Source organism: Micromonospora sp. NPDC047740, from assembly GCF_043204735.1.
Classification (GTDB): domain Bacteria; phylum Actinomycetota; class Actinomycetes; order Mycobacteriales; family Micromonosporaceae; genus Micromonospora.
On the sequence record NZ_JBIDCT010000001.1, the window covers coordinates 1,032,400 to 1,087,606 of the forward strand.

Annotated in this window: 57 protein-coding genes and 2 pseudogenes (2 of these 59 running past the window's edge); 21 read left to right on the forward strand and 38 right to left on the reverse strand. The window is 70.5% G+C overall.

All coding sequences use genetic code 11. The features are described from left to right. Nucleotides 1-781: the 3' portion of a lactate utilization protein B gene (locus tag ACGF4F_RS04255; RefSeq protein WP_357436498.1), read on the forward strand. Its footprint begins 620 nt before the window's first position; only the last 781 of its 1,401 coding nucleotides appear in the window; its start codon lies off the left edge, out of view; it ends in the stop codon at nt 779-781. Beyond that, on the forward strand, nt 778-1,401 hold the full coding sequence (locus tag ACGF4F_RS04260) for an LUD domain-containing protein (protein ID WP_357436354.1): 624 nt from the start codon (nt 778-780) through the stop codon (nt 1,399-1,401). The genes ACGF4F_RS04255 and ACGF4F_RS04260 overlap by 4 nt, the downstream gene beginning before the upstream one ends. Before the next feature lie 12 nt (nt 1,402-1,413). Here ACGF4F_RS04260 and ACGF4F_RS04265 read toward each other — a convergent pair whose 3' ends face one another. The 9 genes and pseudogenes from ACGF4F_RS04265 to ACGF4F_RS04305 all read right to left on the reverse strand — a co-directional run bounded on the left by ACGF4F_RS04265 (nt 1,414) and on the right by ACGF4F_RS04305 (nt 7,735). Next, a complete protein-coding gene (locus tag ACGF4F_RS04265; protein ID WP_357436356.1) occupies nt 1,414-2,346 on the reverse strand; it encodes an ion transporter in 933 nt (310 codons plus the stop codon). A 217-nt stretch (nt 2,347-2,563) separates the two neighbouring features. Continuing rightward, nucleotides 2,564-3,538: an ABC transporter permease gene (locus tag ACGF4F_RS04270; protein ID WP_393074677.1), complete on the reverse strand. Its 975-nt coding sequence runs from the start codon at nt 3,536-3,538 to the stop codon at nt 2,564-2,566. A gap of 67 nt (nt 3,539-3,605) precedes the next feature. Then, nucleotides 3,606-5,258 carry an RNA-guided endonuclease TnpB family protein gene (locus ACGF4F_RS04275; protein WP_393074680.1) on the reverse strand — a complete coding sequence of 551 codons (1,653 nt, stop codon included), beginning with the start codon at nt 5,256-5,258 and terminating at the stop codon, nt 3,606-3,608. 29 nt (nt 5,259-5,287) lie between these two features. After that, nucleotides 5,288-5,817, reverse strand: a pseudogene (locus tag ACGF4F_RS04280) (IS607 family transposase). Then, complete coding sequence (locus ACGF4F_RS04285) at nt 5,818-5,967, reverse strand: hypothetical protein (RefSeq protein ID WP_357436362.1); 150 nt, start codon at nt 5,965-5,967, stop codon at nt 5,818-5,820. An 84-nt stretch (nt 5,968-6,051) separates the two neighbouring features. Then, nucleotides 6,052-6,360, reverse strand: a complete 309-nt coding sequence (locus ACGF4F_RS04290) for a BON domain-containing protein (protein ID WP_357436364.1) — start codon at nt 6,358-6,360, stop codon at nt 6,052-6,054. Continuing rightward, nucleotides 6,354-6,977: an STAS domain-containing protein gene (locus ACGF4F_RS04295; RefSeq protein WP_357436365.1), complete on the reverse strand. Its 624-nt coding sequence runs from the start codon at nt 6,975-6,977 to the stop codon at nt 6,354-6,356. Before ACGF4F_RS04295 ends, ACGF4F_RS04290 begins: the two co-directional genes overlap by 7 nt. Beyond that, nucleotides 6,974-7,333 (reverse strand): hypothetical protein, encoded by a 360-nt coding sequence (locus ACGF4F_RS04300; RefSeq protein ID WP_357436367.1) that lies wholly within the window; start codon nt 7,331-7,333, stop codon nt 6,974-6,976. Before ACGF4F_RS04300 ends, ACGF4F_RS04295 begins: the two co-directional genes overlap by 4 nt. A 30-nt stretch (nt 7,334-7,363) precedes the next feature. Then, nucleotides 7,364-7,735 carry an STAS domain-containing protein gene (locus ACGF4F_RS04305; protein ID WP_393074684.1) on the reverse strand — a complete coding sequence of 124 codons (372 nt, stop codon included), beginning with the start codon at nt 7,733-7,735 and terminating at the stop codon, nt 7,364-7,366. A gap of 203 nt (nt 7,736-7,938) precedes the next feature. On the opposite strand from ACGF4F_RS04305, the gene ACGF4F_RS04310 reads away from it, so the two are divergent. The 4 genes from ACGF4F_RS04310 to ACGF4F_RS04325 all read left to right on the forward strand — a co-directional run bounded on the left by ACGF4F_RS04310 (nt 7,939) and on the right by ACGF4F_RS04325 (nt 12,800). Next, on the forward strand, nt 7,939-8,613 hold the full coding sequence (locus ACGF4F_RS04310; protein ID WP_357436371.1) for a response regulator transcription factor: 675 nt from the start codon (nt 7,939-7,941) through the stop codon (nt 8,611-8,613). Then, nucleotides 8,610-9,962 (forward strand): HAMP domain-containing sensor histidine kinase, encoded by a 1,353-nt coding sequence (locus ACGF4F_RS04315; protein WP_357436372.1) that lies wholly within the window; start codon nt 8,610-8,612, stop codon nt 9,960-9,962. Before ACGF4F_RS04310 ends, ACGF4F_RS04315 begins: the two co-directional genes overlap by 4 nt. After that, nucleotides 9,959-10,522, forward strand: coding sequence for a GerMN domain-containing protein (locus ACGF4F_RS04320; RefSeq protein WP_357436373.1), 564 nt, complete (start codon nt 9,959-9,961; stop codon nt 10,520-10,522). The genes ACGF4F_RS04315 and ACGF4F_RS04320 overlap by 4 nt, the downstream gene beginning before the upstream one ends. Nucleotides 10,523-11,213: 691 nt before the next feature. Then, entirely contained in the window at nt 11,214-12,800 is a 1,587-nt protein-coding gene (locus ACGF4F_RS04325) for a DHA2 family efflux MFS transporter permease subunit (RefSeq protein ID WP_357436374.1), read from the forward strand. A 261-nt stretch (nt 12,801-13,061) separates the two neighbouring features. Here ACGF4F_RS04325 and ACGF4F_RS04330 read toward each other — a convergent pair whose 3' ends face one another. Together ACGF4F_RS04330 and ACGF4F_RS04335 are read right to left on the reverse strand one after the other, a co-directional pair. Then, entirely contained in the window at nt 13,062-13,718 is a 657-nt protein-coding gene (locus ACGF4F_RS04330; protein WP_357436375.1) for a TMEM175 family protein, read from the reverse strand. A 163-nt stretch (nt 13,719-13,881) separates the two neighbouring features. Further along, nucleotides 13,882-14,397, reverse strand: a complete 516-nt coding sequence (locus tag ACGF4F_RS04335; protein WP_357436377.1) for a DinB family protein — start codon at nt 14,395-14,397, stop codon at nt 13,882-13,884. A gap of 235 nt (nt 14,398-14,632) precedes the next feature. Between ACGF4F_RS04335 and ACGF4F_RS04340 the strand changes: the two genes are divergently transcribed. Beyond that, entirely contained in the window at nt 14,633-15,466 is an 834-nt protein-coding gene (locus ACGF4F_RS04340) for an alpha/beta fold hydrolase (RefSeq protein ID WP_393074689.1), read from the forward strand. Between the two features lie 171 nt (nt 15,467-15,637). Here ACGF4F_RS04340 and ACGF4F_RS04345 read toward each other — a convergent pair whose 3' ends face one another. From ACGF4F_RS04345 to ACGF4F_RS04410, 14 genes are all read right to left on the reverse strand, one after another. Continuing rightward, the gene (locus tag ACGF4F_RS04345) at nt 15,638-16,414 is read right to left on the reverse strand and encodes a Stf0 family sulfotransferase (RefSeq protein WP_393074692.1); all 777 of its coding nucleotides are present in this window, start codon (nt 16,412-16,414) and stop codon (nt 15,638-15,640) included. 56 nt (nt 16,415-16,470) lie between these two features. Continuing rightward, nucleotides 16,471-17,376 carry a helix-turn-helix domain-containing GNAT family N-acetyltransferase gene (locus tag ACGF4F_RS04350; protein ID WP_357436381.1) on the reverse strand — a complete coding sequence of 302 codons (906 nt, stop codon included), beginning with the start codon at nt 17,374-17,376 and terminating at the stop codon, nt 16,471-16,473. Between the two features lie 299 nt (nt 17,377-17,675). After that, a complete protein-coding gene (locus tag ACGF4F_RS04355) occupies nt 17,676-18,335 on the reverse strand; it encodes a DNA alkylation repair protein (RefSeq protein ID WP_393074796.1) in 660 nt (219 codons plus the stop codon). 118 nt (nt 18,336-18,453) lie between these two features. Further along, nucleotides 18,454-19,482 carry an alcohol dehydrogenase catalytic domain-containing protein gene (locus tag ACGF4F_RS04360; protein ID WP_393074695.1) on the reverse strand — a complete coding sequence of 343 codons (1,029 nt, stop codon included), beginning with the start codon at nt 19,480-19,482 and terminating at the stop codon, nt 18,454-18,456. Beyond that, nucleotides 19,469-20,119 carry a GntR family transcriptional regulator gene (locus ACGF4F_RS04365; RefSeq protein ID WP_357436386.1) on the reverse strand — a complete coding sequence of 217 codons (651 nt, stop codon included), beginning with the start codon at nt 20,117-20,119 and terminating at the stop codon, nt 19,469-19,471. The genes ACGF4F_RS04360 and ACGF4F_RS04365 overlap by 14 nt, the downstream gene beginning before the upstream one ends. Further along, on the reverse strand, nt 20,116-20,976 hold the full coding sequence (locus ACGF4F_RS04370) for a 2-deoxy-5-keto-D-gluconate 6-phosphate aldolase domain-containing protein (protein ID WP_357436388.1): 861 nt from the start codon (nt 20,974-20,976) through the stop codon (nt 20,116-20,118). Before ACGF4F_RS04370 ends, ACGF4F_RS04365 begins: the two co-directional genes overlap by 4 nt. Next, a complete protein-coding gene (locus ACGF4F_RS04375) occupies nt 20,973-21,962 on the reverse strand; it encodes an alcohol dehydrogenase catalytic domain-containing protein (RefSeq protein WP_393074799.1) in 990 nt (329 codons plus the stop codon). The genes ACGF4F_RS04370 and ACGF4F_RS04375 overlap by 4 nt, the downstream gene beginning before the upstream one ends. A gap of 5 nt (nt 21,963-21,967) precedes the next feature. After that, nucleotides 21,968-22,783, reverse strand: a complete 816-nt coding sequence (locus ACGF4F_RS04380) for a carbohydrate ABC transporter permease (RefSeq protein WP_357436390.1) — start codon at nt 22,781-22,783, stop codon at nt 21,968-21,970. After that, the gene (locus ACGF4F_RS04385) at nt 22,780-23,733 is read right to left on the reverse strand and encodes a sugar ABC transporter permease (protein ID WP_357436391.1); all 954 of its coding nucleotides are present in this window, start codon (nt 23,731-23,733) and stop codon (nt 22,780-22,782) included. Before ACGF4F_RS04385 ends, ACGF4F_RS04380 begins: the two co-directional genes overlap by 4 nt. Before the next feature lie 5 nt (nt 23,734-23,738). After that, the gene (locus tag ACGF4F_RS04390; RefSeq protein ID WP_393074700.1) at nt 23,739-25,034 is read right to left on the reverse strand and encodes an ABC transporter substrate-binding protein; all 1,296 of its coding nucleotides are present in this window, start codon (nt 25,032-25,034) and stop codon (nt 23,739-23,741) included. Nucleotides 25,035-25,045: 11 nt separating this feature from the next. Continuing rightward, the gene (locus ACGF4F_RS04395) at nt 25,046-26,149 is read right to left on the reverse strand and encodes a 6-phosphofructokinase (protein ID WP_357436394.1); all 1,104 of its coding nucleotides are present in this window, start codon (nt 26,147-26,149) and stop codon (nt 25,046-25,048) included. A gap of 2 nt (nt 26,150-26,151) precedes the next feature. Then, a complete protein-coding gene (locus ACGF4F_RS04400) occupies nt 26,152-27,603 on the reverse strand; it encodes an aldehyde dehydrogenase family protein (protein ID WP_357436395.1) in 1,452 nt (483 codons plus the stop codon). Beyond that, nucleotides 27,600-28,727 (reverse strand): mandelate racemase/muconate lactonizing enzyme family protein, encoded by a 1,128-nt coding sequence (locus ACGF4F_RS04405; RefSeq protein ID WP_357436397.1) that lies wholly within the window; start codon nt 28,725-28,727, stop codon nt 27,600-27,602. Before ACGF4F_RS04405 ends, ACGF4F_RS04400 begins: the two co-directional genes overlap by 4 nt. Before the next feature lie 259 nt (nt 28,728-28,986). Then, the gene (locus ACGF4F_RS04410) at nt 28,987-29,769 is read right to left on the reverse strand and encodes a DeoR/GlpR family DNA-binding transcription regulator (protein ID WP_357436399.1); all 783 of its coding nucleotides are present in this window, start codon (nt 29,767-29,769) and stop codon (nt 28,987-28,989) included. Nucleotides 29,770-29,893: 124 nt separating this feature from the next. On the opposite strand from ACGF4F_RS04410, the gene ACGF4F_RS04415 reads away from it, so the two are divergent. From ACGF4F_RS04415 to ACGF4F_RS04430, 4 genes are all read left to right on the forward strand, one after another. Beyond that, complete coding sequence (locus tag ACGF4F_RS04415) at nt 29,894-30,760, forward strand: hypothetical protein (RefSeq protein WP_393074705.1); 867 nt, start codon at nt 29,894-29,896, stop codon at nt 30,758-30,760. 1 nt (nt 30,761) lies between these two features. Further along, the gene (locus ACGF4F_RS04420) at nt 30,762-31,487 is read left to right on the forward strand and encodes a TSUP family transporter (RefSeq protein WP_393074708.1); all 726 of its coding nucleotides are present in this window, start codon (nt 30,762-30,764) and stop codon (nt 31,485-31,487) included. Further along, a complete protein-coding gene (locus ACGF4F_RS04425) occupies nt 31,481-31,891 on the forward strand; it encodes a DUF202 domain-containing protein (protein WP_357436402.1) in 411 nt (136 codons plus the stop codon). Before ACGF4F_RS04420 ends, ACGF4F_RS04425 begins: the two co-directional genes overlap by 7 nt. 65 nt (nt 31,892-31,956) lie before the next feature. Continuing rightward, a complete protein-coding gene (locus tag ACGF4F_RS04430) occupies nt 31,957-32,262 on the forward strand; it encodes a DUF202 domain-containing protein (RefSeq protein ID WP_357436404.1) in 306 nt (101 codons plus the stop codon). Nucleotides 32,263-32,393: 131 nt separating this feature from the next. On the opposite strand, the pseudogene ACGF4F_RS04435 reads toward ACGF4F_RS04430, so the two are convergent. Then, nucleotides 32,394-32,531: pseudogene (locus tag ACGF4F_RS04435) on the reverse strand (cytochrome P450); the annotation flags it as partial. A 284-nt stretch (nt 32,532-32,815) separates the two neighbouring features. Between ACGF4F_RS04435 and ACGF4F_RS04440 the strand changes: the two are divergent. Genes ACGF4F_RS04440 through ACGF4F_RS04450 form a run of 3 tightly spaced genes read left to right on the forward strand, consistent with a single transcriptional unit; the run spans nt 32,816 to nt 35,120 of the window. Continuing rightward, nucleotides 32,816-33,232: a GntR family transcriptional regulator gene (locus tag ACGF4F_RS04440; RefSeq protein WP_357436406.1), complete on the forward strand. Its 417-nt coding sequence runs from the start codon at nt 32,816-32,818 to the stop codon at nt 33,230-33,232. 11 nt (nt 33,233-33,243) lie between these two features. Beyond that, on the forward strand, nt 33,244-34,134 hold the full coding sequence (locus tag ACGF4F_RS04445; protein WP_357436407.1) for an ABC transporter ATP-binding protein: 891 nt from the start codon (nt 33,244-33,246) through the stop codon (nt 34,132-34,134). Beyond that, on the forward strand, nt 34,131-35,120 hold the full coding sequence (locus ACGF4F_RS04450) for a transporter (protein ID WP_393074713.1): 990 nt from the start codon (nt 34,131-34,133) through the stop codon (nt 35,118-35,120). The genes ACGF4F_RS04445 and ACGF4F_RS04450 overlap by 4 nt, the downstream gene beginning before the upstream one ends. Before the next feature lie 86 nt (nt 35,121-35,206). Here the strand turns inward: ACGF4F_RS04450 and ACGF4F_RS04455 are convergent, their stop codons facing one another. Continuing rightward, nucleotides 35,207-36,457 carry a YncE family protein gene (locus tag ACGF4F_RS04455; RefSeq protein ID WP_393074716.1) on the reverse strand — a complete coding sequence of 417 codons (1,251 nt, stop codon included), beginning with the start codon at nt 36,455-36,457 and terminating at the stop codon, nt 35,207-35,209. A gap of 95 nt (nt 36,458-36,552) precedes the next feature. Between ACGF4F_RS04455 and ACGF4F_RS04460 the strand changes: the two genes are divergently transcribed. Beyond that, entirely contained in the window at nt 36,553-37,113 is a 561-nt protein-coding gene (locus ACGF4F_RS04460) for a sigma-70 family RNA polymerase sigma factor (RefSeq protein ID WP_357436412.1), read from the forward strand. Next, nucleotides 37,106-37,825 (forward strand): hypothetical protein, encoded by a 720-nt coding sequence (locus tag ACGF4F_RS04465; RefSeq protein WP_393074719.1) that lies wholly within the window; start codon nt 37,106-37,108, stop codon nt 37,823-37,825. Before ACGF4F_RS04460 ends, ACGF4F_RS04465 begins: the two co-directional genes overlap by 8 nt. A 357-nt stretch (nt 37,826-38,182) precedes the next feature. Here the strand turns inward: ACGF4F_RS04465 and ACGF4F_RS04470 are convergent, their stop codons facing one another. Together ACGF4F_RS04470 and ACGF4F_RS04475 are read right to left on the reverse strand one after the other, a co-directional pair. After that, nucleotides 38,183-38,428, reverse strand: coding sequence for a hypothetical protein (locus ACGF4F_RS04470; RefSeq protein ID WP_357436416.1), 246 nt, complete (start codon nt 38,426-38,428; stop codon nt 38,183-38,185). Between the two features lie 642 nt (nt 38,429-39,070). After that, nucleotides 39,071-39,514, reverse strand: coding sequence for a hypothetical protein (locus tag ACGF4F_RS04475; protein WP_393074722.1), 444 nt, complete (start codon nt 39,512-39,514; stop codon nt 39,071-39,073). Nucleotides 39,515-39,803: 289 nt separating this feature from the next. Here ACGF4F_RS04475 and ACGF4F_RS04480 point away from each other — a divergent pair, with 289 nt between their 5' ends. Beyond that, nucleotides 39,804-42,185, forward strand: coding sequence for a PA domain-containing protein (locus ACGF4F_RS04480; RefSeq protein WP_357436418.1), 2,382 nt, complete (start codon nt 39,804-39,806; stop codon nt 42,183-42,185). Here the strand turns inward: ACGF4F_RS04480 and ACGF4F_RS04485 are convergent. Both ACGF4F_RS04485 and ACGF4F_RS04490 read right to left on the reverse strand, forming a co-directional pair. Further along, nucleotides 42,138-43,130 carry a helix-turn-helix domain-containing protein gene (locus ACGF4F_RS04485; RefSeq protein ID WP_357436419.1) on the reverse strand — a complete coding sequence of 331 codons (993 nt, stop codon included), beginning with the start codon at nt 43,128-43,130 and terminating at the stop codon, nt 42,138-42,140. The two genes, ACGF4F_RS04480 and ACGF4F_RS04485, sit on opposite strands and share 48 nt — an antisense overlap. Before the next feature lie 62 nt (nt 43,131-43,192). Further along, a complete protein-coding gene (locus tag ACGF4F_RS04490; RefSeq protein ID WP_357436421.1) occupies nt 43,193-44,149 on the reverse strand; it encodes a LysR family transcriptional regulator in 957 nt (318 codons plus the stop codon). A 122-nt stretch (nt 44,150-44,271) separates the two neighbouring features. Here ACGF4F_RS04490 and ACGF4F_RS04495 point away from each other — a divergent pair, with 122 nt between their 5' ends. Further along, the gene (locus ACGF4F_RS04495; protein ID WP_357436422.1) at nt 44,272-45,519 is read left to right on the forward strand and encodes an MFS transporter; all 1,248 of its coding nucleotides are present in this window, start codon (nt 44,272-44,274) and stop codon (nt 45,517-45,519) included. Nucleotides 45,520-46,117: 598 nt separating this feature from the next. Here ACGF4F_RS04495 and ACGF4F_RS04500 read toward each other — a convergent pair. Next, nucleotides 46,118-46,423, reverse strand: a complete 306-nt coding sequence (locus ACGF4F_RS04500) for a hypothetical protein (protein WP_357436423.1) — start codon at nt 46,421-46,423, stop codon at nt 46,118-46,120. 150 nt (nt 46,424-46,573) lie between these two features. Here ACGF4F_RS04500 and ACGF4F_RS04505 point away from each other — a divergent pair, with 150 nt between their 5' ends. From ACGF4F_RS04505 to ACGF4F_RS04515, 3 genes are read left to right on the forward strand one after another with little or no spacing between them, the layout of a single operon-like run. Continuing rightward, nucleotides 46,574-47,518, forward strand: a complete 945-nt coding sequence (locus tag ACGF4F_RS04505; protein ID WP_393074727.1) for an ATP-binding cassette domain-containing protein — start codon at nt 46,574-46,576, stop codon at nt 47,516-47,518. Continuing rightward, nucleotides 47,518-48,258 carry an ABC transporter permease gene (locus tag ACGF4F_RS04510; protein WP_357436425.1) on the forward strand — a complete coding sequence of 247 codons (741 nt, stop codon included), beginning with the start codon at nt 47,518-47,520 and terminating at the stop codon, nt 48,256-48,258. Before ACGF4F_RS04505 ends, ACGF4F_RS04510 begins: the two co-directional genes overlap by 1 nt. A gap of 56 nt (nt 48,259-48,314) precedes the next feature. Further along, a complete protein-coding gene (locus tag ACGF4F_RS04515) occupies nt 48,315-49,175 on the forward strand; it encodes a DUF4097 family beta strand repeat-containing protein (RefSeq protein ID WP_393074730.1) in 861 nt (286 codons plus the stop codon). Here ACGF4F_RS04515 and ACGF4F_RS04520 read toward each other — a convergent pair. The 6 genes from ACGF4F_RS04520 to ACGF4F_RS04545 all read right to left on the reverse strand — a co-directional run. Then, nucleotides 49,145-52,279 carry a BTAD domain-containing putative transcriptional regulator gene (locus ACGF4F_RS04520; RefSeq protein WP_357436502.1) on the reverse strand — a complete coding sequence of 1,045 codons (3,135 nt, stop codon included), beginning with the start codon at nt 52,277-52,279 and terminating at the stop codon, nt 49,145-49,147. The genes ACGF4F_RS04515 and ACGF4F_RS04520 overlap by 31 nt on opposite strands. A gap of 171 nt (nt 52,280-52,450) precedes the next feature. Next, nucleotides 52,451-53,218 (reverse strand): hypothetical protein, encoded by a 768-nt coding sequence (locus ACGF4F_RS04525; RefSeq protein WP_357436427.1) that lies wholly within the window; start codon nt 53,216-53,218, stop codon nt 52,451-52,453. Nucleotides 53,219-53,533: 315 nt separating this feature from the next. Further along, nucleotides 53,534-53,842, reverse strand: coding sequence for a hypothetical protein (locus ACGF4F_RS04530; protein WP_357436428.1), 309 nt, complete (start codon nt 53,840-53,842; stop codon nt 53,534-53,536). Beyond that, nucleotides 53,826-54,275 (reverse strand): MerR family transcriptional regulator, encoded by a 450-nt coding sequence (locus ACGF4F_RS04535; RefSeq protein ID WP_357436429.1) that lies wholly within the window; start codon nt 54,273-54,275, stop codon nt 53,826-53,828. The genes ACGF4F_RS04530 and ACGF4F_RS04535 overlap by 17 nt, the downstream gene beginning before the upstream one ends. Continuing rightward, on the reverse strand, nt 54,272-54,628 hold the full coding sequence (locus ACGF4F_RS04540; protein WP_357436430.1) for a hypothetical protein: 357 nt from the start codon (nt 54,626-54,628) through the stop codon (nt 54,272-54,274). Before ACGF4F_RS04540 ends, ACGF4F_RS04535 begins: the two co-directional genes overlap by 4 nt. Before the next feature lie 322 nt (nt 54,629-54,950). After that, nucleotides 54,951-55,207: the 3' portion of a hypothetical protein gene (locus ACGF4F_RS04545; RefSeq protein ID WP_357436431.1), read on the reverse strand. 115 nt of this gene lie beyond the right edge of the window; only the last 257 of its 372 coding nucleotides appear in the window; its start codon lies off the right edge, out of view — the gene reads right to left on this strand; the stop codon is at nt 54,951-54,953.

Genomic DNA, 55,207 nt, shown 5'->3' on the forward strand with positions numbered 1-55,207 from the left:
CCTCAGCACCCGAGTGGCCGTCTCCGGGGCGAACTTCGCCGTCGCGGAGACCGGCACCCTGGCCGTGGTCGAGTCGGAGGGCAACGGCCGGATGTGCCTCACCCTGCCGGAGACCCTGATCACCGTGATGGGCGTCGAGAAGGTCATCCCCACCTGGGCGGACCTCGAGGTGTTCCTGCAGTTGCTGCCCCGCGCGTCGACCGGGGAGCGGATGAACCCGTACACGTCGATGTGGACCGGGGTCACCCCCGGCGACGGGCCGCAGCAGGTGCACCTGGTGCTGCTGGACAACGGCCGCAGCGCGGTGCTCGCCGACGCCGTCGGCCGGCAGGCGCTGCACTGTATCCGCTGCTCCGCCTGCCTCAATGTGTGCCCCGTGTACGAGCGCACCGGCGGGCACGCGTACGGCTCGGTCTATCCGGGGCCGATCGGGGCGGTGCTGTCCCCGCAGCTCACCGGGGTGCCGGACAACGCCTCCCTGCCGTACGCGTCGTCGCTCTGCGGCGCCTGCTACGACGCCTGCCCCGTGATGATCAACATTCCGGAGCTGCTGGTGCACCTGCGCGGCCAAGCCCCCCACCCGGCCGGCGAGAAGGCCGCGATGGGCGCCGCCGCGTACACCATGGACCATCCCCGGCTGTACGCGGCCGCGCAGCGCGCCGCGGGCCTGGCCCGGCTCGCCGGCCCTGCCCTGCCCCCGCCGCTGAACGGCTGGACCGCCAGCCGTGACCTGCCGGCCGCGCCACCCCAGACCTTCCGCCAGTGGTGGGCCGAGCGGTGACCGCACGTGACCTCATCCTGGGCCGGCTCCGGGGCGCCCTCGGTGAGCCGCCGGCGGACCCGGCCGCGGTGCCCCGGGACTACCGGCCGGCCGGTGCCGTCGCCGTCGACCTCGACCTGCTGGTGCACCGGCTCACCGACTACCGGGCCACCGTGCACCGGTGCGCGGACGCCGACGTCGCGCAGGTCGTCGACGAGGTGCTCGGCGGCCGGCGCGTCGTGGTCCCGCCCGGGCTGCCCCGGCACTGGCTGCCCGCCACCGTCGCCGCGGTGACCGACGAGAACCTCACCGCGGCGCAGATCGCCGCCGTGGACGGGGTGGTCACCGCCGCGGCCGTGGCCGTCGCCGAAACCGGCACCATCGTGCTCGACGCCGCCCCGGACCAGGGCCGGCGGGTCATCAGCCTGCTGCCCGACGTGCACGTGTGTGTGCTGCGGGCCGACCAGGTCGTCGCCACGGTGCCGGACGCCGTCGCCCGGGTCGACCCGCGTCGCCCGCTGACCTGGATCAGCGGACCCTCGGCCACCAGCGACATCGAACTCAACCGGGTGGAGGGCGTCCACGGCCCTCGACATCTGCACGTGGTCGTCGTCTCGGCGGATGCGGCGCCTAACGGGTGACGGGCCGCCGCGTCACCGGTCCCGGGTACCCGCTCTGGACTGCCCGGCGTCGCGGTCGATCCGCAGCTCCCGCTCCAGGTCGGTCACCAGCGCCCGCAGGTCGTCGAGCCGCTGGCTGATCATGATCCGGTCGATCTCGTCCGGTACGCCGTCGCGGTCCTCGTCCACCGCCATCCGTTCGGTCATCTCCAGCCGGCGAGCCTCCTCCATCGAGTTGACGATCACCGCGATGAGGATGTTCACCAGCAGGTTGACGGTGATGAGCACGAAGCTGACGTAGTAGACGAGGGTCCACGGCGACAGTGCCATGCCCTGCTCGATCAGGTCGGGCAGCGTCTCCAGGGACAGCAGCACGAACAGGGTCAGCGCGGCCCGCCCGATCGTGCCGTAGTCGTCGGGATACGCCTCTTTGAAGATGAGCCACCCGGCCATGCCGTACACGTACAGGGTCACCAGGGCGAGGGCGAGGAACCCACCGACCCCGGGAAGGCTGCGCAGCAGCGCCGTCACGATGGTGCGCAGCCCGGGCGAGAAGCGCACCAGCCGCACCACCCGGGCGATTCGGATCACCCGCAGCCCAGCCGACTCGCCGTGCAGGCCGGGGATGAACGCCGCCGCGGTCACCACGAAGTCGAAGACGTTCCACCCGCGCCGGAAGAAGTCCTGGGGCCGCCGACCGTGCGCCAGCAGCCGGATGGCGATCTCGACGATGAACACCGTGCGGAAGAACCACTCCAATGCCCGCAGCAGTGTCCCGAGCGACCCCGGGTGCGGGTAGGTCTCGACGCCGAGCACCACCGCGTTCGCCCCGATGACGACGACGATCGCCACCTCGAACCAGCGTGAACCCTCGACGCGGGCACACCACAGCGCTACCCGCGACCGGCGCGACGCGGACGGCGGCGGGACAGCCCGCTGCCCGGGTACGGGCAGCCCGCTCACCACAGCGCCCTCGCCGCGCCCGCTCCGGCCGCTGCCACGACGGACCGCCAGGCGGCCGCACCGCCCTTCCTTTCGAACGGCACGTCGGGCGACCGGCGACGTGCCGCGGTGTCGACGAGGCGCGGCGTAAAGATCACCGGCACAGCCTACGAGGACCGACGCCGCGCCTCGACCCGGCTACGGGTCCGCCCAGGCCGACGCCGACGCCGATCGCCCGCGGTCACCGCAGTTTCGGGTCGAGGGCTTCGCGGACCGTCTCGCCGAGCATCACGAAGCTGAGCACGGCGGTGACGAGGAACGCGGCGGGGAAGAGGAGCAGGTACGGCGAGACCCGGATGTAGTTCTGCGCCTCACTGATCATGATGCCCCAGGACACGACCGGGGTCTTCAGGCCGATGCCCAGGAAGGACAGGGTGGCCTCGGCGCCGATGAAGGAGCCGATCATGATCGTCCCGTACACCAGCAGCGGTGCGACGCAGTTCGGCAGCAGGTGCTTGAGGACGATTCGGCCGGTGCCGGCACCCAGGGCCCGGGCGGCCAGGATGTAGTCGGCCTCCTTGGTGGCCAGCACGGAGGAGCGCATCAACCGCATCACCACCGGCCACAACAGGACCACGAGCGAGACGATTACCAGGCCCATGATCTGCGACTCGCTGTTGTCCGTGCCCGAGCCGTTGAACGTGGTCAGGATGACGATGGCGCCGAGCATGAACGGCAGGCCGAAGAAGACGTCCGCGATCCGGGAGAGCAGACTGTCGACCCAGCCGCCGCGGTAACCGGCGACCGTGCCCATCGCGCCGCCGATGAGCAGCGTGCCGATGGTGGAGAGCAGTGCCACCAGGATGGAGGCCCGGGCACCGTAGATGGTGCGGGCGTAGACGTCGCGCCCCTGTACGTCGTAGCCGAACCAGGCGGACGCCGAGGGTTCGGCGCGGCTGTGTGCCAGGTCGCCGTTGATCGGGTCGCCGGAGGTGAACAGCCAGGGGAAGGCCGCCATCAGCACGAAGACCAGGATCAACGTGGCGGAGATCCAGAACAGCGGCTTGCGGCGCAGATCCCGCCACGCGTCACCCAGCAGGCCACGCGGCTGCTGCTGTCGCGCGGACTCCGGCGGGCCGGCGGCGGCCGGTGCCCCGGTCTCGCCCGGCTGCTCGGGACGCGGGGTGCTGACCAGCGAGGCACTCGGATCACTCATCGCGAATCCTCCGGTCCAGGCCGGTGGCGTGCCGCTACACCAGCAGGTCGTCGAGAACAGCCGAGCGTCAGGAATCGACCACGATGACCACACGGTAACGGCGTAGGGCACGCTGCGCATCGGACAAACGTTTGACAACCATCACTGGGCGTCCTGTCAACTGCGAATGCGTATCGAATTGCCGGGTGGACTGTGCCTCGCCGCGCGACCTGTGCGGTCCGCCAGTCCCTGTATCGCCAACCTGTGCGTCCTCGGCTCGTCCGCAAAGGACGCCCCGCGTGCCCAATCCGTCGCCATCAACGTCACCGGAGCGATCCTGGTCAACTGCTTCCTCCTTGTTGCTCATAACTGAGCGGTTCGGATGTTTCGCTCTCCGCTCGGCCGTGGTGGTCGGGCTGGAGTCCTGGACCGGCAGTCTGGTCCGGTGGCGATCGGTCCGGTCCTGCAGGATCTGCTTCACCCGCTGGTGTGGGGTGTGCAGGGCGATGTCGGGGTCGCCGGCTCTTTGCAGGATGTTGATCGCGGCGTTCACGTCGGCTTGCCACACCACCCCGCAGCGGGTGCAGTGAAACCTGTTCCCGTCGCGGCGGCCGAAGTCGCCGCAGCGGTGGCAGGTTTGTGAGGTGTAGGCGGCGTTGACGGGAACGTGCGCAGAACCTCTGCGCTCCGACACGCTTTTCAGGGCCTCAGCGGTGACTCCTTTGGTCCATGCCGCGAGACGCCGGTTGATGTTCTTGGGAAGCTTCTTTCGCTCGGCGAAGCGTTTGGTGAGGTCCTCGGCGACCACGGTGGCGGCCTTGTCGACGACCTCGTGCACGGCGGTGAAGATCTCCGTACGCACCCGGGCGCGGTGGCGGGCGGCCTGCCGGTCCCGCTTGATGGTGCCGAGGTTGTTCGCCTTGATCCGCTGCGCCTTGGCGTGGTCACCGCGCAGGGCGGCGGTGTTGGCGATCGAGCGCAGCTTCGCCCGGCGCCGGTTGCGTTCCTTCGACCGATCCGACTCACGGGCTAGCAGTTCGCCGAGCTGTTCACCGTGGGGCTGGCCGTCGGAGTCGGTCAGCGCTTCGGTGTAGCCCTTGTCCACACCCAACGTCTGGTCACCGCAGGGCCGCTGCGACGACCGCATTCCCGCCGCGTCGATCTGGTAATGCACCTCGACCCGGCCGCCGCGCAGAATCAGCCGTAGCGTGCCCGTCGGGGCGACAGTGGTCGACAGTGGGATTCGGACCATCCGCCGAGGTTCGAGGCCGGGAACGGCCAACCATAACCGGCCACGCCCATCGGTGAGGGTGTTGTAGTTGTCGGCGCGCACGACGATCTGATCGTGGGCGCGGTTGTGGCCACGCTTCCAGTGCTGGCGCATCTGCCGCGCCAGGAAAGGATCACTGGCCCACCGGCCGGCCTTCAGCGCGGTGAACATGCGCTTGCGCTCGGCCGGGTCTTTGGTGCGCCGACCGATGGCCCGCCGGACCTCGACCTTGGCCGCCTCGAGGTTCGCGGCGATGTCGGCCATCGTGTCGCGGACGGTTTCCTTCCACGCATTCGCCAACACAGCAAACGATGCGTGGGTGCCGTCGGCCAGCCACCGGTCGCGCACCTGCCGGTCCCGCAGCCCGGATCCGACACCGTTGATTGACCCGTATCGCTGCCACACCTCACTACGAACCCGACCCAACCGACGGGCCTGCTCCACCAGGGCGGCGTACTTGCCCGGGTTCATCCGGGCCGACTAGGCAATGCGAGTGACCTTCACTGATCATCCCCCACGGTCCCGTCCGCCCCTTCGAGTTCCTTCTCATAGCGGCGCAGCCTGTCCAGCCGCCAGGAGAAGGAGTGCACGATTGCAAGCAGGTCCTCCACTACTTCCTGCTGTGCGGATAGTGATTCCTGGTTGGCGACGATTTCGCAGCCGCCACGTGCCCCAGAAGTCGAAACCGAACCGGACCAGCCTGCCCTGGTGCGGACCACCAGCCTGCCAACCTCCCCCCGTCCACGCCCCAGCCCACGGGCTAAACAGAACTGCTGCATCACCCTCACTTGCGAGGCCAAGTCAGGCTTCTGAACCGGCGACGAGACACGGTAATACACCACGACTTTCCGTCGGCCGCCGTCGAAACCCGGCTGCAGCACCTCACGCATATCGGATCCATCTAGGTACCGCTGACCCGCTGGCTAGCGGCGGGCCACACTCGACCCTCTGCCTCCCACCGACGCACCATGCTCACCGAGCTGCCCACCGCTCGGCCACACACCGATCCGATACACGCTACCCACGACAATCAATTGTCGATAGCTCTACAGGGGAAAGCAACCACCAGTCGCTGCTCCACCAGCAGCGAGGCGGCACTGGCCGGCGGCGAGTCGGGCACCGCATTCATCACCGCCACCACCATCGGTGGGCCGGCCCGCCCGCCGGCTTCGCCGTCCACAACACAAGCGCGTTCAGCCCGGCACCGGCCAACCAGTCCGCCGGGACCGTCCCTACACGCAGCGCGATGGCTGAGCGGCCTCGCTCAGCGGCGGCTCCGCCGCTGACCGTACAGCTGCAGCGCGTTGCAGACGTCGACGACGCCGGGAACCTCCCACGCCAGCTCGCCCGCCGCCCGGCGGGTCTCCACGTTGGCCACCATCCCGGCGAGGATCACCACCCGGTTCTGCACCGTGATGGTGATCTGCTGGCGCCGGGTGATCCAGTCGATGCTCAGCCGCTGCGCCACCAGAGCCGCGAGGCGGAGATCCTCGCTCTCCGGCGCCGACTCCTCGTTCGTCGGCTGGGACGGGTTGTCGTCGGGGAACGGCGGAAATGCCCAGGGCATCACCATGGCGACTCCTTGACTGTCGAGGGTGCAACTGCCTCGCGGCCCACCGGTGCCGTGCCGGCCGACGCGGGGTCGGCCAGGTCGCGCAGGGCGGCCGCCCGGCTCTCGTAGAGCGGAAAGACGTCGTCCAGCCGCATGGTGTGCAGCACCGTGAGGACGAACCGGGTGGGCGCCACCAGACACAGCACCGCGGCCCGCTGCCTGGCCTCCTGGTGCGCCCGGACCAGCAGACCGAGCCCGGCCGGGTCGACCACCTCCACCTCGCTGAGGTCCACGAGGACGTGGTCACCGAGGTGGATCGCCTCCGCCAGCGCTCGGCGCACCGCCTCGGCCGGATCGGCGGCCCGCGCGGCGGGTGCGGCAGCGACCTCGTCGAGGTAGTCGATGCCCAGGCCGGCCGTCGACCTGCCGGCACCGTTCGCGCCGCCCAGCTCGGCAGCGAGAGCGCAGCGGGGGCAGTGGTGCGGGCCGGAGGCGAAGGGCGAGCCGACCCAGCCGTTGTCGAACACCAGCGTCCAGACGACCTCCGCGTCGGGCAGGACACTCGCCGCCGCGGTGACGGTGTCACCGCAGCCGTCGCAGATCAGAGTCATCAGGTGATCGGCCGGTACGACCGTCATAACCCATCCTCTCGTTCTCTCCGCTCGCCGGCGGCGCTGGAGGGCGGCGGCGCCGGGGCGGACGTGCGGAACAGCGGTGCGTATCCGTCACGCCGCGACTGCCGCTCGGCGGCGACCACGGCGAGGACCACCGCGACACCTGCGAAGCCCGACTGCGCGACCAGCCGCAGGACCGTGAGTTCGGCCAGGTCGGCGCCGAGGAGGCGGATGACGACCGAGCCGAGCAGCGCTGCGGCCACGCCGAGCGCGACCGTCAGCCAGACCGGCGCCACTCTGCGCCCCGGCACGAGCAGCCGACCGGCCAGGCCGACGGCGAGCCCGATGGTGAGTGCGCTGATGAGCGCGCTGCCACTCACTGCTGCCTCCTCGCCGGGCGCACGCCGGCCTCAGGAACGTACGGTGACCGTCGCTCGTCCTTGAGCGACCGGAACCCCCGCCGGGCGCTGCGTGGTCGGGTCCTGGTCGACCACATCCGAGCGGGACCGCCCGGGCGGATCCAGGATCGGCAGGACTTGGTCCAGCCGGGTCGTTTCCAGGATTCGACGGATGCGCGGGTTGGGGCTGCGCAGTTTGACCGCGCCCTGTCGACGGAGCATGCGCCGGTGCACGTCGAGCAACAGTCCGATGCCCGCGGCGTCGATGTGCCGGCACCCCGACAGGTCGATCACCACCGCGGCGGGTCGCAGAGACAGGATTCGATCGAGGACGTGACTGACCTCGGAGAGGCGCGCCAGGTCCAGTTCCTCGGTGATCTCCACCTCGACCAGCGGCACGGCGCATTCCGGTGGAGGCGGTTGCGGCCCGGTCATGTCTCCTGCTTTCGTGCGCGTTGTCCGGCTGGTTCACCAGCCTGTGCGGCGACCTTGGAGGGGAGCCCGCAATTTCATGACAGTTGTGTGACAAAACCCGGGAACGGCTGACACGGTTGGGCCACGGCCACCGGTCCGTGGATGATGCCCGTATGACGGCCGTACTGGTGATCGAGGACGACGACCGGATCCGGCTCGCGCTGCTGCTCGCCCTGGAGGAGGAGGGTTACACCGCGCACGGCGCGGCGACCGCGGAGGAGGGACTGCGGCGGCAGCGGGAGAACCCGGCCGACAACGTGCTCGTGGACCTGATGCTGCCGGGGCTCGACGGCTTCGAGTGCATCCGGCAGATGCGCCGCGACGACGACGTGCCCATCGTGGTCGTGAGCGCCCGGGACGACACCCACGACATCGTCGCCGCGCTGGAGGCGGGCGCCGACGACTACCTGGTGAAGCCGGTGGCGATCAAGGAACTGTCGGCCCGGCTGCGGGCTTTGCGGCGGCGGGGACGGGCGCTCGTGGCGCCGGTCCCCGCGCAGGTCTTCGGTGACCTGGAGATCAGCCCGGACGCCGGCGAGGTACGCCGGTCAGGCCAGCGGGTGGCGGTGACCCGCACCGAGTTCCGGTTGCTCTGCGAACTGGCCGAGCACGCCGGTCGGGTGTTGTCCCGGCAGCAGTTGCTGCAGCGGGTCTGGGGATACGACACGGGCGACGAGCGGCTGGTCGACGTGCACGTGGGTCGGCTGCGGCAGAAGATCGAGGCCGACCCGGCGAACCCGCGGCACCTGGTCACGCTGCGTGGCCTTGGCTACAAACTTCAGCGATGACCCGGCTCGGACTCCGCGCCCGGGTCACCGCCGCCTTTGCGGTCGGCGCGTCGCTGCTCGCGGCGTCGATGGCGTTGTTCTCCTACGACCTGACCCGCCGGTCGCTGCTGGACGAGCGGGAACGGGCGGCGGTGCGGGCGGCCTACTTCGACGCGGCCGTGGTGCGGACCGGGCTGGACACCGACGCCCCCGACGTGGTGGAGGTGCTGCGCTCCCTGGACACCGGCAGCATCCGCCGCCCGCTGCTGCACTTCAACGGTCGCTGGTACGGCCGCTCGGCGGACATCGGCGCGAGTTCGGTCCCCGGCGAGTTGCAGCAGCTGGTCCGCTCCGGGGAGGCGGGCGTGCAGCGGGTACGCCTCGACGGCCAGCCCACCCTGCTCGTCGGAGTTCCCTTGTCGGCGTCCACCGGCTATTACGAGCTCACGTCGCTGCGCGAGGTGGAGCAGACCTTCCAGGTGATGGCGCTGACCCTCACCGCGGTCGGCATCATGGTCGCCGGCGCCGGCGCTGCCCTCGGCTGGTACGCCACCCGCCACAGCGTGCGCCCGTTGACCGCCGTCGCGGACGTCGCCGAGCGGATCGCCGCCGGTGACTTCACGACCCGCCTCGACCCCACCACCGACCCGGACCTGACCCGGCTCTCCACCTCGTTCAACGACATGGTCGACCAGCTGGTCCGGCGGATCGAGCGGGACCGCCGGTTCGCCGCCGACGTCAGCCACGAACTGCGGTCGCCGCTGCAGACCCTGGCCGCCGCCGCGGACGTGCTCACCCGCCGCCGCGACCACCACGACGAGCGCACCGCCACCGCGGCCGGCCTGGTCGCCGACGAGGTCGCGCGCTTCCAGCGTCTGGTCGACGACCTGATGCAGCTGGCCCGCACCGAACGGCCCGCGCAGCGCGAGACCGTCGACCTGGCGGCCCTGGCCGGGGAGGCGTGCCGCAGCCGCTCCCTGCCCGGCGACCTGGTCCGCATCCCGCCCGGCACACCGAGCCGCTGGCTGGTCGATCGGCGCCGGGTTGAGCAGATCCTGCTGAACCTGCTGGACAACGCCGTCCGCTACGGGGGCGGCCCGGTCGCCGTGCACCTGCGGGTGCAGGACGGCACCGGGGTCATCGAGGTCGACGACGAAGGCCCCGGCGTGCCGGTGCAGGATCGCGAGATCATCTTCGACCGCTTCGTCCGCGGCCGCGCGGCCCACGCCCGGGCGGACACCAACGGCACGGGTCTCGGCCTGGCACTTGTCGCCCAGCACACCGCCGCGCACGGCGGCCGGGCGAGCGTGACGGACCGGCCGGGCGGCGGCGCCCGGTTCCGGGTGGAGCTGCCCGGGAGCCTGCCGTGAGCCGGGCGTCGCGAGCCCTGCTGCTCGTCGTGGTCCTGCTCGCCGGGTGCGGGGTGCCCATCGACGAGTCCCCCCGCCCGGTGCAGGCGCCGCGCGGACGGCTGCCGGCACCGGTGACCGGCACCCCGACCGGATCGGTGGGCCGGGTGGACGAGACGCTCTGCTTCGTCCGCGACGACCGGCTGTACCCGATGGTGCGCCGGATCGACGCGCTTCCCCCGGTCGACGTCCACCTGCAGCACCTGCTCGCCGGGCCGTCGAGCACGGAACGGGACAGCGGAGTGACCAGCGCGCTGCCAGGCACGGTCGTGGTGGCCGGGGCCCGGGTGAACGGCCGACTCGTCGAGGTCGACATCCAGGAGGCCGTCGACGAGACGGGTCGGAGCGACGAGATCCTCGCCTTCGGTCAGATCGTCTGCACGCTCACCAGGCGGCAGGACGTGGACGGGGTGTCCTTCCAGCGGGCCGGGCGGCCGTTGGACGTGCCCCGCGCGGACGGTTCCCTGTCCCGACAGCCGCTCACCGCCGCCGACTACCTGCCGCTCACCCGGCAGCGGTGACCCGCGCCGGGACGACCTGACCGGCGGAGCTGGCGGCCGGTCGGCCGACCCCCTGCCGGGCGGACGGTGGCGGCGGACCGGCGGCACGGGGACGGCGCTGGTATCCGACGAACCGCCGCTGTGCTGAGGATCACGGTGCCGGTGTCGCCCCGGTATCCGGCGGGACAGGGGCGCGCGCTCGGTCGCCCCGCCCGCCTTCCGCCCCGCGCCGTCGGCCGCGAACGGAGACCTGAGGCGCCGCGCCGGCCGTGGCCCGCGACCGCGCGCACCCCGGCCGGGCCTGCCTCCGGCGCCGGGCCGAGGCTGCCGGGGGCGGTGCAAACAGCGCTCTGACCAGCGCGGTTTGCCACCGATGCGCGGCGGGCCCGGACGACACGGCAAGGCCCGGCGTCGATGTCTCACAGCCAGCGCGGAGCACGATACGGCGGACGGCTGCGGGTCCGCCGCGGTACGGCGCCGGCCCGCGGTGGGGCGTCCAGACCCGCGGGCGCGGCGACGCGCAGGGCGTGGGCTCGCCGGTGGCCGGCGCTGACGGGGCCAACCAGTGTGGGTGGTCACGGAGAATCCGAGCGCGAATTGTCGCCCGCAGTCGCTACTGTGCCAGCGGACGTCGCCCCTCCTCGTGACTTCCCGTGCTCGCCAGCGCGGTGCCGCCACCGCCCCCGATCAACACGAACCCAGGAGACTGTTAGTGACCCAGCAACCCGCCGCGACATCGGACAAGCTCGACGCCGCGGTTCTCACGGTGGCGGGAGTCGTCGTTCTCGGTGCGATCATGTCGATCCTCGACGTCACCGTCGTCAGCGTCGCGATTCCGACGTTCCAGAGCGAGTTCGACGCCACCTACGCCCGAGTCGCGTGGACCATGACCGCCTACACGCTCGCGCTGGCCACGGTGATCCCGCTCAGCGGCTGGGCCGCCGACCGGTTCGGCACCAAGCGCCTCTACATGATCGCGCTGGCGCTGTTCACGATCGGGTCCGGGCTGTGCGCCACCGCCGACTCGATCAACCAGCTGATCGCCTACCGCGTCCTTCAGGGGCTCGGCGGCGGCATGCTCATGCCGCTGGGCATGACGATCATGACGAAGGCCGCCGGTCCGCACCGGATCGGCCGGCTGATGGCCGTCCTCGGCATCCCGATGCTGCTCGGCCCGATCGGCGGTCCGATCCTCGGCGGCTGGCTGATCGACACCGCGAGCTGGCACTGGATCTTCCTGATCAACCTGCCGATCGGCGTCATCGCGCTGATCTACGCGCAGCTGGCCCTGCCGAAGGACAACCCCGAGCCGTCCGAGTCGTTCGACTTCATCGGCATGCTGATGCTCTCCCCGGGCCTCGCCCTGTTCCTCTACGGCATCTCCTCGCTGCCCGAGGCCGGCACGATCGCCGAGACCAAGGTGTGGGCGCCGATGCTCGTCGGCGCCGCGCTCGTGGTGGGCTTCATCGTCTACTCGTTCAAGCCCCGGCACCCGCTGGTCGACCTGCGGTTGTTCGCCAACCGCAACCTGACCATCGCGTCGGTGACCCTGTTCGTGTTCATCATCGCGTTCATGGGTGCCGGCCTCCTGTTCCCGAGCTACTTCCTGCAGATCCGCGGCGAATCGACGCTGACCGCCGGGCTGCTGATGGCGCCGCAGGGCATCGGCGCGATGCTCACCATGCCGATCGCCGGGATGCTGGCCGACCGGGTGCCCGTCGGCCGCACCGTGCCGTTCGCGCTGGTGCTCATCGCCGCCGGGTTCTTCACCTTCACCCAGATCGACCCGCACACCTCATACTGGCTGCTCTGCGGTTCGCTGTTCGTGATGGGTCTGGGCATGGGCGGCACGATGATGCCGATCATGACCTCGGCGTTGAAGACCCTGCACGCGCAGGAGGTGGCCCGCGGCTCCACGCTGGTCAACATCCTCCAGCAGATCGGCGGGTCCGTGGGCGCCGCGGTGATGTCGGTGATCCTCACCAGCGAGCTGAACGGCTCCCAGCCGATCCCCGGTGCGGTGGACCCCACCAGCGGCAAGCCGGTCACCGAGTCCGGGCTGGCCATCGCGGCGCAGCTGCAGCCGGAGCTCCTCCGGCAGTTCCCGGTGCCCGCGCAGCTCATCGAGCGCGGGCTGGACTTCGCCGCCAGTTCCTTCGCCACCACGTTCTGGGTCGGGTTCGCGCTGGTGCTGACCACGTTCATCCCGGCCGCGTTCCTGCCCCGCCGGCGCAAGCCGGCGCAGCCGCTCGACGGGCAGCAGACGGAGCAGACGCCGGCGCCGGTCGTCATCCACTGATCCGCCGTCGGGCCGCCCGGCACTCCGGGTGGCCCGACGGCTGGGCATGAGCCACGCTGCGGCCGGGGCTGCCAGGGATTCCTGGCAGCCCCGGCCGTCTTCACTGTGCGGCTGCCGGCGAGCACGGCTTGGCCCCGGTGGCTCGACGCGATGGCGGCGTGCCCGGTGGCGTGGGGCCCAGCACGGACCGGCGGCGCATGGTCGCATCGGCCCGCTGATCGTGGCCGGGACGGATTCGCCCGCCCGATCCCGCCGTCGCGCTCAGCCGCCCACCGACCTGCCGAGCCGGGCGGCCGCGAACTGCACCACCGGCACGAGGAAGATCAGGAGCAACCCGGCGATCGGCGAGACGACCGCGGCCAACGTCGCCACCGCGAAGACCACGGACAGCGCCACGGGCGGTAGCAGTGCCGGAGCCGTCTCCGGCCCCGGGGACGTACGCAGCTGGGGGCGGCGACCGATCCACCAGGTCTGCGCGAGCGCGAGGAGGCTGATGGCCAACATGTTGGCGACATAGAAGGCCGCGGAGTCGGCGCGCAGGCGGGTCTCCACGAACAGCCGCGCGGTGGGAAACGGCAGGAAGACCACCAGCATGATCCAGATCGTGTTCAACACAACGAGGACCTCGTCGTAGTCGACGAGCCGTTCGTACAGTTGCCGGTGCGTTCGCCAGAACAACGCGATGACCAGGAACGACACGGCGAAGGAGAGAACGTCGCCGAGATGTTGGTGGACCAGGTCGGCCACCGACTGCCGGGCGCTGCTCTGGTCGGCGAAGTCGACGAGGGGGAGCGCCAGCAGGGTCAGGGCGATCGCCACGGCCGCGTCGGTGAACGCGATGACCCGTTGCAGCGTACTCCGGCGTTGATCGCCGTCCACGGACTGCCGTCGACCGGCTTCGGCTGGCTCCTGGTGCATGCCCTGATTCTGGCGAATCCGACCGATTCCTCGGGCCGGCCTCGGCGAACCCGGCGACGTGCTCCGGGCCCGCGTCGGCAGCCGTGGTCGACGACCACCGTCGCGACTCGGGAAACGGGCCCGCCGATTTCCGGTCCGGCCGGGCGGTGGACGGGGGAGCGGCTCAGACCTGGCCGGCGGCCTGGGCCCGGGCGGCCCGGCGGATGTCGAGCAGGTGGTGTTCGCCCTCGTGGATCGTGTGCTGGCCGAGCCAGAGCAGCGTCCGGGCCTGCGGCTGCGGCCAGGGGTAGCCGCCCGTGCGGGCCAGCTCCGACGGACCGAGCACGCCGAACCGGGCGGCCAGGTCGTCGGCCGCCGCGGCCAACTCGTCGAGCACCACCGCCGGGTCCTGCTCGTTGTACGCGTCGGCGACGGCGCGCTCGTCCCGCCCCATCGGCGTGAACTCCGGCGCCTCGACGGTGAGGGCCAGCGCCAGTCGCTCACCCTGGATGCGGAGCACGTCCCGCACGTGGCAGGTGTACTCCAGCGGCGACCACACCCCCGGGGCGGGTCGCCGGCGCAGGTCCGGCACCTCGCTCAGCGCGGCCGCGTACCGCGCTCGCAACTCGCGCAGCAGTCCCGGCAGCTCCTGGGCGGACACGCTCGCGTAGACGAATGTGCACTCGTCGCACCGATCCACCGGCCCAGCGTACCGGCGTCTCCCGCCACGCCGCGGGGCGCGAGCGGTGCGGGAACGGCCGGCCAGCGCGCGCCATCGGCAAACGGCGGACGGCGCCGCCTCCCCCCATGCGCGGCGGCGCGTGCGTAAGGTGAGGTGACCGCCTGCGCCGGAAGCCTGTCGATCGGCCCTTTCCGAGCCTGCCGGGCGGACGGACATCCGCACCGCACCCAGTAGCCAGGACGGAAGGATCACCGTGACCGCCACCGAATGGACCACCGAGGCCAAGGGCGCTGGCCAGTACGCGGAAGTGAACGGCATCAACCTCTACTACGAGACGCACGGGTCCGGGCGACCGCTGATCCTGCTGCACGGCGGCCTGGGGTCGGGCGAGATGTTCGGAGCGGCCCTACCCGTGCTGGCCGCGCGCCATCAGGTCATCACCGTCGACCTGCAGGGGCACGGCCGGACCGCCGACATCGACCGACCCCTCGACATCTGGTTCATGGCCGACGACATCGCGGCGCTCATCGACCACCTCGGGCTGGAGAAGCCGGACCTGGTCGGCTACTCGCTCGGCGGTGGGGTGGCGCTGCGCGCCGGAGCCCGATACCCGGGCAAGGTGGGCCGGCTCGTCGCCGCCTCGGCGCACATCCGGTCCGACGCGATCTACCCCGAGATGCGGGCACAGCAGGGACAGGTGAGCGCCGCCGCCGCCGAGTTCATGAAGGACACGCCGATGTACCAGCTCTACCAGCGGGTGGCGCCGCGCCCCGAGGACTTCCCCCGGCTGCTGGACAAGATCGGCGAGGCCATGGCGCAGGATTTCGACCTCACCGAGGACATCCGCGGCCTCCAGGTGCCGACGATGATCGTCGCCGCCGATGCCGATATGGCGCCGCCGAGCCACTACGTCGAGGTCTTCAAGCTGCTCGACGGCGGTCTGCGCGACGGCGGGTGGATGGGGGAGGGCCGGCCGAAGGGCGGGCACGCCCTCGCGATCCTGCCCGGCCTGACCCACTACAACATCTTCAGCTCGCCGCTGTTCGCCGAGGTCGCCCTCGCCTTCCTCGACGATCAGCGAGGCTGACGGAGGAGAGGCACGACCGCACGGCCGCGAGGTCGGGGCGCTACCGCGTTGTCGAGGTGAGCGACCGCCCTCACGACCGGGTGGTGTTGGCCCGCTCGCCCGCCGGGGGCGCGGCGGTGGGCGGGCCAACAGCATGGGGCGCCGTCCGGCCGCACGTCGCGGACCAGCAGGTCAGCGTTCTGCCACCGCCGCGCGGTACCGCTTGATCCACTGTCGGTTCAGGTCGTCGGCCTGCCGGTGATGCTGGGCAGTGATGGGGCGTCCGGCCTCAGGACGGTCGAGGCCGAGAAAGCCGAGGATGCCGCGTGTGGTGGCGACCATGTCCCGGTCCAGGTCCTCGTAGCGCACGACGTGCGGTCGGATTCCCCACGAGGCGAACCACGCTTCCCAGGCCGCGTTGTGCTGCCGGATCACGGTGAGGTAGTGCGTGATCCCGTCCGCGTCGAAGTGGGGTGGGGCGCCGGTGCCGGTGTTGCCGCTGATCTCTCCGTTCCCGCCCTTGAACCAGGTGCCGGTCTGTTCGGCGCGTAGCCAGGACACCGCCTGTGCCAGGACGTCCTCCCGTCGTAGGAAGACGAAACGGGTGCGGCCGAATGCCCGGCCGAGCAGCGTGACCGGGCTGCCGTGAAGGCCGGGATACGTCGCCGCAAGCTTGTCGACCAGTTCGTCCAGCGTCCCCCACATGAGTTTCGCGCCGAACACGCCGTTGTCCGTCCGGCCCGCGGCGAGCGCGGCCTGCACGTAGGCCACGTAGTCGAAGCGGCCCTCCGCGGTGCGGGGAATCCCCCACCGGTCGGCCCACAGCGGCTCGTCGGGCGAGCGGAAGTAGGCCTGAGGGTTACCGGCGAGGCCCGTGGACGCGAGCAACCCCAGCAGAAGAGAGCTGCCGGTGCGAGGGGTCGCGCAGACGAAGTACGAGTCGACCCCGTCGGCGCGGCCCGTGAGCATGACCGTAGGCAACCGCACTGCCCGCCAACCGGCAACTGAATTGCGTACCAGCGGCGTCAGGTGCGGTCAGGTGCGAGTTTCTTCTCGAACCAGTGGTGGGCGTAGTGCTCCGTGTTGTAGGGCTCGATCTCGTGGTAGCCGGCGGCGCGGTAGAGCGCGATCGCCTCGGTGAGGTTGCGATTGGTGTCCAGCCGGACGGCGCTCCAGCCGCGGTCGGCGGCATAGCGTTCCAGTTCGCCCAGTATCCGGCGGCCGAGCCCGAGCCCACGCACCGCGTCGGACACCCAGACGCGCTTGATCTCGGCGGGTGCGCCGCGGTGGAGTTTCACCGCGCCGCAGCCGACGGGCTCGTCGTTGAGCGTGGCGAGCAGGAACACGCCGGCGGGTGGGACGAGCGCGTCGTCGTGGACGGGATTGCTCCGGGCCGGGTCGAAGCCGTCGTCGAACCGTCGCGCGACTTCCCGGGCATAGGCCCGCACGCACGCCCTGGCTCGCGGGTCGCTCGGCGGGCACGGTGCGATCACCACCATCGACGCGACGAGCAGCCGCTCGACCTCGGCCATCGCTGCGACGAGTCGCTGGCGGCGGTGCGGGGTGAGCGGCTCGAGGATGGTCCAGGCGAACTCGTCGGAGCGTTTGTCGAGCTCCGTCCACTCGGCCCGGCCGGTCTCGGTGAGCGCGGCGACCCGTACCCTCCCGTCGCCGCCGATCTGGTCGGCCGGCCCCACGGTGACGAGCCCGTCGCCCTCGAGGGTGCGCAGGAGTCGGCTCAGGTGACCCGAGTCCAGGCCGAGCCGCGCGCGCAGCGCGGCGACCTCGGCGCCGCCGGGGCCGATCTCCCACAGCAGGCGCGCCTGCGCTAGGGGACGTCCGCGGGCCATGTACCCGTCGTCGAGCGCCCCCACCCGCTGGGTCACCGTCCGGTTGAACCGCCGTACGGCGGCGATGAGCTCGGCATCCATATACCTGACCTTAGTCAGGTATCTCCGGCGTCGCCAGCGTGGACCATCAGACCTCGGGGAACTCATCGACCATCGGGACCAGCGACTCCGCCCGCTGGGGACGGTCGTATGCGTCATGCCGGGCAGGATCGCCAGCCGGCACGCCGGCAACTCACCGAGGCCAGCACCAGCCGGCCGACCCACGACGCGTAGTCGGCGCCGAGCCGCGACGCCACCATTGCGCCCATGCGCCAGCGGCCGGTTCGTATCGGGTGCCGCGTTCTGACGGAGGAGCGGCCCGAGCGCGAGCGCGAACCTTCCTACTTGTCGTGCGCTCGGCGCACCATCTCGTTGATCCAGATGGGCGCGAACGGGGACGTGCAGCCCGGGGACGTCGGATAGTCCTTGAGCACCTCCAGACGCTCACCGATGTCGACTGCACGGGCGCGGTACTCGGCATGCTCGATCCCGATATGACCCAGGCACTCGTTCATGGCCCACTGCAGGCGATCCGGGGCGTCTTTCATCTCCGCCTCGATGACGTCGAGCAGTCCTGCGAGGTCGAGGCCCTCGGGCGTCTTCGTCACGCGTTCGGTGGTCAGCGCCCAGCCGGCACTCGCGATTACGGGATCCGGATCGGCGGACCAGGCCAGGCGCAGCTCTTCGGAGTGCGGGTTCTTCTTCACCACGTAGTTCACGAGCCAGTCGTGCACCTTGGGGGTGCGCGCCTCGCGCAACATGACGTCCAACTCGTCACGCCCGAACGCCTTCGGGCGGCAGATCAGGACCGCCAGCAGTCTCGCCGCGGTGTCATCCGTCTCCCAGAGCCGGCACGCGAGTTCCTGCTGCGTCTTCAGCCGCTTCGCGAGCGCGCGCAGCTTGCTGAGGTTCACACCGTGATCGTCACCGTGCTTCTCGTTCACCTCGCGTGTCTTCGGGTCCTCGAGCTCGACCAACTCGGCCATCACCTTGGCCACCATCGTCTCGGTCAGCGTCGTCTCGGCCACCTCAGCCTCCCGTCCATCACGTGGCGAGCCTACGACGGGCTCAGCCCCTGCGAGACGGGTGGCGCCGCCAACATGTTCGACCGCTTCCTCGTCAGCCCTTGGCTGCCGCGATTCCGTGCGGGGCGATGAACACCTTGTCAGCCGTGCCGTTCCGCTGCGCTTCGAGGGCCTCCGGTAGCTGGTCCAGGCCGTAGAAGGCCGGACGCAGCCGGTCCAGGCCCAGGGTTGGCAGCATCTGCACCGCGCGGTGGTGCGTGTACGGGTTGATCACCGCACCGACGAGCGTCAGCTCCCGCGCGAAAATCTCGTTGGGGCGTACCCGGGCCTCGTCGTCGGGCCGGGCAACCCCGAAGACGAGAATCCGACCACCGCGCGACGACGCGGTGATCGCCGATTCCAGGATCCGGCCCGAGCCGACCGCGTCGATCACGTGCGGAAAGCCGAGCCCGTCGGTCAGCGCGATGGCCTCGTCCAGCGACGCCGGGTCGAGGGCGACGTCCGCGCCCATCCGCAGGGCGGCCTCCCGCCGGTCGGCGCGCGGGTCCAGCACCACGACCGGTGCGAGCCCGCGCGCCTTGGCGAGGGCGACCATCATCGCCCCGGCCGGTCCGGCGCCGAAGATGAGGATCGGCAGCCCGGAGCGCGGGTTCAGCTGATCCATGCCGTGCAGGCAACAGGCGAGCGGCTCGGTCAGCGCCCCGATCCACGGCGGCGTCGCGTCCGGCAGCCGGTAAGCGATCCGCGCCGGCACCGTCATCCGCTCGGTCATGCCGCCGTCAAGCTTCACGCCATACCCCCGCTTGCTGTCGCAGAGGTGTTCCTGGCCGAGGCGGCAGTAGGTACACCGGGTGCAGTAGTCGTGCGGTTCGACGGTGACCAGGTCGCCGACGGTGAGCCCGTCGACCGCGGCACCCACCTCGGTGATCCGGCCGCACACCTCGTGGCCGAGCACGACCTGGGGCGCGGCGGCGAAGCTGCCGGCGACGATGTGGCTGTCGGTGCCGCAGACGCCGACCGCGAGGGGCGCGATCGCCACCTCCGTCGGGCCGAGCGGCGCCGGCTCGGACTTGAGCAGCCGTACGTCGCCGGTGCCGAAGAAACGGGCCTCAGTCAGCAGCACTGAGTAACTCCTTCAGTCGGTGGATGTGTGCGCGGGCGGCTTCCTCGGCGGCTTCCGGGTCGCCGGAGCCGATGGCCTCGAAGATGGCCTGGTGGTCGTGAACGGCCTGGACCATGCCGCCGGTCAGGCTGGTGGAGCGCATCGCCACCAGGACCCGGCTCTGGACGCCGTCGAGCATCCGGGCCAGCACCGGGCTCTTCGCCGCCTGCCGGATCTCCCGGTGGAAGGCCGCGTCCAGTTCGAGGTGGCGGGCGAAGTCGCCCTGCTCCGCGACCGTGCGGTGCTCGGTGAGCAGCGCGAGCAGGCTACGCCGCAGCGCGGCGTCGTACTTCTCCGTCGCCAGCCTGGCCACCGCTCCTTCCAGGACCTCGCGGGCCTCGTAGAGGCTGACCAGTTCGGCGCGGGAGATGCGTGCGACCTCCGCGCCGCGGTTCATCGTCTCGGCGGCCAGGTTCTCCTGGACGAGGCGGATCACCGCGTCCCGGACCGGGCTGCGGCTGACCCGGAACTCCTCGGCGAGGGCCGGGACGCTCAGCCGTGTGCCCGGCCGCAGTTCACCGGAGATGATCCGGTCGCGAAGGGTCTTGTAGAGCACTTCACCGACGCGCTGCGGGTCGGCCTGGAGAGAGCTGGTCACTGAAGGAACGTCCCTGCGAAGTGGCGGTAGTTGGCAGCGACCGCCGCGATCGCCTCGGGCCGCGTCAAGTCGCCGGCCAGAAGTCCGCGCAGCGAGTCCCACCAGATGCTACGGCCGATCGCGAAGCCGGTGAACCCGTTGGCGGCGGCGTCGCTGAGCCAACCATCGACTGTGGCCCTCGGCGCGTTCGCGCCCAGCAGGATGCATTCGCCGCCGGTCTGCGCGGCGAGGTCGGCGGCGGTCCGGTAGTGCTCCGGCGCGCCCAGGTGCTCCAGCTTCCAGACGTCGACGGGTACCTCCTCGACGATCTCCGCCATCGCCCGGTGGATGAGCCCAGGCCGCACCTCGGTGTCGAACACCTCGCTCGGGATGTTCCGCTGCTCGGGTGTCGGCGGCACGAGCAGCTCGAAGAGGAACCGGCCCCCGGAGTCCCGGACCGCCTGCGACACCTTGGCCAGCCGGGACCGCTGTTCGCGGTTGTCCGACGCCGACCCCTCGACGTTGTAGCGGACCAGCACCTTGGGGAACTCGGGTCGGAAGTGGGCGAGGAACGCCGGCAGATCGGCTGGTTCGGTCTCGTACACGTCGCAGCCACCGCGCTCGACCGGCATGCTCAGCGTGACCTGATGGGCCCGGGCCCGCTCGGGTACACCCGCTCCGAGCTGCTCGTCGACCAGGATGCCGGCGTGCGCGGCCAGGCGGGGCTCGGCTTCGAGAGCGGCGAGCAGTCCTTCGAGAACCATGTGCTTGCCGTCGGTGATCGCCGCGCGCTCCGCGGGCAGCGCGGTCGCGGTGTGGCCGTACAGGGCCTGGGTGAGCCAGGGACGCTGGTCGACGGCGAGGATCAACAGGCTCATCGGGCTACCTCCGACACGAGATGGGCATCCGCCGACACGATGCAAGGCTTGACGTAGTCGCCGGCCACGAAGCGGGCGAACGCCTCGGGCAGCTCGGGCAGGGTGAGGGGCTTGACGATGAGGTCACGCAGCGACGCGCCCATGACGCGCAGCAGGTCCCAGTTCGCCTCGACCTCGTTGACAGGGAAGTAGAACGACCGGACGGTGTAGCAGTCGGTCCGCCGCCAGCGCGGCGTAGCGGGCATCGTGTACGGCTGGTTCGACTCGCCGAGCGCGACGACCGTGCCGCCGGGCCGAACCACCCGTTGTGCCGTCTCCCGGGCCGCGTTCGCGCCGCTGACCTCGACGACCATGTCGTACTGGTTCTCGGCGGTCAGGTCATCGGCGGGCGTCGCGCCGAGTGCCGCCGCGGTCTCGAGGCGAGTGGGATTGGGGTCGAAGGCGTCCACGGCGATCCCCATGGCCTGGGCGACCGCGACGACACCGAGGCCGAGCGGCCCGGCGCCGACGACCAGCGCCCGGTCCACCGTGTCCTGCGTCCGCAGCGCCAGGCGCAGGGCGTGTGCGGCAGTGCCGACCGTGTCCAGCCCGAGGACCGCGACCGACAGCGGGATGTCGTCCGGCACCGGCAGGAGGCACCGCGCCGGGACGTCCACGTGTTCGGCGAATCCGCCGTCACGCTGCCAGCCGATCAGCTGCGACAGGTTCAGGCACTGGTTCGTACGGCCGGCGGCGCAGCGTGCACACGTCCCGCAGAAGACCGGAATGTAGACGATGCCGCGCGTACCCTCGGGCAGCGCTCCGCCGACGACGGTGCCCCCGATCTCGTGGCCCGGAACGACGGTCGAGCCGCTGTGCAGCAGCCGCTTGTCCGACCCGCAGAGCGCGCAGACGTCGACCCGCAGGCGCACGTCGCCCTCGGCGACGTCGCCGAGGGCGACCTTCTCGAAAGTGATCTCGCCGTTGCCCTGGAAGCGGGCTTGCATGGACGTCACTTGACGGCTCCTCCGGTGATGCCGCGGACCAGCCAGCGCTGTGCGAAGACCGTCAGCAGCAGGGCGGGTGCGGAGATGAGCGTGCTCGCGGCCATCAGGCCGCCGAAGTCGTTGGATCCCTGGCCGATGAAGTTGAACGCGATGACGGTCAGCGGCAGCGTCCGCTCGTTGGCCAGGGCCAGTGCGAAGAGGAAGTAGTTCCAGCTGAAGATGAAGCTCAGCGTCAGCGCGACCGACAGCCCGGGCAGGGCCAGCGGCAGCGCGATCCGAAGGAACCGCTGCCAGGCGTTCGCGCCGTCGATCAGCGTCGACTCCTCGATGCTGATCGGGATCTCCTCGAAGAACGGCACCAGCAGCCAGATGCACAGCGGCAGCGTGATGATCAGGTGCGCGACGATCAGCAGCGCGTAGTTGAGTGCCACGCTGTCCGGGCCACCGATGCGGATCGAGAGCACGAACAGCGGCAGCACGAACAGCACGCCGGGCGCCATGCGGGCCAGCAGGGTGACGAAGCCCAGCGCGGCCAACTTGCGGCGCACGATCACGTACGCGGCCGGCGCACCGAGGACGAGCCCGAGGATCGTCGACCCGCCGGCCACGATGAAGCTGTTGGCGATGTAGCGGCCGAACGCGAAGCGTTCGAAGAGGTTGGTGAAGTTCTCCAACGTCAGCGGTGAGCCGATGTTGAACAGCGAGCCGGTGATGTCGACGTTGTTGCGCAGTGACGACCAGAGCATGAAGAGCACCGGGCCGAAGAAGACGATCGCGAAGACGAGGTATGCGGCGTACACGCCGCTGAGCCGCTTGGTCATCGCGAGGCCCGCTGCCGGAACCAGGTGAACCCGCCCGCGATCATGATCACCAGGACGAGCAAGGCGACCTGCAGGGCCGCCGCGTAGCTCGGCTCGTGGTCGACGAAGCCGGCGTTGTAGCCGTACACGTTGAGGGTGTTCGTGGAGTTCACCGGGCCCCCCTGGGTCATGATGTAGATCGTGTCGAAGAAGCGCACGAGGTCCACCGTGCGCAGCAGCATCGCCACCGTGAGGACCGGGCGCAGGAGCGGGAGGCCGATGTTCCAGGCCGTCCGCCAGCCGCTCGCCCCGTCCAGCGCGGCGGCCTCGAACGGCTCCTCGGGCAGCGACCGGATCCCGGCCGAGATGATCAGCGCCATGAACGGCGTCCACTGCCAGATGTCGACCAGGGCGATGGACCAGGGCGCGATGTCCGGGTCGCCGAGCCACACCACCGGGTCGATACCCACCTTGGCGAGGATCTGGTTGGCCGCGCCGAGCGACGGGTCCATGATCAGCAGCCAGACCAGGCCGACCGCGACCGACGCCGTGATCGCCGGGACCAGCATCATGCCCTGGAAGATCCGCCGACCCGGCACGTCCAGGCTCATCACGTAGCCCAGGGCCAGCCCGAGGAGGGTTTCCACCAGCAGGCAGACCACGAAGAGGAACAGCGTGATCTTCAGCGAGTTCCAGAACTGCGGGTTGTCGAACATCTCGGCGTAGTTGGCGAACCCGAGGAACCCCGAGTTCGTCCCGTCGGACTGCCGGTCACTGACGGAGAGCCAGATCGTGTACGCGATCGGCACCAGCACGAGCACGGCCGTGACCAGCACGGCCGGCAGCGCGAACGGCCACACGCCCCGGGCCGTCGGGTCGACCCGGCGGCGACGCGGGGGCGGCGCCCCCGCCCCCGGCCCCGCGTTGGCGGAGCCGGAGGCGGTGGGCGACTTCGTCATCAGGTCGCTCATGAGACTTATCCGGCGTTCTTCGCCAGCAGCGGAGTGAGGCCGTCCTGGATCTCCTTGGCTGCGGCGTTGGCGTCCGCCTGGCCGAGGATCACCTTGCCGACGGCGTCGCCGACGACCTTGCGCATCTCAGGGGCGGCGACACCGACCGGGCCGACCTCCGTGGAGCCGTTCGCCTGCACGTTGGCGAGCGCCCTGCTCCACTCCTTCAGCGTCTCGGTGTTCAGCGTGTCGGTGTACGCCTTGTCCTGCGCGACCGAGGTCCGCGGCGGAGCGATACCGTCCGTGGTCAGCTTGAGCTGGGTGGCCTTGCCGGTCGCCCACTCGATGAACTTCCAGGCCGCGTCCTTGTGCTTCGAGTACGAGGACATGGCGATGCCCCAGTTCAGGACGGTCGACTTCGAGCCCGCCGAGCCGGCCGGGAAGTCCAGCACGCCGATCTTGCCGACCACCTTCGAGGTCTTCGGGTCGTTGATGCTGCTGATCTCGTTGCTGGACTCCAGCTCCATCGCCGCGTTGCCGGCCGCGAAGAGCGCCGAGGACTGGGTGAAGGTGTTGTTGACGACGCCGGGCGGGCCGTAGTCCTTGGCGAGGGTCGCGTACCGGTTGATCGCGTCCGCGGCGCCGGGGTTGTCGAAGTTCGGGGTACCGTCCGGCTTGGTCCACTCCAGGCCCTGGGAGTGCAGGAACGGGCCGAAGGTGAACGGCAGGGCGGCGGACTGGCCGCGCAGCGCGATCGGGGTGACCTTGCCCCCGGACTTCTGCTTGATCGCGGCGGCGACGGTGGGCAACTCGTCGAGGGTCTTCGGCGGCGTGATGCCGTACTGCTTGAACAGGTCCGTCCGGTAGTAGAGGACAACGCCCTCGACGTTCACCGGCGCGGCGATCATCTTGTCCTGGATCGTCATGCCGGTCTTGACCGCGGCCGGGAAGTCGGCGACGTCGTACGCGGCGGACTTGCTCATGTAGTCGTCGAGCGGAGCGTAGTAGCCGGCCTTGCTGAACTGCAGGCCCTCGCGCGACGGCAGCGTCATGAAGACATCCATGGAAGAGCTGCGCGACTGCAGGTTCAACGAGATCTTGTCGCGCGCCTGCTGCTCGGCGAAGGTCTGCACCTTCACCTTGACGCCCGAGGCCTTCTCGAACTCGGGGATCAGCGGCTCGATGGCCTTCTGCCAGGGGTGGTTGGACATGACGAGGGAGATCTCGTTGGCGCTGCCGCCCGAGTCGCTGCCGCCGCAGCCGGCGGCGAGCCCGCCGACGAGGGCCAGGGCGAACCCGGCACTCAAGATCTTGTTTCGCATCTTTATGCCTTTCAGTTCTGACCGAGGAGTGGAGTGAGCCAGTCGTGGAAGTCGCCGAGGTCGGCGGGATTGGTACTGCGCCACTGCGGGGGTACGGGCCGGGTCCGGCCGGCCACCTCCGCGAGCGGCACCGGGTCGTACACGGTCTCGCCGGCGCTGCGGTGCAGGCCGACCATCAGGCCGGTGGCACGGTCGGCCAGCAGCTTCGCCGCGTGCCGTCCCGCCTCCGCCGCCTCCGCCCGGTCGACGTCGCTGGCGAGCGCGCCGCTGCTGCGCTGGGCCATGCCGAGCACTTCGCCGCGGGCGGCGACACCGAGCTCGGTGCTCACCAGCCCGGCGAGCGCCCTGGAGACGCCGCCGAGGATGATCCGGGTGTGGTTGACCGCCTCGAACGGATCGTCGGTCAACTCGCTCGCCGCGCCTTCGCTGACGACCACGAACGCCCGCCCGTGGGCGCGCAGGGCATCCTGCACGGTGGTGAGGAACGCCGCCCGGTCGAAGGCGAGCTCCGGGATCAGCACCAGGTGCGGCGCGTACGCCGGATCGTCGCGGTGCCAGGTCGCGGCGAGGGCCAGCCAGCCCACCGAGCGGCCGAGGGTCTCCACGATGCGGACCGGTTCGATGCCGGACATCGCCTCGTGGTCACGGGCCAGGTCCGGGACGACCTTCGTGAGGTAGCGCGCCGCGGACCCGTATCCGGGGCAGTGGTCGATGCCGACCAGGTCGTTGTCCACGGTCTTCGGGATTCCGACGACGCTCAGCTCCCGCCCGGTCGCGGCGGCCCGGTTCGCGAGGGCGTGCAGCAGCGCCATCGTCCCGTTGCCGCCGATCAGCGCCACGCCTTCGACACCGTTCGCGGCCAGGACGTCGAGTGCGGTGTCGAGGTCCCCTTCGGTGACCGCCCGCCGCCCGGCGCCGAGCCAGGATCCGCCGTGCCGGGCCGCGACGGCCGGCACGTCGGCGGCGGTGACCGGGGTGAGCCGGCCCTCGACCAGGCCGTCCGGGCCTCCCCGCAGCGCCAGCACGTCGTGATCCGCCGCCGCCTCGAGGAAGCCGCGGAGGCTGGCGTTGACGACGCTGGTCGGTGCGCCGGTCTGTCCGATGAGCAGGCGCATCGTCACACCTGCGCCTTCGAGCCGACGGACAGGAAGGTCTGGAAGGCCTCCAGGCCGGGGCGGCCGCCCTCGTAGCCGAGGCCCGAGTCCTGCACGCCGCCGAACGGGATCCACGGCGTGTTCGGGGTCCCGGTGTTGATGCCGACGATCCCGGCGGAGAGGCGGTCGGCGACGGCGTGGGCGCGGTCGAGGTCCGCGCTGCAGACGTAGCCGGCCAGGCCGTACCCGGTGGCATGGTGCAGGGCCAGCGCGTCGTCGAGGTCGTCGTAGACGTGGATCGGCGCGATCGGCCCGAAGATCTCGTCGGTCATCACCCGGCTGTCGACGGGCGCGTCCAGCAGTACGGTCGCCGGGGCGAAGTGGCCCTTCTCGGGGACGGCGCCGCTCGTGACCTTCCTCGCGCCCTTGCTCACCGCTTCCTCGACGAGCGAGGCCATCCGGGCCGGGTCCGAGGCCGGAGCGAGGGGACCGAGGTCGGTGGCCGGATCCGTGGGGAGGCCGACGACCATCTTCTCGGTCGCCGCGACGAACGCCTCGGTGAACTCGGCCGCCACCTCGCGGGCCACGAGGATCTGGTTCGCGGCGATACAGGACTGGCCGTTGTTGCGGTACTTCGCGACCAGCAGCGTCTGCGCGGCTGCCTGCGGATCCGCATCCGGCAGCACGAGGAACGGTGCGCAACCGCCGAGCTCCATCACCGTGCGCACGAAGCGCGGCGCGGTGGCGGCGGCGACCAGCCGCCCCACCCGGGTCGACCCGGTGAAGGAGACGACGCCGACGCTCCTGTCGGCGAGCCACGGGTCGACGACGTCGGCGGGTGTGCCGAGCACGGTCGACAGGACGCCTGCGGGCACGTGCCGTTCGACGACGGCGGCCAGCACCATCGACGACAGCGGCGTCAGCTCGGAGGGCTTGAACAGCACCGGGCAGCCCGCCGCCAGCGCCGGCGCGATCTTGCGAGCCGGGATGGAGACCGGGAAGTTCCAGGGAGTGAGGACCGCGGCGACACCGGCGGGCCGCGTGGTCACCCGGTGCGTGATCCCGGGTACGACGGACAGTTGCTCGGTCTCCTGCCGGTCCAGCAGGTCGGCCATGATCCGGAAGTAGGCGACGGTCAGCCCGAGCTCGGCCGCCGACTCGGCGAGCCGTTTGCCGCTCTCCCGAGTGATCAGTGCGGGCCACTCGGGCTCCGCGGCGAGCGCCTCGACGTCTGCGGCGATGGCCCGCAGGGCGGCCGACCGGGCAGCCCGCGGCGTACCCGCCCACACCGGCAGGGCCTGCTGCGCGAGATCGAGTGCCGCCGTCGCGTCGGCACCATTACCCGTGCTGACCTCGGTGAACGGCTCGCCGGTGGCCGGGTCGAGCACTGCGAGCCGCGGTCCGCCCGCCGTCCGGCCGGTCACGCGCACGGCAGTGGCGGCCGAGAGGATGTCGTTGACGATGGGGTCGGTCACGGTAGCTGCTCCTCGTACGCGTCGAGCTGGTCCTGGTCGAGATCTATGCCGAATCCGGGCCCGTCCGGCACGCGGACCGTGCCGTGGGCGGTGAGCAGGCCGTCGGCGGCCTGCCGCAGCGGGTTGGAGCGGATGTCCCACTCGATGAGCCGGGTCGCCGACGAGATCGCGCCGGCCTGGACGGTCGTGGCGGTGGCGACCGCGCCGTTGTAGAGGTGTGGGTTGACCGTCCGTCCGGCTGCTGCCGCGGCCGCCAACACGTCGAGGTACTCGGTGACGCCGCCGACCTTGCCGAGGTCGGGCTGGAGGATCTCGACGGCCTCCAGGTATGGGGTGAACGCCGCGGCGCCGTAGAGGTTCTCCCCGGTGGCCAGCGGCATCGCGGTGCGGCGGCTCAGCTCGGCCAGCTCTGCGGGGCGGTCGCCGGCCAGCGGCTCCTCGACCCACGCGACGCCGAGGTCGGCCAGCGCGCGGACCATCTCCAGCGCCTCGGTCAGCCGCCACGCCTGGTTGGCGTCGGCGAAGATCTGCACCTGGTCGCCGAGGATCCGCCGGGCGGTCCCGACGTTGGCGAGGTCGATGTCCGCGCCGAAGCCGACCTTGACCTTGACGGCGGTGAGCCCGAGCGCGGCGCAGCGGTGGGCGACCTCGGCGACCCCGGTTGGTCCGAGGCTGGAGCCGTACACCGGCAGCTCCGTGCGTGGGCTCGCGCTGAGCAGCCGGGCCAGGCTGGTGCCGGCGTGCCGGGCGGCGAGGTCCCACAGCGCCATGTCGACGCCGCTGATCGCCTGGTAGACCGGGCCGGGTGCACCCCACTGGCGGCCCAGCGGCGCCAGCGTTGCGAGCAGCGCGCGCTGGGCGGTGGTCGGGTCGGGAAAGCTGCGGCCCTTCATGAGCGGCGCGACGCCGTCGTGGATTGTGGCGATCCGCTCGCGCCACGCCCAGGACGGGTAGTTCGCCCAGCTCTCGCCGACGCCGACCGAACCGTCGGCCAGCTCGACCTCGATCAGGATCATCACGCGGTGGTTCAGCGGCGCGAACGACATGGCGATCGGCTCGGTGGGGCGTGCCCGGAAGACCCGGCACCGCACGTCCACCACTGCGGCATCCGGCAACGTGACCATGCGGGTCTCCGTGGCTGAGGGTGCGGCCTTGAGGTCCATGTGCCTTCTCTCACGTCGACGCTATCTGCATGCAGTGTTGAACGCATGTCACCCAGGCGTCAAGAGCACGAAACAAAGAAAAGGCGGAGAGTTGGCATCCGGCGAAAGGTGCCAATGCCTCATCGGGGCGCGTTCCGCTGTCGCCCGCTCCCCGTGAGGCCTCGGCAGGATTTCGCCACTACCGCAGCGGGTCTACACCGCGTTCGCGCAGTTCACTCGCTTATGCGGTCAGAACGCGGGTGCCGGTGCGGCGTGCGGCCGTGGCAACCGCAGCGGGCAGCGGACCGTCCACGACCAGGGTGTCGATGCGGTCGAAGCCGCACACCTGAACCGGAGCGGTGGCCGTCAGCTTGCTCGCGTCGGCGAGCAGCACGACCTCCTCGGCGATGTCCATGAGGGCGTGCTTGGCGCTCAGCTCGACCTCCGAGCGCACGTACGCGCCCCGTTCGTCGACGGCGCTGGCCCCGAGGAACAGCAGGCGCACCCGCATGCGCCGGACGAGATCCAGCGCCGCGAAACCCACCATCGCCTGGTTGTCGTGCAGCAGCTCGCCGCCGATCCCGATGACCCTTGACCTGGGCCGGGACAGCATGTGGGCCAGCACGGGGACGGAGTGGGTGATCACGCAGCCGTCGAAGTCCTCGGGCAGCGCATGGGCCACCTCGGCCGCGGTCGTGCCGCTGTCGATGCCGATCGTGTCGCCGGGCTGCACCAGGCGGACCGCCGCGGCGCCGATCGCCTGCTTGGCGCCGGCGTGGCTGAGCGCGCGGGACGTGTACCCGGGGGCCCCGACGCCGCCCGGCGGAAGACTCACGCCGCCATGGACCAGCTGGACCTCGCCAGCCTCAGCGAGTCGCCGCAGGTCACGGCGGATCGTCATCGAAGAGACGCCGAGCTGGGCGCTGATGTCGGCGACCGAGAGGAAGCCGGCCCGGCGCAGCGCGGCCATGATGTGCGTCCGCCGCTGCGGGGCGCCGTCGTAGCGCATGGCTTCCACTGACACGCCCGTAGTCTAGCCCCTGTTCTTCCAGCACCAATGGATGTTATTTTTCAAACATCCTTTGATCTCAGTGCCTCGACGTCGCCGACCTCGGCGGCGCCTCGGCCGCTCCCGCGCTGGAGGAACAGTGACCACCGACCCCTCGATCCTCGCCCGCACCTCGGGCGGCTACGCCATGCTCGCCGTCGACCAGCGCGAGGCGCTGCGCGCCATGTTCGCCGCACGCCAGCCCGAGCCGGTGACCGACGCGCAGCTGACCGCGTTCAAGGTGGACGCGGCACGGGCGCTCAGCCCATACGCGTCGGCGATCCTCATCGACAAGCAGTTCGGCTGGGACGCCGTGATCGCGGACAACGCCGTCGACCCGTCCTGCGCGCTGATCGCAGCGGCCGACGCGTTCACCCCGAGCGCCACCGAGTTCGTCGCAGACGTGGCGATCGACCCCGAGGTCGACCCCGCAACCGTACGCAAGCAGGGCGCGAAGGCCCTCAAGCTGCTCGTGCTCTACCGGCCGGACGAGGCGCCTGAGCCGCGGATCGCCATGGTCACCGACTTCGTCGCCCGCTGCCGCGAGGCCGGCCTGGTCAGCATCATCGAACCGGTGTCCCGTGGCCCGCGCGACGGCGGCGCGTACGACCACGAAGCGGGAATCCACGCGGCGGCCCGCGAACTCGGCAACCTCGGTGCCGACCTCTACAAGTCGGAGGTACCAACCCACGGCAAGGGCACCGCAGACGAGATCACCGCCGGGTGCGCCTCGCTGTCGTCAGTCATCAGCAGCCCGTGGGTGGTGCTGTCCTCCGGCGTACCCGCGGAGGTCTTCCCCGAAGCCGTGCGACTCGCCTGCCGGGCCGGCGCCTCGGGTTTCCTCGCCGGCCGCGCGGTCTGGGCCTCGGTGGTCGGCAGCCCGACCATGGCCGACGACCTGCGCACGATCTCGGTTGACCGGCTGCGACGCCTCGCCGACGTGGTCGACGACGCCGTGTCGCGCTGAGATGGTGCCCGTCGCCGACGTGCTCGCGGTCAGCGCGGTCGCGCTCGGCGCCACCATGCAGAGAGCAACCGGCCTGGGCTTCGCCCTGGTGGCCGCGCCGTTTCTGGTCGTGATCCTCGGCCCCTTCTCGGGCGTGACCCTGGCCAACCTGCTCTCAGCGGCGATCAACCTGATCGTGCTGTCCATGACCGCCCGGGCGCTGCGCCGCCGCGTGGCCCTTCAGATGATCGCCGGGGTGATCCTCGCGCTGCCACTGGGGGTCTGGGTGGTCCGGGAACTGCCGGGTCCGATCCTGCTCGTCGGCATCGGCCTGATCACAGCGGGATCAGTGGCCTGGGTGGCGGTGGGCCAGAGCATGCCGTTCCTCCGGCAGCGGGGTGGTGCGGTGGCGTCCGGGTTCGCATCAGGCTTCTTCAACACGACGGCCGGGACGGGCGGACCGCCGCTCGCGGTCTACGCCGCGAGCACCGACTGGGAGCACCGAAGCTTCGTCCCGACCGTGCAGCTCGTCGGCCTGGTGACGAACGTGCTGTCGCTGGCGGCGAAGGGCCCCCCGGTCCTGTCGTGGAGACTGCTGTTGGCCTGCGGGGCGGCGATGCTGGCAGGGATCGGTGGCGGCCACTTCCTGGGGCGGTGGTTGCCGGCGACGGCTGCCCGGCGTTGGGTGCTGGCGCTCGCCCTCGCCGGAAGCGTCATAGCGATCGTCAAGGGGCTGGCGGCGTGGTGAAACGTCGTGCCTCAGCCCCGCACTCGGGCGGGCCGACGTCTCCGGGCGCGTCGACCCGGTGGCCTCGCCGCGTCTTCAGTCAGGGCAGCGACCCGGATCCGCGGTTCAGCCTCGCCAACGAGCGCACGTTCCTGGCGTGGATCCGTACCTCTCTGGCACTCTTCGCCGCAGGCGTGGCGTTGGAGGCGGTGAACCTGCCGATCGTGCCCGGGTTGCGCCGAGCGTCTGCGATCGTGCTGATCCTGCTGGGTGCCGCCGCCCCGGCCCAGGCCTGGTTCGGCTGGGTCCGCACCGAGCTCGCCCTGAGACGGGGGGAAGGACTCCCGCCACCGATGATGGCCGTGCCGGTCGGTGCGGGTCTCATGCTCGTCGGCGTCCTGGTCCTCCTGGGGCTCGTCCTGTGATCCACCTCGGCTCCTCGCCGTCGTCAGGCCCCTCCCCGGGGCCGGTCTCGTCTGGTGATCCCGGGTTGCAGCTGGAACGGACGGTGCTGGCGTGGCGGCGTACCGCAGCCGCCTTTGTCGTCGCGGCGGCCGGGGCCGGCCGTTTCCTCCTGCCGCACCTCGGCGGATGGATCTTTCTGGCCGCCGTCGCCAGCGCGATGACGGTCGTCATCGTCGCCGCAGCGGCGCTGCGCCGACGCCTTCCGCCCTCCGCCGCCCCGGCCGTGCTGAACTCGGCCCGCCCGCCCGGCCCCTGGCTGGCGGCGGTCACGCTCGCAACCGCCGCCGGCGGTCTCAGCGTGGCGCTCGCCGCACTAGCCGGATCACACTGACAGGCACCTTCTTGGACGGGGTCCGCGACCGGTCGACGCATCTGCCGTGCGAAGGCCATTGACTGTGCGCTATTGCCAGGGCCGGCGGCGCGAGGCCTGGACACCGCCCTTGGTGACACGGTGCGGCCATGTCAGCCGGTGGTGACCGGCAGCGTGGCGTAGCCGCGCAGCGCCAGGCGGTCGCGGCGTTCGCCCGGGGCGGCCAGCTTCAGCCGCGGAAGCACGGTGAGCAGCAGCGGGAACGCGACCTGCGCCTCCAGCCGGGCCAGCGGCAGCCGGCGGTCGATTGGCAGTTGGGTCACTACGGCGTGGGCGGCCTGCCCGGGCCCGGTGTCCCATTCCTGGTCACTTCTGATCGGTCCGCTGGCTGCTCACGACGCCGTCACGCCCGCCTCGTGCCTGTCGGCGTATCGCTCGCGCTGCTCGGGTGCCGGAGCGGTCGGACCGACACGCGGGCCGTGACACGCGGACGCCGCGCTTGACAGCGGCTGATTTCGCGATGATGCTGCCCACTAGTCCTACTGTCGTAGGACAATAGAGAGGATCGTCTCGAGTGATCGAGTTCGTGCTGGACAGTCGGTCGAAGGTGAACACTTACCTGCAGCTGGTGCAGCAGGTGAAACAGGCGCTCCGGGTCGGCCTGCTGGCCCCGGGCGACCAGTTGCCGAAGGTGCGTGACGTCGCGCAGTCGTTGGCGATCAACCCGAACACGGTGCTCAAGGCGTACCGCGAACTGGAGATCGAGGGCCTGGTCGCCGGGCGGCCCGGGGTCGGCACGTTCGTCGAACGGAGCCTGGCGGGCGCGTCCCTGCCCAACCAGGCGGAGCTGCGCGAGGACCTGGTGGCCTGGCTGCACCGGGCGCAGGCGGCCGGACTCACGCCCGAGGACGTCATCGCCCTGGTGGAGACCACCCTGCGGGCCGCCCTCGCCGACGACACACCACACAAGCAACCCGCGCGAGCGGAATGAGAGGACAGCCGATGGACGTGGCTCTGGAGACCGACCAGCTCGGCAAGAGGTACGGGAGCACCTGGGCGCTGCGGGACTGTTCGCTGCAGCTACCGACCGGGCGAATCGCCGCTCTGGTCGGCCCGAACGGGGCGGGCAAGAGCACCCTGCTGCACCTCGCCGTGGGCCTGCTCCGGCCGAACGCCGGGACGGTGCGGGTGTTCGGCGAATCGCCGTACGACAACACGAAGGTCCTGGCTGACATCGGGTTCGTCGCCCAGGACACCCCGCTGTACCGGGACTTCAGCGCGGCGGAACTGGTCACCGCCGGTGGGAAGCTGAACCGGCGGTGGGACGGGGCGCTGGCCCGCAACCGGCTGGCCCAGTTGGGCATCCCGCCCGACCGGCCGGTTGGCAAACTCTCCGGCGGGCAACGTGCCCAGGTGGCTCTCGCGCTCGCGCTGGCCAAGCGGCCCCGGCTACTGCTGCTCGACGAGCCGGTCGCCAGCCTGGACCCGCTGGCCCGGCGGGAGTTCCTCCAGTCGCTGATGGGCAGCGTCGCCGACGCCGGCACGACCGTCCTGCTCTCCTCGCACCTGTTGGCGGACCTGGAGCGGGTCTGCGACTACCTGATCGTGCTGCACGCCGCCCGCGTGCAACTCGCGGGCGCGGCCGACGACCTGGTGGCCGGGCATCGGCAACTCGTCGGGCCCCGCCACGACGGCGGTCCGATCGGCGGCGTCGCCGCGGTCGTCCGGGCCAGCCACACCGACCGGCAGTCCACCCTGCTGGTCCGCACCGACGGGCCGATCAACGATCCCTCCTGGACGGTCCGGGACGTCGGCCTGGAGGACGTCATCCTCGCCTACCTGGCCGACGGCGACCCGGCCGCGAGCCACACCGAATGGGGGGTGCCGGCATGATCTGGCTGGCCTGGCGGCAACACCGCAAGCAACTGCTGTTCACCCTGCTCGGGTTCGCGGCGCTCGCCGCCCTGATGATCCCTATCGGCCTGTCGATGCGGCACACGTTCACCGAGTTCGGGCTGCCGGACTGTGTCCGCCAGCTGGCCGACGCCGACGTCGCCCGGACTACCCGGGACTCCTGCGATGCGGCGTTCCGCCGCTTCAGCACCCGGTACGGCAGTTTGAACCTGGTGGCCGTCCTGCTGCTCGTCCTGCCGATGCTGGTCGGCCTGTTCTGGGGCGCCCCGCTGGTTGCCCGTGAGGTGGAGCACGGCACCCACCGGTTCGCCTGGACCCAGGGGGTGGGTCGCACGCACTGGGCGCTGGTGAAGTTCGGGCTGGTCGGCGTGGCCACGGTCGCCCTCGCCGTCTGCTACGGGCTGGGCATGTCGTGGTGGGTCAGCCCGCTGACCCAGGCCGCGCACGAGGGCCGGATGGGCGTCATCGTTTTCGACCTGCAGGGGATCGTGCCGATCGGCTACACCCTCTTCGCCGTGGCGCTCGGCATCTTCGCCGGCACCGTGTGGCGCAAGATGCTGCCTGCCATGGGCGTCACCCTCGTCGGGTTCGTCGGCGTACGGGCGGCGGCGGCGATCCTGGCCAGGCCGCACTTCCAGCCCGCCCGTACCCTCACCTTCCCGATCGAAGGGACGGAGGGGCCGAGGATCAGCCGGGGCGACTGGATCCTCGCCAGCGGCGTCCGGGATGCCGACGGCAAGATGGTGCTGGCCGACTCCCAGATCGTCTGCCCGCCCGGCACGAAGGGACCGGATGGCAGGGCCTGCGGCGCCGAACTGGGACTCGGGCCGGGCGCCTACAACTGGCAGCTCTACCAGCCGGCCGACCGGTTCTGGCTGTTCCAGAGCATCGAGACGGGCATCTTCGTGGCCCTCGCCGTGGTCCTGCTCTATCTCGCCATCCGCATGATCCGCCGGATCGCCTGAGGCGCATCAGCGGTGATCGCCGGTCCCTGCGGGGTCCGGCGATCACGCGTGTCGGCGGGTGCCGGCCCTGACCGGTCACCGGTGGATCAGCCGCGTCCGGCCAGACCCCGGACAGCGACCAGCCCGGGCACCGCGACGCGGCCGAGCTCGTTGCCGGTGGCGGGATCGTGCCAGCTGACGGCCCCGGTCTGGCCCACGTAGAGGCGCTTGCCGTCGGGGCTCAGCACGAGGCCGGTGACCGGCTCGCGGACCGACCAGTCGGCGGCGGGGCGCAGTTGCTGGAGATCCATCCGCCGCACCACCGTGCCGGCGCCGAGGAACAGACTCTCGCTGTCCGCGGCGGCGTGCCCGGTGCCGCTGCCGCCGGCCACGATGGCCGTGCGGCGTACCGTCAGCTCCTCGGTGGAGATCTCCGCGACCGTGCCGGACGTGACGTCAGAAACAAAGAGCCGACCGCCTTGTGGGCTGATCGCCATGGCGTGGCCGCTCGCCGACGCCTCCCCGAACGGATGCGGCAGGTCCACGCAGTACGCCCACCGCTCGGTGAGGTTCAGCGTGTGGACGAACGCGTGTGCGTTGCCCGGCCGCCCGCTGACCAGGTCACGGGTGTGCTGGTGGCCGGGTTGGTGCGTGTAGAGGGTGTAGAGGGTTTGGCGGTCCGGCGCGAGCACGGCCTGGCGCCCGTCGCCGCGCATCTCCTCCTCGGCGCCGGGCGGGATCGCCGCCTTGTCCCGGGTGGTGAGCGGGCCCGGAGCCTTCGTGGCGAGATCGACGACGCGGACCCGGTACCGGTCGGGCGCCGCCGCCGGGAGCCACTCGAGGACGAAGAGTCCGGCTTGATCCCCGGTGAACGTCTCCGGCACGAAGTTGCCCCGTAGTTCAAGCTGGTGCCGCACCCCGGTGACGTCGGCGACCAGCACCGGCGTCACGTCCCGGCCGTCCGGGCGTCCCAGCGCCGCATTCGCCGCATCCGAGGTGAGCGCCACCAGCGCGCCGTTCGCCGAGACAGCCTGCGGCAGCCAGCGCCCGGGCAACCTGACCCGGTCCGACGTGTGGCCGGTGGCGGTGTCGACCCGCCAGAAGGCGGTGTCGGCGCCGTCGGGCGCGGTGGCGTAGATCGCCGACCCGTCGGCGGTGGCGACGGAGCGCGGGATCGACAACCGGTCGGGGCCTCGGAGCACGCCGAGTGCGTCGTCCAGTTCGACGAGCAGGGCGTCGGGAAGCGACACGGCGGGCGCTGTGTTCCGCACCGGATCGCAGCCGACGAGCGTGGCGGCGCCGGTGCCGGCGAGGAGGGCCAGAACGGTGCGACGCGAGATCCTTGTCGTTGCCATCATGCCCGGATGACACCGGCGAACCCGCCGCAGTTCCACCCGGAGCGGGGATGGAACCAGCCCGGCGTGAGCGGTGTCATGAAGGGTGATCGGGGAGGTTGTCACTGGACGACGGAGAGCTCGTCACCCGCGCTCGGGCTGGTGACCTGGAGGCGTACGAACTCCTGGTCGCCCGGCACACCGCGCCCGCGTATCGGACGGCGGTGTTGCTCGGCGCCGGCCCGGACGCCGAGGACGTCATCCAGGAGGCGTTCGTGAAGGGATACCGCAGTCTCGCCCGCTATCGGGGAGAGTCTTCCTTCCGTTCCTGGCTTCTGGCGATCGTCGCCAACGAGACGCGGAACCTGCACCGGTCCCGCGGCCGGCGGGATGGACTCGTCCTGCGGGCCGCGGAGGCGAACCGGGGATCGGAGGTCGCCGAGGACAGCGCGGTCGGCGCCGTCCTCGCCGGCGAACGCCGCGCCATGCTGGTGCAGGCCCTGCGCCGGCTGCCCGTGAAGGACCGCGAGGTGATTGTCTGCCGGTTCTTCCTCGACCTCAGCGAGGACGAGACGGTGGCGATGCTGGGCTGGCCCAGAGGCACCGTGAAGTCGCGGACCTACCGGGCGCTGGCCAAGCTCCGCGGCCTGCTCAGCGTCGAGGAGGTCCACCATGGATGACCTCGAACGAGAACTGCGCGACCTGTCCGCCTGGCTGGACACCCCCGAACCGCCCGACGTGACCGCCCGGGTACGCGCCCGCCTCGCCGTACCCGCGCCCCGGCGGCGGCGGTGGCGCTACTACCTCGCCGCGGCGCTCGTCGCCCTGCTCGTCGCCTTGCTCCCGCCCGGCCGGGCCGCCCTCGCCGACGCCGTGACGGGGCTGCTGCGCTTCGCGGGCATCACCATCGCCACATCGCCCGCACCGACCCTGCCCACCGGCGAACCGTCGCCGCTGCCCTCGCAGCGACCCGCCGCCCTGCACGAGGCGCAGCGGCTGGTCCACTTTCCGATCCGCCTGCCGGCGAAGCTGGGTTCACCGGAGCAGGTGCTGGTCGCCGACCCCGACCGGACCGGCGCGTACCGGGTGGCCACCCTGCTCTATCGCGGCGGCACGCTGCGGATCGATGCCTTCGACGGTCGTCTCGACCCGGCGTTCCACAAGCTGGCCATGGGGCCGGGCGTAGAGTTGACCGAGGTCGATGCCGGGTACGCCATTTGGGTCGGTGGCCCGCACGCGCTGACCTACGTGGATCGCACCGGCACGGCCCGGGAGGAGACCGCACGGCTCGCCGCGTCGACTCTGATCTGGGAAGAGGCCGGGGTGAGCTACCGACTCGAAGGTGACCTGGCCAAGTCCGACGCGATCGAGATCGCCAACTCGCTGCGGTAGCGGACATGTCTCGGCTCGGCGCCTCGCTGGCGGCGTTGCGCACTGCGGTACAGGTGTGGACACGCTGGTGTTCGTATCCAGCGACGGTGAGGCGGCACGTGTGCTTGACCCCGTCCGGGGATGCTGGCCGCAGCGTTGAAAGCCGACGCGTCGCCGCACCGTTGGTTCCCGTGTTGGCCGGTGTGTCGGCATCGGCACAACGTGTGGGGTTGCGGTGCGGGCAGTTGGTCACGACGGCGTGCAGTCGGCCCCCAACGCCGCGAGGTCCGGGGTGAGTATGCCTCTCCTGATCAATGTTGCAGAAGCAAATGAGGCCGGGCGCCCGTGAAGGCTAAATGCCCACCACGATGTGGACGGCTATTGGCGGAGTGCCCGGGCGATCAGCCTGCCGATGACCAAGTACACCAGCGCGGCGAGTCCGTAGTTGAGAACGAGCCCAACCTTGGCGTCGTTCGGCGTGAACACGTCCCCGAATCCCAGTACGAACGCCTTGGCAAGCACGTAGACGAATTGAACGAAGCTGTTGCTCTGGTTGGCACCCGCCAAGGAAAAGAGAACGTGCAAGGCGAAGATGAGAGCGACGCTGCTGGTCACGCCGACCATGACGCGGGCGACGATGGTAGCGGTATCTGTCTGATTCCGTTGTCGTGGCGCTGGCGCTGGCGCTGGCGCTGGCGGGGCCGGGTAGGGCTGTGATGGGTAAGCAGGTGGCGTATAGGGCGTCGGGGGTTGGGGGTAGTGCATCGGTGGCTGGGGGATGGGCGGCGCGGGGTGGGGGTACGGCGCTGGGGGTTGGGTGCGCGGCGTGGGGTGGGGGTAGTGCGCCGTGGGTGCTAGGCCATCGCCGTGGTGTACGTCCACGTACGCGATCCGCTGTGTCGGTGGGGGGTCGGGCGCCGTGGGTTGGGTGGGGAACCGGTGGTGTTGGTCGTCGGGGTCGTAGTTGTTGTACGACATGGATGGGCAGTCTACTGTCGGTCGGGAGTCGGCAAAACCTCTCTTTCCGATTAATCGGATCTCTCTACATCGTGTCTCTTGTTCACCACAATGCGTGAGTGTCCACTGCGTCCACCTCGATGCCTGACACATCATCGCGACTGTCAGTGACCGCCGTGGCGTGGGTTGAGGTGGCCCGCTGGCCGGGTTGGTGCTCACCGGGCGAGGACGACGTTGTGCAGGTTGGCGATGCCGGAAGCGGCGTCGTTCAGCATGTAGGCGGCGCAGTGGGGCGCAGGACTATGCGGGTTACTTCCGGGAGGCGAAGACCACGACGGCGAGGGCCCAACCGACGAACAGTCCGTAGATCCCGCCACCGGCGGCCCAGTTGAAGGCGCCGCGCAGGCTGGTATCCACCTGGATGAACGCGGCCAGGAGGCCGGCGGACGCCGCAGCGAAAACGTAGGCTCCCCAGCTCGAGAAGAACAGCCTCGCGCTGCGCGATGACGCTGCCGCAACCATGAGCGACACGAAGACACCGGTCAGCACGATGAGCAGGATTGCCTTGATGTCGTTGGCGAGGATGGTCCGCACCGAATCGTCCGAGCTGAACGACCAGGTCGGCCATGCCAACTGCTTGAGAAAGAATCCCCACGCGTCGTTCGAGGTGTGGTTCTTCGCCCAGTCGGTGTAGGCCGGGTTGCCGAATGCCGCCACCAGGATCAGGGCGGCGAGTACTGCGGTGCCCGTCACGGTACGGACCCGCCCGGCTGCAGTGGTAGTCATACGCACAGTGTGAGGCGTGACTCCTAAGCAAAGCAATCCACGAGGATAAATGGCCACCCCTCCGGGAGCCAGGATGACCGCCAACACCAGCCCGATCGTTCGCCAACTGTCCGTGACACTCCGGACCGGTTGGTTGAGCCGGGCCAGCCGATGGCGGGCGGTCGCCATTTCTGGTAGCCGCCAGTGGTCATGCTGTCCGCCGCCGGTACGGCTCGACTATGAAAGGGGGGACGCATCTCTGATCACTGGGAGTCCCATGACCATGCCACTCTCGGCCCTGCACCGGGCGAGCGCCGCCGCCGTCACCTCGCTCGCCGTCGTGGTCGGCCTGCTCACCGCGGCGCCGTGGTCCACAGCGAACGCGGCGGCCTCCGCCGATGGCCTCGCCGCGGCGCCGGCTGCGCGGGTTGTCTCCGTAGGCGGCGGAGCCGAGGTCGCCCTGACGCCGCTCGGAGACACCGGCGCCACCTCGCTCGCCGCGCTGCCCAGCCCCGACGGCGTGACTCCTGGCCTTGTTGTCGCGACGAACAAGACAGGCACGACCGTGCAGACGACCGATGTCGCCAGCACGCCGACCGTGATCGAGGGCCACGCCGCACCTCTGGCCGCCAGCGCTGCCGACACCGTGCCGCTGCACTTCTCCGCGGTGGGCCGGGACGGCCGGGCCGCCCAGGCCTACATCACGGTTTTCGACCTTGAGCACGGCGCGGCGTGGACCCGCCAGTTGGTCACCGACCCGGCGCCGGGCAACGAGTGCTCCGAGGTCACCTTCGCCCGGACCACCTGCGTGCTCGTACCGCCCGGCGAGTACTCGGTGATGGCGTTCGTCACCACTCTGCCCGCCGAGAAGCCGACCATCGGAAGCAGCCGCACGTTCCAGAACATCTCGCTCGTGGGCGAGCCGGAGACGACGGTGAGCGGAGAGCGAACCTTCGCGCTCGACGCCCGCGATGCCCGGCAGCTCACGCTCAGGACCCCGGGGCGCAGCACCAAGGTGCCGCCGCAGGGTGCCATGCTCATCGGCTACGACCGCACCGCCGCGGACGGGTCCGCAGTCCACCTGGACATGCGCCCGGCATACCTCCTCGACCAGCACTTCTACCTGCAGCCGACACCGCAGGTGTCCATCGGGACGTTCCAGGCGCGCACCCGGGTCCGGCTGGAGGCCCCCGACATCACCCTGTCCGTGCCGACCGCGCCGGCCCTGCACCCGGAGTACGTCGACCGGACCTGGTTCTCCGACGTCGCTTCGGACTTCCCGGTCGTCAACGGCCGGTCCCGCCTCCCCGTGGTGGACGTCGGCCGCGCCACGGCGGCCGAACTCGCCGACCAGCAGCTGCACGGCGCGCTGGCGCTGGTCACGCACTCCGCCGACATGTCGATCGCCGAACAGTCCAACAATGCGGCCGCACACGGTGCGGGCGTGGTCGTGATCCGCAACGACGGCCCCGGTGACATCAGCGACCCGGGCGGCACCGGAGTAAAGCTGCAGGTGCCGACGATCCGGCTGAACCGGGCGGAGGGCCTCGCGCTCGCCCGACTCCCTAAGGGAGCCAGGGTGACCGTCGAGGGCGAGCCCGCCAGCCCCTATGTTTACGATCTCTACCTGAAGATGAAGGACCGGATCCCCGAGGACCCCACTTACGTCGCCCTCCCCGAGCAGCTCGCCACTCAGGTGCGTCAGGTGTACGGGCAGCCGACGCTTCCCTCGACGTTCTCCGAGGCGGCGTACCCGTGGCAGCCCGGCAACTCGTTCGTCGTCTCGACGACGTTCCCCTTCGAGGCCGGGCCGCGTACGCGCGCCGAGTACCGCATCCCCGACCCGGACACCGCATGGAGCTACGCGGTGTTCGCTCCGGAGTCCGCTTACAACACGATGTTCCCCAAGGCACCGGTGCTGCCGATGAGCCTGAGCATGCCCGGGCGCCAGGCGTACTCGGACCGCGAGAAGGACGAGCTGCCCTTCGGCCGGGCGCCGATCACGGCGGCCCCGAATCCCGCTCGGCCCGTCCAGCGCTCCGGTGATCAGCTGCGCGTGGCCGTCGACGGCTTCATCGACGCGGACGGAAACCACGGAACGGAGTACACCCACCCGAGTGGGGTTCGCACCCATCTCGAGATCAGGGCCGACGGCGCCCTGGTCGGGGAGACGGACAACCTCCCCTCCGGCACGGTCCGGCTGCCGGGCGGCGAGTCTCGCGTCTCGATCTCGTTCACCGCGGACAACCCGCAGGCGTGGAACGAGCTGTCGACACACACCGACACCGCCTGGAGCTTCCCGTCGACGACGACCGCCGGAGATGCGGCGGAGGCCCAGCCGCTGCTGCTGCCGGACTACGACGTCGGCGTCGACCTGCACAACCGGGTCCGGGCCGACCGCCAGGGCAGAGTGGCGTTCGACCTGCGGCTGCGGCGCCCTGACGGCGTACCGTCCACGCTGGGCGGGGAGCCACGCCTCGACGCGTCGTACGACGACGGTGCGACCTGGCGGCCGGCGGTCGTCACCCGCGGTACGGAGGGCTGGCGCGTCGAGCTGCCGGCCGGCAGCGGCCTGGTGTCGCTGCGGCTACACGCGGAGGACACCGGCGGCTCAGTGGTCGACCAGACGATCGTCCGGGCCTTCGACATCGGGCACTGAGCTCTCGAGCCAACCGAGCCGGACCGCCTGCACGCCCGCCTGGAAGCGCGTGCGGACGTGCAGGTGGTCCATCAGCTCGGCGATCCGGCGGCTGAGCGTACGGGTGCTGGTGCCCAGCCGGCGGGCAACCGCGTCGTCCTTCGCCCCGGAGGCGAGCAGCGCGGCGAGCTGGCGATCGCTGAACCCGCCCTCCTCTGCCGGTGCGACGATCGGCGTCGCCTGCGCCCAGAGCAGCTCGAAGAGCTGGACCAGCGCGTCGAGGAGGGTGGAAGGTCGGATGCAGACCGCCACATCGGCGCTCTGCACGCCGACCGGCAGGATCGCCAGCCGGCGGTCGCCTATCGCCAGCTTCATCGGGAGGCCGGTGTGCACCCGGGACTGCTCACCCACGCCGGCTGCGTCCTGGACCTCCTCGAGCGCACCCGGCAGCTCCAGCGCCTCTGGGGCGTAGATGCCGCGCACCCGCACCTTCGCGCGCAGGAGCCGGCGTACCGAGTTGTCCGACCGCCGGGGATCGGCGACGTACGGCGGGCGATCGAGCACCATGAGCTCGTGCCGGGTGGTGCTGAGCAGCTGCTCGAACCGGGCAGCGATCGCTGCCCGGCCGACCAGCACCTCGACGATCTCCTCCGGGCGGTACCGCTCCTCGGCGGGCATCTCGGCGAGCAGGGTGCGCGCGGCGAGCTGCGTACGCGCCAGCTCCTCGCGGCGTCGGTCGACCAGCGCGTCAACCGCGACGTCGGGCCGCGCCGCGCGCATCCTGGCGGGCTGGCCGGGCAGCCGGTGCACCAGGCCCAGCTCCTCGAGTCTGGTCAGCGAGCTGCCCACCTCGGCCGCACCACGGTCAAGTGCCGCGGCGAGGTCGCGCTGGGACGCCTCGGGGCGGGACAGGAGTTCGCGGTAGACCATCTCGTCCTCGGGGCGGACACCGATCGGCTCGAGCACCAGCCCATCTTGCCCCGGCCGGCCGGGCGGCCACCCAGGCACCCGTCTGCTGGTGGCGAGGTCTACGCGCGACCGGGGCGACAACGGCGTGGTGTCGTTGCCCAGGACGGGAGCCAGACCGTCTCGGGGAGCGGTGCCAGGCTTGCGAAGTGGTTGATGATCGCCCGAAGCCCCGGGTGCGGATTCGTTCTGGGGAACATGAGGGAGAGCGGGTAGGCGAGCGTCGGGTTCACGATCGGGATGCGGCGTAGGTCGTAGTTCGTCGGCCAGATGTACCGGTCGCGCGCGCCGACGAGGGTGGCCACGTCGGCGGAGTCCGCGAGGGCGTCGAGGAGTACCTCGTTACCGAAGTTCGGGCCCGCCGCGTCGATGCGGAGGTCGAAGGCGGTGGCGAGCTGATCGTAGAACTCCGCCCATTCACTTCGAGGCACGATACCCGGCACCCAGATCCGAAGCTTGCGCAGCTGGGGTGGTGTCACTGTGCGCGCGGAGGCAAGCGGATGCCTGGGGCCGACGAGGAGTTCCAGCGGGGAGTCGAAGGCGTGGATCATCTGCACGTCGCGTGGCAGCGTGGTCGGATCGGTGACGGTGCGGAACGAGGCGTCGACATCGCCTGCCTGGACGGCGGCGGCCGCCACGTGCGGGTCGTTGACCCTGAGGGTCACCACGTCGAGGTCGGTTTCGGGATGCGACCGCCAATAGTCGTGCAGAACGACGGCCTGCGCGCTTCGCAGGCCTAGAACGTCGATCCGAAGGGCCCGCGAGCCCGGCCTGACCGCGGTGACGGCGCGATCAACACCCGCGACGATACTCCGTGCGTGTGGGAGGAATGCCTGGCCGTCGAGCGTCAGTTCGACCCCTCGGGCGGTACGGGTGAACAGGCGGACCTCCAGCTCGCGCTCCAGGGCGGCGACCCGCTTCGAGACCGCCTGCTGGGTCACGCCCAGCTCGTCGGCCGCGTGTTGCAACTGCCCGAGCTCGGCCGCTCGGACGAACGATCGTACTGCCTCGGTATCCATTGGCCCAGCTTAGGCTCGCCCAACTGATCGTTGTGGCTCGCCGAACGGCGGTTGTTTGATCCCGCCCTCGTGCAGCCGATGGGATTCAGGGATCCAAACATCGGTTGTTGCGGGGGAGTCGTGTGCGCGTGAAACTGGGGTCGAGTTTCGGCTGGCTCTGGTCGGCCTACGCGATCAGCACGTACGGCACGTGGATCGCCTTCGGAGCGTTCCCGCTCATCGCGGTTCGAGTGCTGCACTCGTCGGCATCCGCGGTCTCGCTGCTGGAGGCAGCCGGGCTTGCCGTCGCGGCGATCATTGCGGTCCCGCTCGGGCCGTGGGTCGAGCACCGGTCCAAGCGCCCAGTGATGATCGCGATGGACCTGGCTCGGTTCCTCGCGATGGCGAGTGTTCCGCTCGCGTACTTCCTCGGGGTGCTGTCCTACGGCCAGTTGTTGGTCGTCTCGGTCATCTCCGGAACCGCAACCATCGCCTTCTCCGCCGCCTCCGGCGCGTACCTGAAGTACCTTGTCCGCAGTGACCACCTCCTGACCGCGAACGGGAGATTCGAGGGCACGAGCTGGGTGGCGACCGCGGCCGGACCGCCCCTCGGCGGCGCGCTCGTCGGGCTGCTCGGCCCGGTCATCACCCTCATGGTCGACGCTCTCAGCTACCTGCTGTCCGCGCTCGGGGTCCTCCGCATCCGCGGCGGCGACGTCGCGGCACCCCGCGACCCGGCCACCGCGTTGCGCGGAGCCGACCTTCTTGGTGGCTGGCGGTTCATCCTCCACGACGGCGCACTACGGTGCCTGTTCCTCAACTCGATCCTGGTCGGCGGCCTGATCATGGCCACCGTCCCGCTCCTGGCCGTCCTGCTGCTGGGCGAATACCACTTCCCGGCCTGGCAATACGGTCTCGTCTTCGGCATCCCGGCACTCGGCGGCTTCGTGGGCGCCCGCCTCTCCGCACGCCTCGTGAAGCGTTACGGCCGGCACCGGGTCATGATCGTCTCCGGCTGGCTGCGATCGTTCTTCCCGCTCGGTCTCGCGTTCGTCCATCCCGGCATCACCGGACTCCTCACCGTGATCATCGTCGAGGGCCTGCTGATCACATGCATGGGCATCTTCAATCCGATCTACGCCAGCGAACGCCTGCAACGGACTCCCGCGGATCATGCCGCCCAAGTCCTCAGCGCATGGAGTGTCAGCAGCAAACTCGTGCAGGCCACCCTCATGGTGATCTGGGGCATCCTCGCCACACTCACCAGCCCCCTCGCCGCGATCACCATTTCCGGTGTCCTCCTGCTCGCCACCCCACTCCTGCTGCCCAACCGGGCACACTTGCGCTACCTCGAACCCGTCTTGTCGGCCGAAGACGTCCCGGCCGCCTGACTCACCGCAACGCCCCGTTCACCTCGGAAGGGCGCCGCAGGCGCATCGAGCGCGCGAGGACCTGGGTGACCTCACTCCAGATCCTGTTCGGGCGCGAGAATGCGGTCCGCCAAATCTGCGGTATCAACTGTGCCATCGGGGTCAACGCTGATGGGAGTAGCTCGACCATCAGATTGGATAAGCCAAGCAAGGACCGCCTCAGTCAGCGGGGTGCCGTCGTACCCGTCGTTCCAGTGGGCACGCCATCCACCCCCAGGTATGACGCCCACAACACGCTCTCCACGTTCCAGATGGGAGAAGTCCGGCCAGTCGGTGACGGGGCGGAGCGCACCACGTTGAGGGTCCACGACAAGCGCCACCCCAGTAGCCGGATCCCACGCCTCCACTGGTCGCATGCGTCCGCTCTCGGTCTCCGTCCCGCTGAAGATCGCCGTCCAACCAGTCGCACTGAAGCACCGCATTGATCAAGTCTCGCACCAACCGGTGGAACGATTTCGCCAGCGGTGTTGCGGGTTCTACCGCCGCCGTCACTCCGCCTTGAGTCGATAGCTGGCCAGTGCGGTGAGCGCGCCGTCCAGGGCGGCCTCAAGCGGCGGCGCTAGCGGGGAGCGCGGCGGTCTGCGACGGCGTACGAGGCGGCTGCGGTGAGTGCCGAGACGGCCAGCACGGCGGGCCAGGCACCGATGCGCCTGGCCAGCGGGTGCGACAGGCCGAACGCCCCGAGGTAGGCCGCGACCAGGCCTGCGGTCACGGCCGGGCTCGTCCGCCGGGCCCACTCGCGTCCCGCCAGCACACCGCCGGCCGCAAGGACCACGCCGCCGAGGGGACGGTTACCGGTCCGGCGGGCGAGTTGCCACCCGCCGATAAGGGAGCCCGCGGTGGTCGCTGCGGTTGGGAGGCGCATTCCACGACCGTACCCGCCGCCGACGGTGTGCGCCTGAGATCAGGCGACGAGCAGCAACGCGCCGACAGCGGCGACGAGCGGCCGATCATGTCAGCTGCCGTGTCAGGGGCGTGTCAGGTGGGTGGCAGGCCCGGCGCCGATGGTGGTCGCATGACGAGTTCAGCGATTGCGGCTTCAGGGCTGCGGAAGGCGTACAAGGACAAGATCGTTCTTGACGGCATCGACCTCGATGTTGCCGCGGGCACGATCTTCTCCCTGCTCGGCCCTAACGGGGCGGGCAAGACGACGACGGTCAACGTGCTGACCACGTTGATGAAGGCCGACGGTGGCACGGTCTTCGTTGCCGGGCATGACGTGGCGACCGAGACCAAGGCCGTCCGCGCGGCCATCGGGGTCACCGGTCAGTTCGCCGCGGTGGACGATTTCCTGACGGGCCAGGAGAACCTCCAGTTGATGGCGGATCTCAAGCGTCTGCGCTCGGGTGAGAGCAAGCGGGTGGTCGCCGACCTGCTGGAGCGGTTCGACCTGACGGAGTCGGCGCAGAAGATGGCGGCCACCTATTCCGGGGGTATGCGCCGGAAGCTGGATCTGGCGATGACCCTGGTCGGCCAGCCCAGGATCATTTTCCTCGACGAGCCGACGACGGGTTTGGATCCGCGCAGCCGTCGGACGATGTGGGACATCATCCGTCAGCTGGTGGCCGAGGGCGTCACCATCTTCCTGACCACCCAGTACCTGGAGGAAGCCGATCGGCTCGCCGACCGGATCGCGGTGCTCGATCAGGGCAAGCTGGTTGCCCAGGGCACTCCCGCCGAGCTCAAGCGCCAGATCCCCGGCAGTCATGTCCGGCTCCGGTTCGCCGGCGACCTGGAACTCGCCGCCGCGGTGCGGGTCCTGACCGACTCCGCGCGGGACGCCGAGGACGATCTGGTCCTGCGGGTTCCCAGCGATGGTGGGGCGAAATCGGTTCGCGCCCTGTTGGCACAACTCGACGCACATTCGATCGAGGTCGAGGAATTCTCGGTGCACACGCCGGACCTCGATGACGTCTTTCTTGCCCTGACCGGCCGTACTCGCGCGAAGGTGAACGCATAATGAGCAACGCGACGACCATGCTGGGTCGCAACTTCAAGCACACGCTCCGGAACCCGGTCGCGGTATTCAACGCCGTCCTGTTCCCGATCGTGATCCTGCTGATGTTCGTGTACGTGATCGGCGGCGCTTTCGACATCGGCGGCAACTACATCGACTACGCGACGCCGGGCATGGTCGTGTTGACGATCTGTTACGGGTTGAGCGCGACCGCGTTGGCCGTCAACTCCGACATGACGAAGGGGATCATCAATCGGTTCAAGGTGATGGACATCTCCCGCAGTGCCGTGCTGAGCGCTCATGTCGCCGCCAGCATGCTCCGCAGTCTGATCGCCATCGCGGCCATCATCGGAGTGGCGTACGCGGTGGGGTTCCGACCAGCGGCGAGTTTCCTCGAATGGCTCGGCGCGATCGGCCTCATCGTGCTGGTCTCTTTCGCGACCAGCTGGATCACCGTCGCCCTGGGACTGGCGGCCAAAACCCCGGAATCGGCGGGCCTGATCTCCGTACCGCTGGTCATGCTGCCGTTCCTGAGCAGTGCGATCGTGCCGGCCGGAACCATGGGCGCGGGGGTGCGGCAGTTCGCGGAGTACCAGCCCTTCACCCCGATCATTGAGGCACTGCGCGGGCTGCTGACCGGTGAACCTGCTGGCAGCAAGGTGATCATCGCCGTCGTCTGGTGCGTCGGGATCGCCCTGGTCGGATATGTGTGGTCGCTGGCCACCTTCAAGAAGCGGGCCTGACCAACCGGGGCGGGCACACCAACAGATCACGTACCAAGCAAGAGGGAGAAGCTGTCATGCCTACATTCGCCACCCCCGGGCCCATCGCCGCCACCGTGGAAGTCGCCGGTGGTCAGGTGCGGGTCACCGCGAGCGACCGCACCGACACCGCGGTGCTGGTCGAACCCATCAACGCGACGAGCCGGTCCGACGTCAAGGTGGCCGAGAAGACCAAGGTCGAATTCGCCGGCGGTCAACTGTCGGTCAAGACGACCGTCCCCGGGCACAAGAACGGGTCGGTCGCCATCACGATCGAGCTGCCCACCGGCTCCAGTTTCGCCGCCTACCTGGCGCACTCCGATGTTCATGCCGACGGCTCGTTCGGCGGGTGCGAGCTGCACGTGGCATCGGGCCGGGTCCAGGTGGCCCGCATCGACACGCTGCAGGCGAACATCGCGTCCGGTGAGGTCGCGATCGGCCACATCGCCGGGCGCGCCGACATCGAGGGCGGGGCGTTCGCGCTGCGGATCGGCGAGGTCGAGGGCGCGCTGCGGCTCTCGAACTCCGGCGGGCAGGCCTGGATCGGCCACGCCTCGGCCGACCTCGATCTCAGCAGCGCCGGCTGCGACTTCGACATCGACCGCGCCGACGGCAGCATCGCCGCCATGACAGCCAGCGGCGCCATCCGGATCGGCCGGATGACACACGGTCAGGCGAAGCTGACGAACGGCTCGGGAAACATCGAGGTCGGCATCAGCGAGGGCACCGCCGCCTACCTCGACGTCAACAGCGAGCGAGGATCGGTGCGCGACGCCGTTTCCGCGCCGGGAAACCCTGGCCCGGCGGGCACCAACGTCTCGGTCCACGCCCGCACCCGGCACGGCGACATCGTCATTCGACGCGCAGGTCAGAAGGAGAGCGTGGTCTCGACCAGCTGAGCCCAGCTCGCCTGCGTACCCTCCTGCGACACCTCGGCGAACCGTGCTTCGCCGAGGTGTCGCCGTACGTCCCGCTCGATCCTGGCCGCATCCGGGTGGGCGAGATCCGGCACTCCACGTGCGCCGACGCTGGCCGCGAGCAGTCGCGCCGCCTGCTCGTACTGGTCGTGCCGGAGTGCGAGGTCCGCGACACCGACGAGGGTCTGGGCGATCATGGGAGCGTGTCCCGCCTCGGACGCCGCCTGCCAGGCCGCCACGCGGTGGGAACGAGCCTCCCGAAGATCGTCGACCAGGTAGCCGAGCACGTCGTGGATGCCTGCGCGGATGTCCGCCGTCTCCGCCTCGTCGCCGAGCAGGGCGGTCGCGACCCCGAGTTGGTGACGTGCCGCCGCGGCGTTACCGACCCAACGCGCGAGATCGGCCTTGGCGAGTGCCAGCTCGACCAGCGCATGCGGCCAGGTAACCCCTTCGGCGCACCGCTCCGCCTCGGCGATGGCGGCCGCGCTGGCGTCCCGGTCGCCGTGCAGCCAGTACAGCAGGGCCTGTTGGGTCCGCAGCCGGATGACATCTTCGACGGCGCCGACCTCGGTGACGAGCGTGACCGCCTGTTCGTAGTGCGCACACGCACCCACGAACTCACCACGCAGGGCGAGTTGGCCCGCCAGCTCGGACAGGGCGATGGACATGCCGAACCTTTCGCCGAGCGCGCGGAACTCAGCGAGCGCAAGCTCCAGGTTGGCCTCCGCCTCCCGGCCGCCCTGGCCGAGCATGATCCGCATCTTGCCGAGCTGGAACCGGGCCAGGGCGCGTACCCAGGGGTCTTCGTTGTCCAGCACCGACTCGAACGCGGTCACCGCGGCGTCCGGCTCCTGCAGCAGGCGTTCCAGCGCGTCGACCAGTCCCAGCAGCGGGTTGCGGTGCTGGCTTTGCTGACTGAACCGGTACGCCTTGTGGATCCATTCCGCGCCCAGGTGCTCGTCGCCCCGCCCGGAGGTCACGAAGAGCACCACGATCCCGTACGCCATGGCCCGGACGTCATCGGTCACGTCGCCGGGGATGTTGGTGGCCGCGAGCATCAGCTCGAGGCCTTCGGCCCGGCGCCCGCCGAGCCACCAGTACCAGCCGGCGGCGGCCGCGAGCCGCATCGCCGCCTGTGCGTCACCGGCCGCGACCGCCGCCCGCATCGCGGCGCTGATGTTGTCGTGTTCGGCCTCGAGCGTGGCGAGCCAGGCCAACTGCTCGGCGCGGCGCAGATGTGGCTCCGCGGTCTCGGTGAGGTCGGTGAAGTAGGCGAGGTGCGCCCGGCGAGCCAGGTCCGATTCGCCCGCTTCGGCGAGCCGGTCCGCGGCGTACTCCTTGATCGTGCTGATCATCCGATAGCGCGGGGCGGCGTCGCCCTCGGTGACCACCAGCGACTTCTCGGCCAGCGACGTGAGCAACTCCAGCACCTGATCCTGCTCGACGTCATCGCCGGCGCAGACCCACTCGGCCGCGTCCAGGCTCGCCCCGCCGGAGAACACCGACAGCCGGCGCAGGACCGTCCGCTCGGCCTCGGTGAGCAACTCCCAGCTCCAGTCGACCACCGCGCGCAGCGTCTTGTGCCGCGGCAAGGCGGTACGGCTCCCGCTGGTCAGCAGGCGGAACCGGTCATCGAGCCGGTTGGCGAGCTGATCGATGGTCATGGTACGCAACCGGGCGGCAGCCAGTTCGATCGCCAGCGGCATCCCGTCCAGCGCCCGGCAGACGCGCACCATCGTCGACAAGGTGTGCTCGTCGACTCCAAGGTCCTTGCGCACCGCGCCGGCCCGGTCCCGCAGCAAACGGACGGCCGGCGAGGACACGGTCTCGGCAAGGCCGGCGTCGGTTGACACGGCCAGCGGCTCGACCAGCCACAGCGCCTCACCGGTGATGCCGAGCGGTTCCCTGCTCGTCGCCAGGATCCGCAGCCGCCGGCATTGCCCGAGCACCCGATCGGCGAACCTCGCCGCCGCCTCGATCACATGCTCACAGTTGTCCAGGATCAGCAGCGCCTCCCGCTCGCGGATCGCGGCAATGAGCCCGTCCGCCAGGTCCGCGCTCGGACCCGCGCCGAGCAGAGCATCCCGCAGCCCGAGCGCGGTGAGCGTCGCCTGCGCGACGTCACCGTCGGCGCCGATGGCGGCAAGTTCCACCAACCAGACTCCGTCCGGCAGGTCACCGATCAGCGTGCGTGCGGTTTCCGTGGCCAGCCTGGTCTTGCCCGAACCGCCCGGCCCGATCAAGGTGATCAGACGATGCTCCGCGATGAGCTCGCGGACGGCACCGACATCAGCGTCCCGGCCGACGAAACTGGTGAGCTCGGCACGCACGTTGGTCTTCCGATTCTCCTCCCGCCGCCCCAGTTCGCCCCGCAGTAACGCGACATGTAAGGCCGACAACTCCGGCGAGGGGTCGACGCCCAGCGCGTCGGACAGCGCCTCCCTCGTACGCTCGTAGGCGAGCAGGGCCTCGGAGTCGCGGCCGGCTGCCACCAGGGCCCGCATCAGCGCAGCGACCAGCGGTTCCCGCAGCGGATGCGCGGCCACCGCGTCGGTCAGTTCCGCGACCACCGCCGCTCCATGGCCCAGACTGACCTCCGCTTCGAAGCGATCCTCCATCGCCGTCAGACGCAGCCCCTCGAGCCGCGTCACCGCCGCGTCGAACGCCTCACTGTCCCCCAACCCGACATCCTGCATAGCCGCACCGCGCCACAGGGTGAGGGCTTCGCGCAACAGCCGAACTCGCTGGAGGCCCTCCTCCTGGCGAGCCCGGCCGATGAGGCGTTCGAACCGAAGGGCGTCGACCGCGTCGGGGCCCACCATCAATCGGTAGCCGCCCGTCTGCCCCTCGATCACCCCGCCGGGCAGCGCCTTCCGTAGCCGGGAAGCCAAGCGTTGCAGGGCGTTCCCCGCATCGGCGGGCGGGTTCTCACCCCAGATCCAGTCGATGAGCGTCGCCTTCGGCACGACGCGGCCAGGTTCGAGTGCCAGGGCGATCAACAGTGCGCGCAACCGGACGCCCGGCACGTCGGCCAGGATGCCCTCGTTCGTGCGAACCTCGAATGATCCAAGCATCCCGACCTGCACCCGCTGATTCTCCCACGGCGGCGTGCCCTTGCCGGAGGCGCGGCCCGTCACCGGTGACGCCTCCAGCTCCAGGCAGGACCGGTTGTTCAGGACGGCAATGCCGCCCGCTCGAGACCGCGCGGGAGCGGGTGACGGATCGGGCGGCGGAGCGGACCCGGTGCTGCGGTTCGGCTACCGCTTCACCAGGTTGCGCAGCGCGGCGAGCAGCGACCGGTCGCTGACCTCGGCGTAGATCTTCTTGTCGGGACCGACCAGGACGACGTACGGGCAAGCCTGGTCGTCGCCGCCCATGGCCTTGTCGAGCAGCTTCCGGCCGGTCGCCACCTCGTACACCCGAAGGCGGTAACTGGCCTTCAGCAGCGTCAGCGTGTCCGGCTTCGGGTCGTCGTACTTGCACCGGCGGATCGTCGCGCCGGTGTTGACCCGGTCCAGGCAGGCGACCATCTGCACGTTCTTCGGATCCTCCGACGCCCAGGTCTGTTCCACCCGCTTCGACAGGCCCTCGTCGTAGTAGTAGCCGTTGTCCTGGCGGCGGTGGTTTCCCGGGCCGTCTCCGATGAGCAGCACCACCGGGTGCGGGGCCTTGCCGGCGCGCTTGGGCGACTGGGGGTAGTAGAGGATGCCGTCGCACACGTTGTTCAGATCGGAGATCTGGGTTGCGGCGTAGTCGCTGGGCTGCGGCCCCTGCGGCACCGGCTCCGCGCTCTCGGCCGTGCGAGGGCTCGGGGCCGAGCTACCGGTCGTGGACGACCGCCGCGCCTCCGTCGCCGGCTTGGCCGCGTCGCGCTCCGTGGAGCGCAGCAGGAAGGCCCCGCCGACCAGGCCCGAGCAGGCCACCAACAGCAGTACGCTCAGCGCCACGACGGCGATGATCAGGCCGCGGTTGCGGTGGCCGGGTGGCGGCGGGTCGGCTGGCAGTTGCGCCCCGAACGGGATCATGGGCAGTCCGAACGGCTGGCCTGCCGCGGGTGGCACCTGCGGCGGTGGCGCGCCGTGGACCGGTGCCGGCTCGGGAGCCGCACCGCCCGGCAGCGGCGTCCGTGCCGTTTCCGGACCGCGCACCCAGTCCGCCGTCGATCCTGAATCAGGTCCGGCCCCCGCGTCGGACATGTGCATCCCCTTGTCGATTCAAGCGAAGGGCGAATCTATCAAGATCCCGCCAGGTGGGGCGGGTGCAGGTTGGGCGGCGAGGCGGCGAAACCGCCGATTTCGGCGAGAGCGGCGATCGTGAACAGCAGGATGAGCGGGCGACCGTCATGCGTCGGACCCCATCTTCACCACCTGGCGGTCCTTCTGGTCACCCTGTCCACAGGAGCAGCTTCCGCCAGCGCAGCCGGTGGTGTGGCGGCGTTGGCTGGCCCACCACCAGGACAGGCAGGCGAGCACGGCCAGGGCGACGGCGACGGCGGGCATGAAACGGTTGACCGCGGCCCAGCCGGCGCCACCGAGGATCCCGGCGGCGAGCAGCGCCGGCAGCACGCAGCAGGCGGCGCAGGCGGCTCCGGCGAGTGCGGCCATGCCGGAGGGGAGCAGGCGGCGCAGCCGGTTAGCAGGCGTCGGCACGGTCGGCCCTTTCGGCGAGTTGGGCAAACGGCAGGGGGCAGCAGGAGCTGCCGGCGCAGGCGACCAGGTCGTCGCAACCGGCGGAGATGGCGGCTCGGAGGGTGTCGCGGATGACGGTGAGGTCGGCCAACTTCTGTTCCACCTCGGCAAGCTTTTCTCTGGCTCGCGCCTGGAGGCCGGTATCCGGTTGGCCACTGTGCCGGTGTCGGCCGGCGTCGAGCAGGTTGGCGACCTCGGTGAGGGTGAAGCCGAGGCGTTGCGCGGTCTTGATGACCCGCAGCAGCGTGACCGTCTCCGACGGATAGAGCCGATGCCCGCCCGGCGACCGCTGTGGGGAGGCGAGCAGCCCCCGGCGCTCGTAGTAGCGCAGCGTTTGCAGGTTGACCCCGGCCGCGTCGGCGAGCTGGCCGCTGCGTAGCCGTGATTCGATCATCGGGAGCCTGCCGCTGACGCGGCACGATTGGCGAGGCCATCGAGCACGTCGGTGTGGGCCGCCGGCACCCGGACGTCCAACGTCAGGTCATCAGGGCCGGACCGGAAAATGTCAAAAGCGAAGAACGAGCAGCAAGACGACTCCCGGGCGGTGAGGTCCCGCGCCGTCTCCTCAACCTGCACGCCTCCGGTGAGCCGCAGGCGCAGATGCTGCGCCGACAGCCGGTCGGCACTCCGGACCGCATCGCGGAAGAACTGATCGAACTCAGCAAGCCGCAGCGGCCGTTCGGCCGTCGGCAGGGTGCAGGCATTCGGCACCCAGGCGTCATCGGTTGTGACGTGTCGGTCGCTCATACTCCGACGGTAAGCCTGTACCTGGGTACCAGATGCAAGCCCCAGGTCAGTGGAAGCACCCAGGCCGTTGCCAGGCCGTCGGAGGTCGGACAAGGCCAACCAACGATGACCATTGGCGACGACGGGGTGCGCCGGCGGCGTGCCAGGGTGACGGGTGAGGGCGGAGCCCACCGACCCGGGCAGCGGGATGTCCCGTGTCTTGCGGCTCTTGGGCACGTCGAGTCGGGTCGGCGCTGCACGCCCTCGCTGAAGGCCAGCACCGCTACGCCGAGTTCGGCCGTTCCTGATCGGAAGTTGGCAGGCGGCCGCCGCTCGGACGCTATTAGTGCGCTACGACCTGCCGAAGTTGATGGCCAAGGATTGCCTCGACCGGGCCGATTTCATCGGGGGTGAACGTGCATGCCGTGCGAGCCGGGCTGGCGACTGCGATCTCGAAGCGGGCAAAGCCGCTGGGCCAGTCGAACTTCAGGGTGTCCAGCGCGACTGCCGTCTCGCAGCATGGCACCGTCACGATCAGGCTGTCGAACTCGCCCTCGGTCTCCTCGATGAGGTCCCCGTACCAGGCCAGCGGGCTGTTCT

What these genes read in the sequence shown, in the direction of transcription:
- ACGF4F_RS04270 (WP_393074677.1), bottom strand. Translation starts at nt 3,538, where the DNA reads ATGAGTGATCCGAGTGCCTCGCTGGTCAGCACCCCGCGTCCCGAGCAG.
- ACGF4F_RS04275 (WP_393074680.1), bottom strand. Translation starts at nt 5,258, where the DNA reads ATGAACCCGGGCAAGTACGCCGCCCTGGTGGAGCAGGCCCGTCGGTTG.
- ACGF4F_RS04290 (WP_357436364.1), bottom strand. Translation starts at nt 6,360, where the DNA reads ATGGTGATGCCCTGGGCATTTCCGCCGTTCCCCGACGACAACCCGTCC.
- ACGF4F_RS04295 (WP_357436365.1), bottom strand. Translation starts at nt 6,977, where the DNA reads ATGACGGTCGTACCGGCCGATCACCTGATGACTCTGATCTGCGACGGC.
- ACGF4F_RS04310 (WP_357436371.1), top strand. Translation starts at nt 7,939, where the DNA reads ATGACGGCCGTACTGGTGATCGAGGACGACGACCGGATCCGGCTCGCG.
- ACGF4F_RS04315 (WP_357436372.1), top strand. Translation starts at nt 8,610, where the DNA reads ATGACCCGGCTCGGACTCCGCGCCCGGGTCACCGCCGCCTTTGCGGTC.
- ACGF4F_RS04330 (WP_357436375.1), bottom strand. Translation starts at nt 13,718, where the DNA reads ATGCACCAGGAGCCAGCCGAAGCCGGTCGACGGCAGTCCGTGGACGGC.
- ACGF4F_RS04345 (WP_393074692.1), bottom strand. Translation starts at nt 16,414, where the DNA reads ATGCTCACGGGCCGCGCCGACGGGGTCGACTCGTACTTCGTCTGCGCG.
- ACGF4F_RS04350 (WP_357436381.1), bottom strand. Translation starts at nt 17,376, where the DNA reads ATGGATGCCGAGCTCATCGCCGCCGTACGGCGGTTCAACCGGACGGTG.
- ACGF4F_RS04355 (WP_393074796.1), bottom strand. Translation starts at nt 18,335, where the DNA reads ATGGTGGCCAAGGTGATGGCCGAGTTGGTCGAGCTCGAGGACCCGAAG.
- ACGF4F_RS04370 (WP_357436388.1), bottom strand. Translation starts at nt 20,976, where the DNA reads ATGAGCCTGTTGATCCTCGCCGTCGACCAGCGTCCCTGGCTCACCCAG.
- ACGF4F_RS04375 (WP_393074799.1), bottom strand. Translation starts at nt 21,962, where the DNA reads ATGCAAGCCCGCTTCCAGGGCAACGGCGAGATCACTTTCGAGAAGGTC.
- ACGF4F_RS04380 (WP_357436390.1), bottom strand. Translation starts at nt 22,783, where the DNA reads ATGACCAAGCGGCTCAGCGGCGTGTACGCCGCATACCTCGTCTTCGCG.
- ACGF4F_RS04385 (WP_357436391.1), bottom strand. Translation starts at nt 23,733, where the DNA reads ATGAGCGACCTGATGACGAAGTCGCCCACCGCCTCCGGCTCCGCCAAC.
- ACGF4F_RS04390 (WP_393074700.1), bottom strand. Translation starts at nt 25,034, where the DNA reads ATGCGAAACAAGATCTTGAGTGCCGGGTTCGCCCTGGCCCTCGTCGGC.
- ACGF4F_RS04395 (WP_357436394.1), bottom strand. Translation starts at nt 26,149, where the DNA reads ATGCGCCTGCTCATCGGACAGACCGGCGCACCGACCAGCGTCGTCAAC.
- ACGF4F_RS04405 (WP_357436397.1), bottom strand. Translation starts at nt 28,727, where the DNA reads ATGGTCACGTTGCCGGATGCCGCAGTGGTGGACGTGCGGTGCCGGGTC.
- ACGF4F_RS04420 (WP_393074708.1), top strand. Translation starts at nt 30,762, where the DNA reads ATGGTGCCCGTCGCCGACGTGCTCGCGGTCAGCGCGGTCGCGCTCGGC.
- ACGF4F_RS04445 (WP_357436407.1), top strand. Translation starts at nt 33,244, where the DNA reads ATGGACGTGGCTCTGGAGACCGACCAGCTCGGCAAGAGGTACGGGAGC.
- ACGF4F_RS04450 (WP_393074713.1), top strand. Translation starts at nt 34,131, where the DNA reads ATGATCTGGCTGGCCTGGCGGCAACACCGCAAGCAACTGCTGTTCACC.
- ACGF4F_RS04455 (WP_393074716.1), bottom strand. Translation starts at nt 36,457, where the DNA reads ATGATGGCAACGACAAGGATCTCGCGTCGCACCGTTCTGGCCCTCCTC.
- ACGF4F_RS04465 (WP_393074719.1), top strand. Translation starts at nt 37,106, where the DNA reads ATGGATGACCTCGAACGAGAACTGCGCGACCTGTCCGCCTGGCTGGAC.
- ACGF4F_RS04470 (WP_357436416.1), bottom strand. Translation starts at nt 38,428, where the DNA reads ATGGTCGGCGTGACCAGCAGCGTCGCTCTCATCTTCGCCTTGCACGTT.
- ACGF4F_RS04480 (WP_357436418.1), top strand. Translation starts at nt 39,804, where the DNA reads ATGACCATGCCACTCTCGGCCCTGCACCGGGCGAGCGCCGCCGCCGTC.
- ACGF4F_RS04490 (WP_357436421.1), bottom strand. Translation starts at nt 44,149, where the DNA reads ATGGATACCGAGGCAGTACGATCGTTCGTCCGAGCGGCCGAGCTCGGG.
- ACGF4F_RS04500 (WP_357436423.1), bottom strand. Translation starts at nt 46,423, where the DNA reads ATGCGCCTCCCAACCGCAGCGACCACCGCGGGCTCCCTTATCGGCGGG.
- ACGF4F_RS04505 (WP_393074727.1), top strand. Translation starts at nt 46,574, where the DNA reads ATGACGAGTTCAGCGATTGCGGCTTCAGGGCTGCGGAAGGCGTACAAG.
- ACGF4F_RS04510 (WP_357436425.1), top strand. Translation starts at nt 47,518, where the DNA reads ATGAGCAACGCGACGACCATGCTGGGTCGCAACTTCAAGCACACGCTC.
- ACGF4F_RS04515 (WP_393074730.1), top strand. Translation starts at nt 48,315, where the DNA reads ATGCCTACATTCGCCACCCCCGGGCCCATCGCCGCCACCGTGGAAGTC.
- ACGF4F_RS04525 (WP_357436427.1), bottom strand. Translation starts at nt 53,218, where the DNA reads ATGATCCCGTTCGGGGCGCAACTGCCAGCCGACCCGCCGCCACCCGGC.
- ACGF4F_RS04535 (WP_357436429.1), bottom strand. Translation starts at nt 54,275, where the DNA reads ATGATCGAATCACGGCTACGCAGCGGCCAGCTCGCCGACGCGGCCGGG.
- ACGF4F_RS04540 (WP_357436430.1), bottom strand. Translation starts at nt 54,628, where the DNA reads ATGAGCGACCGACACGTCACAACCGATGACGCCTGGGTGCCGAATGCC.